Genomic DNA, 57,671 nt, shown 5'->3' on the forward strand with positions numbered 1-57,671 from the left:
ACCGTTTCATACTAATTTGATTTGAGGGTTAGGCCTTTTCAACTCTTACAGCACACTTCTTATAATCTGGTTGCTTAGAAATAGGATCGTAAGCATCAAGAGTTAGTTTATTTACTAACATATTTTCGTCAAAGAAAGGAGTAAAAACTTGTCCAACAGGTGGTAAACCTCTACCATTAATTAGTGCAGGCATTTTAAGTTTTCCTCTTTTTGAAGTTAATAAAACCATATCACCGTCTGAGATACCTAATCTCTTAGCATCCACTGGATTTAATTCAACATAAGCATGTGGTACAGCTCTATTTAGAACAGGAATTCTTCTTGTCATAGATCCTGTATGCCAATGTTCAAGAACACGACCAGTATTTAACCAAAAAGGAAATTCTTCTGTAGGAACTTCTGGTGGAGCTTCATAAGGACGTTGCCATATAATAGCTTTTCCATCAGGTTTACCATAAAAATCAAAACCTTCTTTTGTACAAGCAGGATCATACTTAGCATTAAAACGCCATTGTGTTGGTTTTCCATCTACATAAGGCCATTGCATTCCAGCTTCTTCTTTAAGAACCTCTAAAGGCGCCATGTTATGTTTTTTATTATTATGGAATTGTCTATATTCATTATAGATTTCTTCAATATGTGTTTCTTCCTTATATGGGAATTGTTCTTGGAAACCTAATCTTCTAGCAACTTCAATTAACTGCCAAGTATCACTCATACATTCACCAGGAGGGTTTACCATTTGTTCGAAATATTGTGTTCTTCTTTCCGAATTTCCGAATAAACCTTCTCTTTCTACCCACATTGCAGAAGGTAGAATAACATCTGCTATATCTGTAGTAGGTGTTGGATAAATATCCGAAACAACTATAAAACGTCCTTCTTTTTTAGCGGCATCTGTATATCTATTTACATTTGGTAATGTAACCATTGGGTTTGTGACCTGAATCCACATAAATTTAATATCACCTCTATCTAAAGCTCTAAACATTTCTACTGTATGATAGGTAGGTTTTGGTGGAATATTTGATACTGGAACATTCCAAATTTTAGCTGCTTTTTCTCTATGTTTAGGATTCATTACTACACCATAAGGAAGTCTATTTGTAAGTGTTCCAACCTCACGAACAGTACCACAAGCACTTGGTTGTCCAGTTAGAGAAAATGGACTATTTCCAGGAGTTGATATTTTCCCAGTTAATAAGTGAATGTTATAAACTAAATTATTAATCCAAGTTGCACGAGTATGTTGGTTCATTCCCATACACCAGAAAGAGGTAACTTTTTTATTAGGATCCCCATAAAGAGATGCCATATATTTAATATCTTTAGCAGATACACCTGATATTTTTTCAACTTTTTCAGGAGTATAATCTTCTAAGAATTTTTTAAATTCATCAAGATTTATTGCACTAGCCTCTTCTTTAAATTTAAATTTATCTTCAAGACCATAACCAATGTTAGTTTTACCTTTACTAAGATTACAGTACTTAGATACAAATTCTTTATTTTCCCAACCATTTCTTAAAATTTCATGACAAATAGCATTAGCTACAGCAAGATCTGTTTGAGGTTTAAAAAGAATAGATTTATTAGCAGCAACACTTGTCCTAGTCGTTCTAGTCGCAAAATCTATTATAACTGCTTTTCTTTTATATTTTTGGTCTAAAAGTCTAGAAAAAAGAACAGGGTGCATTTCTGCCATATTATTTCCCCATAAAACGAAAACATCTGCATGATCAATATCTTCATAACAACCCATTGGTTCGTCAATTCCAAAAGTTGTTAAGAACCCACCAACTGCACCAGCCATACAAAGTCTTGCATTTGCTTCCACATTGTTGGTACTTAAACAACCTTTAAAAAATTTAGAGGCAACATATCCATCAGGAATTGTCCATTGTCCAGAACCATATATTGAAACACTATCATTTCCATGTTGTTCACGAGTTTCTTTCAGTTTGGAAGCAACCAAATCAAGAGCTTCTTTCATACTCGTTTCTACATATTTTCCGTTTTTCTTGACTAAAGGTTTGGTAAGTCTGTCTTTTCCATACATTGAAATTACTGCGTGATACCCTTTCACACAACAAAGTCCTTTATTTACTGTAGAATTTGGATCTCCCTTAACAGCAACTGCTTTTCCATTTTCAATTCCAACTTTCACACCACATCCTACACCACAAAATCTACATGGAGCTTTTTTCCATTCTAAATCTCCAACAGGTAAGTTTTTTGTTTGTTCTTCAGCAAATAAAATTCCAGGGAACATTGCTGTAGCCGTAGTAACAGCGGAAAGAATTGCCATTTTCTTAAGAAATGATCTACGATCTTCTGTTTGTTTATACATAGTTTTTCGTTTTATTAATTTGTGTCAAAACCTGCTACCATTGATAGCATCATTAAACTATTTACTTCTTTTAATTTCGCTTCCATTACTTTTTCTTCTTCCTTGGAGTCTGTTTCTGTTACCACAATAATTATTTTGTGATTTTCAGATGGAATTACCTCACACTCTTCAAATTCTTTTAGTGCTTCAATCAGTTCTTGTCTTTTTCCCTCAGAAGGATATGCGATATAACTTTTGATAGGCATGATATTGATATTTTATTTAGTTTAAAAAATCATCAAAATCAGTGTTGAAATGGACTTGTATTTTGGACTGAAAAAATCCATTTTTTGTCGTGATAATTTCAATAATTGTGTAGTTAAATTACTCAAATTAATCCGTTTATTGTCTTGTAGAAAATCTAAAAAAGCATATTTAAATTAAGTCTAAATAAAAATAAATTAACATTTGATAAAATTTAAGTTTAAAATATTTTATTTTAACAAAATTTAACCTTTAATAATAATGATATGTTAAAAATAAGATTGTTTGTGAGATGGTGAGCTGAATTAAAGAATAGAGGACTATTTTCTCTTTTTATGAGATATGTCATATTTTGAAAATCAAAAAACAGAAAAAAACTATGGATTTTGTAGGGATTTCAAATGTGAAAACTAGTCTAAAAAGTGTAGAAAAAAGGCATAAAAAAACACCCTAAAAAATGAATGATTTTTAGAGTGTTTTTTATTAGTATTTTGAAGAAAATTTTAGCTGTGGATTGGTCTATTATCCGTAGCAGCTAAACAAGCTTCTTTAATTGCTTCTGTAAATGTTGGGTGCGCATGTGACATTCTAGAAACATCTTCAGCAGATGCCCTAAATTCCATTGCTACAACAGCTTCAGCAATCATATCTGCAGCTCTTGCTCCAATCATGTGAACTCCTAAAATTTCATCTGTTTCTTTATCAGCTAAAACTTTTACTTGTCCTTCAATATCCATACTAGCTCTTGCTCTACCTAAAGCTCTCATTGGGAAACTTCCAGATTTGTAAGCAATACCTTCTTCTTTTAATTGCTCTTCTGTTTTACCAACAGCAGCAACTTCTGGCCAAGTATAAACAACTCCAGGTATTAGGTTATAGTTGATATGAGGTTTTTGTCCAGCGATGAATTCAGCAACCATAGTTCCTTCTTCTTCCGCTTTGTGTGCTAACATTGCTCCTTTTACAACATCTCCAATAGCATAGATATTAGAAACATTTGTTTGTAAGTGATCGTTAGTTTCGATTTGTCCTCTTTGGTTAACGTTGATTCCAACATTATCTAATCCTAAACCATCTGTAAAAGGTCTTCTTCCAACAGAAACTAAAACATAATCTCCTTTAAATTCTACTGGATTTCCTTTTTTATCATCAGCAGTAACTACAACTTCATCACCATTGTTTGTAACAGAAGTTACTTTATGAGAAGTATAGAATTTTACACCTTGTTTCTTTAATGATTTTTGTAATTCTTTTGCTAACATTTTATCCATAGTAGGGATAATTGTTGGCATGAATTCTACAACAGAAACTTCAGCTCCTAATCTTTTATATACAGATCCAAGCTCTAACCCGATAACTCCACCACCGATAACAATCATGTGTTTTGGAATTTCTTTTAATTTTAAAGCTTCCGTTGAAGTAATTACTCTTTCTTTATCTAAAGTAATAAATGGAAGTGAAGAAGGTTTAGAACCTGTTGCAATAATAGTTTTTGCAGACTCAATAGTTTCAATACTTCCGTCTTCTTTTGTGATATTGATATTTGTAGCATCTTTAAAGCTTCCAATTCCTTGGTAAACATCAATATTGTTTTTCTTCATCAAGAAATCAATTCCTCCAGTAGTTTGTTCAACAACTTCGTCTTTACGAGAAATCATTTGAGCTAAATCTACTTTTAATCCATCAACACCAATTCCGTGTTTTTCGAAATGATGCACTGCATCATGATAATGGTGAGAAGAATCTAACAAAGCTTTTGAAGGAATACATCCAACATTTAAACATGTTCCACCTAAAGTTGAATATTTTTCAATAATTGCTGTTTTCAATCCTAATTGAGCACATCTAATTGCTGCAACATAGCCACCAGGACCAGAACCAATTACAGCCACATCATATTTGTTCATAATATTTTTTCAAAAATTTAATAGATACAAAAATAAATAATTCGGGAAATTAAAGAGAGATAAGTTCCTTTTTTTTCAAAAAGGAGAGAAATCTAATTATGTAAAGCTTTTTATAAATTAATTATTTATGCTAAAAAACAGGATAACTGAAATAGATTAAAGAATCACTGAAAATCGTTATTTTTTGAAAATCAATGATTTAAATATCAGATAATCAAACTGTTATGTTATATTTGCTTCGTGAGTGTGATAAAAATTCTTTCTACCCCACAGAAGGTAATTTTTACTCTGATTCAATGTTGTTAGAAAATAATAGAAGTTAAAAAATTGGGATTTAGAAATCCTTTGGAGATTAAATAATTTATTAATGAATAAAATAGAAATGCAAAAGTGGGGAAGCATCTTAGTGATGCTTAAATTTCTTTGGAAAAAGACTTTTCTGAAGGAGCTTTTTATTTTATTCATTCTTTTCTCATTTGAGATTAATGCTCAAAACTTTCCATATAATCTTACTTTCGAAACAGGTACAGCAGTTGTGAATCTTGGAGTAGAACCACAAACTTATGATAATGGTTTGAAACCTTACGGAATGGTCTATGATTTGGTTTCAAATGGAATTCCTGTTTATTGGGCTTTTAGCCAAGAAAAAAATTACGGAGAAGAAGATTTTAGTATAGAAAACACAAGTTATAAAGGAAGTGTTTTTATTATTTCAAAAGAGTTTATTGACAATTCTACAATTACATCCACTTTATTGAATAATTGGGAGTCTGAAGGCGTTGTGATTACTTATGTTACAGGAAATTTTGAAGTTTCTGTTTATGATAAAATTACAAGTTTTCCGAAAATTGTTTTAGATGAAGAAAATGATCAAGTGATCAAACAAGTTTTTATTGATAAAGCAAATTTACCAGAAGAATCCTACTTTTATAATGCATCACCAGAAGATTTGAATGCATCTTGTGATGATGTTTATGTTTTACCGCATGCAGATCCACATAAATGGACTTTGGAACGAATAGGAGTTTTAAAGAATTTTGTGCAGCAAGGAGGTTATTTATGGGCAGGTTGTCATTCGGTGAGTGCTTTGGAAACATATACAAATTCTTTAGAAGAAAATGCTTGTGAATCAGATTTGAACTTTTTGTCTAATGGCGGTTTAGTTCCTTGGAAAAAAGAAAATGGCTGTGATATTCAAAAACATAATAATCAAAATTCAGGAGATTATAGTTATAACAGTGATTTAGGAGGGAGCCCATTTACACAATTAATCGGTACGATGGATGGAGCCTTTTCTAATGGTTCTGAAAGAATTTATATGCCAAAACAAGCAGGTTGGCGAAGTTCTACGAAATTATTTGTTACTGATGATTTACATCCTCAAGTAGTTGGAGGAACAAATTTTCCAGTACTATCTCCAGGTCCAGCAAGTTTAGTTGTTTTTGGTAGAGCTTATGGAGATGAAAATGCGGGAATGGTTATGTATGAAGCTTCTCATAAAATTAATCAAGGAACTGAAGAAGAAGATGTAGCAGCAGCAAGACTTTTAGGTAATTTTATTTTAAAATCTGGTTTAGAAAATCAAATAGAAATTACGATGAATTCCATTGTTCCAGAAGTAGTTGAAGAAGGAGCAATATTGAATTTAGATGCAAATATTAATGAGATAGAAGAAAATAATTATTCGTTTGAATGGACTAGTAGTTGTGGGGGCGATTTTTCTAGTCCGTTCTCTGCGAATACAACTTTCGAAGTGCCTTTTGGTGTAGAAAGTTGTTTGATAACTTTAAAAGTGGAAGATTCCTGTGGAAGATTTAATTATTGGACGGAAGTTATTCAGATAACCCCTACATTATCTGTTGATTTTAGTTATGAAAAAAAATGTGAAGATCAAGAAAATGAGATTTTAGATCTTTCAAGTCAAATTTCTGGAGGTATAGAACCATATTCTTTTAATTGGGAGTTTTTACCAGATGGTGTACCAATTTTAAGTACAGATGAGAATCCAGAACCTATAGTTTTTACAAGTTCAGGAATAAAAATTGTAAAACTAGAAGTTATAGATGCAACTGGATTGGTGAAAAATGTTCAAAAAGAAATTACAATTGAAGAATGTTGTCATTTTGATTTAGCATGTACTAGCTCTACAATTGATTTGTCTTGTGAAGAAGATATTCCAAATCCGGCTACAAATATTGAAGAATTAATTTTATTAGGTTTTGAAACCAACTCTAATTTTTGTCAAAATATTCAGATTTCTTCTGAAGATATATGGACGACAGTTACAGATTGTCAAAAGCAATTGATTAGAAAATATACAATTATAAAAGATGATAATCTAGATGGAATTTTTGATGTTAATTCAGAATCGGTTATTGTTTGTGATCAAGTTTATTTGATAAATGATACAATTGCACCAGAATTCAGTTCAGATTTACCAGAAGATATTACCGTTTCTTGTGAAAATATCCCAGAAGTTCCAATTGTAGAAGCTTTAGATTCTTGTTCGGAAGTTGTCATTGATTTTAATGAAACAAGTAATGAAGTTTCCGAATGTGTTTATACATTAACCAGAGTTTGGACAGCAACAGATGTTTGTGGAAACAGTTCGGAACATATTCAAACTGTTACAGTAGAAGATACTTTAGCACCAGAGTTTAGTTCTGATTTGCCAGAAGATATAACAGTTTCTTGTGAAAATATCCCCGAAGTTCCAACTTTAGAAGTTTCGGATTCTTGTTCAGAAGTTGTCATAGATTTTAGTGAAACAACCAATGAAGTTTCATCTTGTATTTTTACAGTAGCAAGAGTTTGGACAGTAACAGATGTTTGCGGAAATAGTTTGGAACACACACAAATTATAACAGTAGAAGATACTTTATCTCCAGAGTTTAGTTCTGAATTACCAGAAGATATTACCGTTTCTTGTGAAGATATTCCAGAAGTTCCAACTTTAGAAGCTTTAGATTCTTGTTCGGAAGTTGTCATTGATTTTAGTGAAACAACCAATGAAGTTTCTGACTGTGTTTATACAATAACAAGAGTTTGGACAGCTACAAATATTTGTGGAAATAGTTCGGAATATATACAAACTGTTACAGTAGAAGATACTTTAGCACCAGAGTTTAGTTCTGAATTACCAGAAGATATAATAGTTTCTTGTGAAGATATCCCACAAGTACCAATCTTAGAAGCTTCAGATTCTTGCTCAGAAGTTGTCATAGATTTTAATGAAACAACCAATGAAGTTTCAGACTGTGTTTATACATTAACCAGAGTTTGGACAGCAACGGATATTTGTGGAAATAGTTCGGAATATTCACAAATTATAACAGTAGAAGATATTTTAGCACCAGATTTTAGTTCTGATTTACCAGAAGATATTACCATTTCTTGTGAAAATATCCCCGAAATTCCAACTTTAGAAGCTTCGGATACTTGTACAGAAGTTGTCATTGATTTTAATGAAACAACCAATGAAGTTTCAGACTGTGTTTATACATTAACCAGAGTTTGGACAGCAACAGATACTTGTGGGAATAGTTCGGAATATTCACAAATTATAACAGTAGAAGATACTTTAGCACCAGAATTTACATCGGATTTACCAGAAGATATTACTGTTTCTTGTGAAGATATCCTAGAAGTTCCAACTGTAGAAGCTTCAGATTCTTGTTCGGAAATTGTCATTGATTTTAGTGAAACAAGCAATGAAATTTCTGACTGTGTTTATACAATAACAAGAGTTTGGACAGCAACAGATGTTTGTGGAAATAGTTCAGAATACACACAAAATATTACAGTAGAAGATACTTTAGCACCAGAATTTACATCGGATTTACCAGAAGATATAACAGTTTCTTGTGAAGATATTCCCGAAGTTCCAATTATAGAAGCTTCAGATTCTTGCTCAGAAGTTGTCATTAGTTTTGAAGAAAATACAATACCTATAGAAGATTGTAATTATACAATTACTAGAACATGGATTATAACGGATTCATGTGGAAATGCAGCAGAACATAATCAGACAATAACAGTTGAGGATCAAGAAGCTCCTTTATTCCTTAATATTCCTGAAGATATAACGATTTCATGCAATGAAACAATCCCAGCAGTAGACGAAGATTTTTCTGCGATGGATAATTGTATGGGAGATATTACAGCGAATATGGAATTTGTAGAAGATGCAATGGTACCAAATACTTCTGAATGTGATGTAGAAGGAACAATTTTGCAACATTGGTTAATTGAAGATAGTTGCGGGAATCAAACAACACATACAAGAACAATTACAATTATAGACGAAATACCACCTTCTTTAGCATTATGTAATATTGAAAATACAGTAGTTGATTGTTTTGAGGGAAGTAAAGAAGCTTTGATCAATGAATGGCATGAAACAAATATTGAAATGTTAGAATTATGTGCCGAAGATGCTTGTGGCTTAGTAAGTATTGAAAGTGATTTTAGTTTATCGAATTTTATCACAGATTGCGGTGAAATGGGAAGTATAACAGTGAATTATACAGTGGAAGATACTTGTCAGAATATTGAAGATGTAGAAATAACATTTGTAATAGAAGATACAGAAGCTCCAACTGTTCTTTCTGATTTTGAGGAAGAGTATACTATCTATTGTGAAGATCTTTCGGAATTAGAAGAAATGGAGTTTACAGATAATTGTGGAAGTGAAGAATTGACAGTTAATTACTCAGAACTAGAAAATGAATTATCAAACAATTCTTTAGAAATAATAAAAAATTGGGAAGTAATTGATTTATGTGGAAATACTTCAAGTTTTACGCAAACAATTACTGTGATAGGAGAAGAAGAAAATCTGGATGATGTAAGAATTTGTTTAAATCAAGAAAGTCAAAGCTTAAACTTGAATCATCTTTTACCAAATGAGAAAGAAGATGGAGAGTGGATTTCTATGAATTCAGAATCAATTATTTCAAATGGAATTATCAGTTTTGAGAATATTGAAATAAATGACTACCAATTTTTATATAAGTATTCAGAAGGAGTTTGTAGAAATACTTATGTAATAACAGTCGAATTTTATGAGGATTGTGAGCAAGAAGATTGCGAAAACTTAGAAGTAGATATTACAAAAGCAGTGACGCCAAATGGGGATGGTGTAAATGAATATTTCCAAGTTTTAGGATTGGAAAGTTGTGATGAGGTTGTTGTAGAATTAGAGATTTATAATCGATGGGGAAATAATGTGTTTTCTTCCAAGGATTATAAAAATAACTGGAATGGAATTTCAAACGGAAAATGGACAATAGGAAATAAAAGACAGCTTTCAAGCGGAACTTATTACTATGTCGTGAGATTAAAAAATCATATGGAAAAAGAATATCAAGGATATATCTATTTAGGTGTAAAATAAAAAGATGAGGTTACTAAAAAACATATTAATAATTTTGATTTGGGGTTTCTTTTTAAACTCACAAGCACAACAGTTGCCTCAATTTACGGAATATATGTACAATACAATTTCTGTAAATCCTGCTTATGCTGGAAGTAGAGGTTCTTTGAATATTGTGGCGCTTGGAAGATTTCAGTGGGTAGGACTTCAAGATGGACCAAATACACAAACGGTTTCTATGAATTCACCTTTGAAGAATCAGAAAATCGGAATTGGAGGTTCTGTAATTGTTGATAATTTAGGATTTGAACGCTTTATTTACGCTTATGGAGATTTGTCTTATACTTTTAAATTTGAAAATGATTTAAAATGTTCTTTAGGGCTAAAAGCTGGAGCTACTTATTATGGATTGGATGCAGAGTTTCTAGCAGATGCAGATGTTGCGAATGATATTTATTTTCAAAAAAAAGTGAATAAATGGAATCCGAATATGGGAGCAGGAATTTTGTTTCATACTAATGATTGGTATGTAGGACTTTCTTCTCCAAGATTGATAGACCATGATTATAAATCAGAAAATGAATTATTAGCAAAAGAAAGATTACATTATTATCTGTTAGGAGGTTATGTTTTTTCTTTAGGAGAAAAATTAAAATTCAAACCTTCAGCAATGGTAAAATATTCTAAGAATACACCAATAAGTTTAGATGTGTCTGGGAATTTTTTAATTCATGAAAAATTATGGTTAGGAATGGCTTATCGTTTTAGAGATGCTGTTGGTGCAATGATGGATTTGCAGTTGGCTAAAAATTTACGAATAGGTTATGCTTATGAATATCCTGTTACAGATATAGAAAGATATACATCAGGAACACATGAAGTTTTGATGATTTTTGAATTCAAATTTTTGAAAAATAAATTTAGATCCCCAAGGTATTTTTAAGATGAGATTAAAGATTAGACATATTAGTATTTTATTTTTCTTAGTATCGATTACTATTTGTGCTCAAAAAAGGCAATTGAGAATAGCTGATAATAATTTTCAAGATTTGAAGTTTATTAAAGCACAAAAAGTCTATTTGAAAATTTTAGAAAAAGATTCTTTAAATGTTGAAACTAATAAACGTTTGGGGGATATTTATATGTTGCTTCGAAAAGCGGATCAAGCCGAGAAATATTATCAAAAAATAATAAATCAAGAAGGAATCAGTCCTATCTATTATTACAATTATGCACAAGCTCTAAAAAGTGTTGAAAAGTACGAAGAGTCTAAAAAGTGGTTTGAGAAATATGCTGAAAAGTTTCCAGACGAATTACGTGTAAAAGAATTTTATGCCACTGAAAATAATGGAGAAATAATTATTGACGATTCAAAGATTTACAAAGTCGAATTAGAAGATTTTAATACAAAATTCAGCGATTTTGGAATTTTTAAACATGAAAATACTATTTATTTCACTTCAGCAAGAGATACTGGTGTTGCTATAAAAAGGAAATTCGCTTGGAACGAAGAACCTTTTTTAGATATTTATGAAATGACTTCAGATTCTTTAGGTAGAAAAATAAATGGAATTCGAGGAGAAGTGAATACAAAATATCATGAAGGAAATGTTGCGATTACAAAAGATGGGAAACGAATGTATTTTACTCGAAATAATTACCATAAAAAATTAAAAAAAGATAAAAATGGTGTTTCGAATTTAAAACTCTTTTCTGCAGAACTAATTGCTGGTAAGTGGACAAATATTAAAGAAATTAGTTTTAATAGCGATGAATATTCTGTTGGACATCCTGCATTGAGTAATGATGGGCAAACAATTTATTTTTCCTCAAATATGCCTGGAGGTTTTGGAGAAGTTGATATTTATAAGGCAGAAGTTAAGTTTGACGGAAGTTTGGGAGAACCAGAAAACCTAGGAGATATTATCAATACAGAAGGAAATGAAATGTTTCCGTTTATCAGTGAAAATGAAAAGTTGTATTTCTCTTCAGACGGACATTTAGGTTTTGGGCAATTGGATATTTTTTCAACTATAAAAAATGAAGAAAATGAAATTGTAAATATTCTAAATCTTGGATCTCCAATAAATAGCCCTGCAGATGATTTTGCTTATTTCAAAGTTTCGGATAGCTCAGGGTATTTTTCTTCTAATAGAGAAGGTGGTGTTGGTTCAGATGATATTTACAAATACGAAAGAGAAATTGTAGTGAAACCTCTCTATATAAAAGGAAAAGTGTTGGATGCAATTAATGAAGAATTGATTGTAAATGCCGAAGTGAAAATTAGACTAGATGATGAAAATGAGTTATTAGTTAAAACAGATAGTTTAGGAAATTATAATGTTGAAGTTGAAAGAGGTCAAGTGTATAATTTGAATATTTCAAAGAAGAAATTTGCAACAAGTAAAGTAGAGATTTCAACAAAAATAGATAAAAGAATAAATGAAATAGAACGAAATGTTTATTTGAAACCAATTGAAGATATTAGATTATTGGTGGATTTAAATACAATTTATTTCGATTTGAATAAATCGTATATAAGAAAAGATGCTGCTGAAGAATTGGATAAAATTATAGCTCTAATGTTGGGTAAATATCCTAAGATGAAAATCAAATTAGAATCACACACAGATAGTCGAGGAAATGATAATTATAACATGAAGTTGTCAAAACGTCGAGCAAAATCTACTTATGATTATTTGGTTAAAAATGGTGTTTCAAAAGATAGAATTGAATCGTTTGATGGTTTTGGAGAAACACTTTTATTGAATCAATGTGATAATGAAGTAAAATGTGATGATAAACAACATGATATAAATAGAAGAACCGAATTTATCATTACTAAAATGAAATAAAAATATACAGTCATTCTAGAATAAAAGAACATTACGTTGTGGGGGCGACTAATCGATTATGAGGGATGACTGTTTTTAAAAGAAAATAGGAACAGCTTAGTTATAAAAAAACGTTGTGGGGGCGACAAAACGACTAGGCTGTTACGATATATGCAGTCATTCTGGAATAAAAGAGCATTACGTTGTGGGGGCGACTAATCGATTATGAGGAATGACTGTTTTTAAAAGAAAACAGGAACAGCTTAGTTATTAATAAACGTTGTGGGGGCGACAAAACGACTAGGCTGTTACGATATACGCAGTCATTCTGGAATAAAAGAGCATTACGTTGTGGGGGCGACTAATCGATTATGAGGGATGACTGTTTTTAAAAGAAAATAGAAACAGCTTAGTTATAAAAAACGTTGTGGGGGCGACAAAACTAGGCTGTTACAATATATGCAATCATTCTAAAATAAAAGAAAATTACGTTGTGGGGGCGACTAATCGATTATGAGGAATGATTGCTTTTTAAAATCTAGTCATTCTGAAACTGATTTGGTTCATTATTGTAAGGGCGATAAACCAAACTTTTTTATGAATGGCTTTTTATTTTGCTTATGAAAATTACAAATATTTAAAATTTACTGTCGTTAAAAACATGTTAATTGGACTATTGTTAAAATTTTATTTTTATAATAAGAGGTAATTTTAGATAAGAATAAGACCAAACCCCAAATTCATGGAAAAATCAAGAAGTAAGAAAATTGAGGATTTAAGCTCTTTTGAACAAAAAGCAGCAGATTCTCTTTTTAGGCAGTTGGATAAAAATAATGAAGGATTTATAAGTCCGGATGTTCTTTGGAGAAAGTTAAAGAAAATGGGAATTCTAGAAGATGATATTCGATTGAAAGAATTCAGAATAGCCCTGAAAAAATCAGTTACAGAAAAAGGGATAGATAAAGAATTATTTTTAAAATTAGGGAAACAAGATAATTTAGTACGAAGAGCTTTGTATAGAGATTTGATTATTCCAGATTTTAAAGATTTTTGTAAAGAAATAGAGAAAATTTACTACGAAGTAGAAAAGAATAAAAAAGGAGAAATAGCAGATTATATTCCGCAGCTAGCCCGTGTAAATCCAGAACATTTTGCATTATCTATTTGTACAGTGGATGGACAACGATTTTCGATTGGAGATTCAAAAGATAATTTTTGTGTACAATCCACTTGTAAGCCGATAAATTATTGTATTGCAATGGAAGAACTTGGAGAAGAAACAGTTCATAAGCATATTGGGAGAGAGCCAAGTGGACGATCTTTCAATGAGCTTTCTTTAAATCATAAAGGTTTACCACATAATCCGATGATTAATGCCGGAGCAATTATGGCTTGTTCTTTAATCAAAAGAAATAGTCCTATAGCAGATCGTTTTGAGCATATTTCTTCTGTTTGGAAACATTTATGCGGAGATAGGTCAGTGCAGTTTAATAATTCCGTTTATTTATCAGAAAGACAAACTGCAGATAGGAATTTTGCTCTGGCTTATTTCATGAGAGAAAACAAAGCTTTTATGCCAAAAACAGATTTGACAGAAACTTTAGAGTTTTATTTTCAATGTTGTTCTATCGAGTCATGTACGGAGAATCTTTCTATAGCTGCTGCTACCTTTGCAAATTCAGGACTCAATCCGTTAACAGGAGAAGCAATTTTTAATGAAAATACAGTTCGTCATTGTATGTCTTTAATGTCTTCTTGTGGAATGTATGATTTTTCAGGAGAGTTTGCTTTTAGAGTTGGAGTTCCTGCAAAATCAGGAGTTTCAGGTTCATTATTGGTAGTTATTCCGAATGTGATGGGAATTAGTATTTGGTCACCTCGTTTGGATAAAATGGGAAATAGTGTTCGTGGTGTAGAATTTTGTAAAAAATTGATTGATAAATTTAATTTCCATATGTATGATTCATTGATGGAACAGACTTCAAAAATCGATCCTCGTAAGAGAAAACACGAAACTAAGGTGAATAAATTAATTAACCTCATGTATGCCGCAGGATTTGGAGATTTGAATGAAATTCAAAGATTAGAAGCAGAAGGAATGTCTTTAAATAGTTCCGATTATGATGGAAGAACAGCTTTGCATTTAGCAGCTTCCGAGAATCAGTTGGAAATTGTGAAATATTTATTAGACAAAAAAGTACAGATAGATTGTGAGGATCGTTGGGGAAATACGCCTTTAAATGATGCAATTAGAGGTGAAAATAAAGAAATTATCAAAATTTTAGAAGAAGCGATGGTACTTAAGGATAAAAAGAAAATGAAGTAAAATCATTACATATTTTTCTGGGTGATTTTATTGTAAAAAATGAAATCAAAAAGCTAAAAAATAATATAAACAGAATAAATTTAGTAAATATTATATTTTGAATTACAGACAAGAAGTAATTCATTGATAAAAAATAACATTCAAAAATAGTTTCTTGCACAAATTTTTCGATTTTTAATGCTAAAAAACCATTAAAATTTCTTAAACTTGGCATTATTTTTTTAAAAATTATAAAATGAAGAAACTATTTTTGTTTTTACTAGCTATAACTACCGTAGCTACAGCACAAAAAAGAGATATAACACTTGAAGAAATTTGGGGTGGAGAATTTAGACAAGATTATCTAAACTCTTTAAACTCAATGAACGGAGACTTTTATACTTTGTTGAACTTTGATAGAGCAAGTAGAAGTACTTCTGTTGATAAATATTCATACAAAACGCTAGAAAAAGTAGAAACTATCGTAAATTCTAATGATTTACAACAATTAAATTACTTCGATAGTTACGAATTCAACAACGATGAAACAAAATTAATTCTTGGAACAGAGTCTGAGCCGATTTACAGACATTCATCTTTGGCTTATTTTTATGTTTATGATATTAATTCTCAAAAATTAGAATTAGTAGACGAAGCAAAAATCCAAGAACCAACTTTTTCTCCTGATAGCAAGAAAGTTGCTTATGTAAAAAACAATAATATCTTCATTAAAGATTTTACAACAGGAAAAACAACACAAGTTACTACAGACGGAAAGAAAAATAGAATTATCAACGGAATTACAGACTGGGTTTACGAAGAAGAATTTGCTTTCGTAAGAGCTTTTGACTGGAGTGCTGATAGTAAAAATATTGCATTTATCCGTTTTGATGAAACAGATGTTCCTGAGTTTTCAATGGACATTTACGGAGATAAATTATATCCAACACAACAAGTTTTTAAATATCCAAAAGCTGGAGAAAATAACTCTGTTGTTTCACTTCATATTTATAATTTAGGAAATAAAGAAGCTACAAAAATTTCATTAGGAGATTACGAATATATTCCAAGAATGAAGTGGTCAAACGATGCGAATAAATTAACAGCGATTACTTTAAATCGTCATCAAAATGACTTAAACTTATTCTTTATCGATGCTACAACTTTCGATGCAAAGCCAGTTTTACATGAAACGGATAAAGCTTATATCGAAGTGACAGATTTAAACTTTGAGTTTTTAAAAGACGGAAGTTTTGTTTGGACAAGTGATAGAAGTGGACACAACCACATTTACCACTATGCAAAAGATGGAAAGTTAAAGAAACAAGTAACTTCAGGAGACTGGGATGTTACAAATTACTACGGATACAACGAGAAATTAAAAAGAATTTTTTACCAATCTGTAGAAGAAGGTTCGATTAATAGAACTGTTTATAACATTAAGTTAAACGGAAAATCGAAGAAGAAATTAAGTGAGAAAATCGGAACAAATAGTGCTTCTTTTAGTAAGAACTTAAACTATTTTATCAATGATTTTTCAGATGCTACAACACCTTTAGAGTTTGATTTATATGATGCTAAAGGGAAGAAATTAAAGCATGTAAAAGACAATAAAAACTTAGCTAACAAATTAGCAAATTTCAACATTGGAACAAAAGAATTCTTTACTGTTAAAACAGATGACACAGAATTAAACGCTTGGATGATTAAGCCAAAAGATTTTGATCCAAATAAAAAATATCCACTTTTAATGTTCCAATATTCTGGACCAGGTTCTCAACAAGTTGCAAACAGATGGAACAGTTCTAACGATTATTGGTATTATATGCTAGCTTCAGAAGGATATATTGTTGCTTGTGTAGATCCAAGAGGAACAGGGTACAAAGGAAGAGATTTCAAAAAAGTTACTTACAAAGAATTAGGAAAATACGAGGTTATCGATCAAATTGCTTCAGCGAAGATTTTTGCAAAAGAAAACTTTATCGATGAAAATAGAATCGGAATCTGGGGATGGAGTTTCGGAGGATTTATGTCTTCAAACTGTTTGTTAAAAGGAAATGATATTTTCAAAATGGCAATCGCTGTTGCTCCAGTAACTTCTTGGCGTTTTTACGATAGTATTTACACGGAAAGATACATGAGAACTCCACAAGAAAACCCAAGTGGATATGATGATAACTCGCCAATTAACTTTGTAGATCAGATGAAAGGAAAGTATTTATTAATTCACGGAAGTGGAGATGATAATGTACATGTGCAAAACACAATGCGTATGATTAATGCGATGATTTATGCGGATGTTCCTTATGATTCAGAGATTTATCCAGACAGAACACACGGAATTTATAGAGGGAAAAATACACGTTTACACCTTTATAAAAAAATGACTAATTTTGTTCGCCAAAATTTATAAAAGCATGAAAAAGTAAAGTGATTTGAGCTGAAAAGGCTGAAATCACTTTCTTTTGTTTTAAAATGAAATATTAATTAAAAATACATTATAGAAATATGTCGAATACCGCTATTAAAGTCCATGAAAGAGAACTCTTTGGACATCCAATAGGATTATATATTTTATTCTTCACAGAAATGTGGGAGCGTTTTTCATATTATGGAATGCGTGCTTTATTAACTTTATATATGGTTGCTGAAACCATGGGAGAAAACCCAGGTTTAGGATGGAGTAAAGGAGAAGCTTTAGCATTATATGGTTGGTATACGATGTTAGTTTATCTAGTTTCAATTCCTGGAGGACTAATTGCAGACAAGTGGCTTGGACAAAAAAAATCAGTACTTGTAGGAGCTTGGATTTTAGTAGCAGGACATGGAGTTTTAGCAATTGAGCAAGATTGGGCATTTTATACAGGTCTTGGATTAGTAATTCTAGGAGTAGGTTTATTGAAACCAAATATTTCTACAATGGTTGGAGGTCTTTATAAAAAAGGAGACATTCGAAGAGATAAAGGATTTAGTATTTTCTATATTGGGATTAACTTAGGATCTTTATTAGCAACAACAACTGTTGGAGTTACAGCTGCTGTTTACGGATGGCATGCAGGATTTGGTTTAGCAGGAATTGGAATGTTATTAGGATTATTAGTTTACATTTTTGGTCAAAAATATTTAGTTCATGTTGGAAATAAACCATCGGAAATTAAAGCTTCAGATAAAGGAGAGGATTCTTCTCTTGGTCAAATTTTTGCGGATTTATTAAGATCACCATTACAGTTAGGGATTGTTGCATTAATCTGTGCTTATGGAGTTTATGCTGGATTTACTTATGAAGGGAATGACAGCTGGGCATTCACAGCATTATTTATTTTTATTGGATTAATCGCAGGAATGTTAATGATGATTTATAAAGAATTAACAACAAAAGTAATGAAAGATAGATTCTTAGTTTTATTACTTTCATTCTTAATTGTTATCGTTTTCTGGGGAGCTTTTGAGCAAGCTGGAGGATTGATGAGTATTTATACTGAAGAAAAAACAGACCGTAATTTCTTTGGTCTTTTTGAAATTCCAACAGCAGTTTTCCAAGGATTAAATGCTGGGTTTATCATCATTTTTGCAACACTTATAGCAAATTATTGGGCGAAGAGAAAATTAAAAGGTAAAGAAGCTTCTTCTTTATTTAAAATGGGAATAGGAACAATTATCATGGGGCTTGGATTTGTTTTCATGATTTTTGCTGTAAGAGATTATGAAGCTCTAGGGTCTTCAGATATGTATTGGTTAGTATTTGCTTATTTATTACATACCATTGGAGAACTTTGTGCTTCACCAGTAGCATTATCTTTTATTACAAAATTAGCACCTGTAAAATATGTTTCTTTAATGATGGGAGTTTATTTTGCATCTACAGGATTAGGAAACAAAGTAGCAGGACTTTTAGGTGAAAGTGCATCTGAGTTAGGGGAATATGCAATTTTTGCTGGAATTACAGGATTTACAGTTATCTTCGGTTTATTAGTAGTTTTATTAATTAAGCCATTGAAAAGATTGACACACGGAGCAGAAGATCACGAGAAAGAAATAGCACATTAAATAGAAATAGAAGAATAAAATATAGAAATATACGATATGAGTACGGAGAGTAGTAAACCTAATTTTTTTGATTCAAACGTTTTAGGCCACCCAGCTGGTTTATTCGTTCTGTTCTTCACAGAGATGTGGGAACGATTCTCTTTCTACGGAATGAGAGTATTATTAATTAACTTCTTAACAATGGCATTGGTTGGGTATAACCCAGGATGGGAGTGGACAGCTGAAAATGCAGGAGCATTGTTTGGAACTTATGCGATGCTTCTTTATCTAACACCAATTGTTGGAGGAGTTGTTGCAGATAAATTTACAGGATATAGATGGGCAGTTGTTATTGGAGCAATTGTTATGACTCTAGGACACGCCGCCATGGCGATTGAAACAGAATTTTGGTTGTATGTTGGTTTAGGATTATTAGTTATTGGTACAGGATTCTTTAAACCGAACATGACTTCTATTATCTCTGAAATGTATAAAGAATTACCAGAGAAAAAAGATGGAGCTTTTACTATTTTCTATATGGGAGTAAATGCTGGAGCATTCTTCGGAATGTTGCTTTGTGGTTACTTAGCTGAGAAAGTAGGATGGAGCTGGGGATTCGGACTTGCTGGAGTATTTATGTTATTAGGTACTTTACAATTCTGGTTAGCAAAACCTTTATTTGGTAAAATTGGAGATGTTCCTTCAAAAGTTAAAAAAGAAGAGACAGTTGAAACTAAATCTAAAGCTGCTCCTCAAGTTGATGAAAATGGAGATAAATTAAATCCATTCACTTTAATTGATAAAGTTTTAATTGTAATCACTTCTGTAATTGGTTTAGGATATGCAATTAATGATCCATTGTCTAAGATTGGAAATATTGATTTATTCCCATTTGAAATTGGAGGAATCAGTGGGCAATATGTAATGGCTTTATTTGGTTTAGTTTTATTCTTATACTTAGTTATTACACGTATTTCTCGTTATACAAGAGTTGTTCGTGATAGAATGATTGCTGTAATTATTTTTGCATTCTTTACAGTTTTCTTCTGGATGTCATTTGAGCAAGGAGCAACTTCATTAGTACTATTCGCTAGAGATTCTGTAAACAGAAGCTTAACAGGGAATTCAGCTTTAATTTATAATATCATTAATGCATTATTGACATTAATTCCTTTAGGTATTATAACTTGGGTATTAATTTTACTAGCAAAAAGAACTTGGAAAAAAATTCCTGGGTCAAACATTGTTTTAGCAATTTGTTTTGCTGGAGTATGGGTAATTGTTGGATGGATGTTAAATAGAGATTTTTCTACTAGTTCATATGACGTTTCTTATAAAGTTGTTGAAATGCCAGTAATGAAAGATGGTATTCATCAAAAAGATGATGAAGGAAAGTTAATGTATTCACAAGTTCCAATGTCACATGACATGGAAGTGAAACCAGAATATAAAATTATTGAAAAAACTGCGTCTATTGCAGAGCCAGTTGAGTTAACAATGCACCAAGATGTAAAAATTATCACAAAAGATAAAGATAATTCTAGTTTTGGTTATTTAGATGCTGAGAGATTACAGTTAGCTTATGATAGAGCTGCGGAGCTTGGAGTTGATCATGCTGTTGTAAATGCAAAAGTTACACAAATTAAAGATAATGAAGTTGAAATTACAGTATCTTGGTTTAGTATCTTAAACTCATTCTTCATTATTGCATTTGCATCGATGTTCTCAAAATGGTGGGATAGTAAATATAACCCTTCAGCTGCTACTAAATATGCTTTAGGATTGATTATTATGGCAGTAGGATTTGGATTATTAGCATTCGGATCTTACGGATTACAAGATGGAGTTAAAGTAAGTATGATTTGGTTAATTTTAGCTTATCTATTCCATACGTTAGGAGAACTTTGTTTATCTCCTGTAGGACTTTCCTATGTGTCTAAATTAGTACCTGCAAGAATGATTGCATTTATGTTTGGTATGTGGTATTTAGCAATTGCAATTGGAAATAAATTAGCAGCTGTATTAGGTAGTCAGATTGAAAAAATTACAGAAGAATATTCATTATCTGTTTTCTTCTTAATTTTTACAATTGTACCAATCGTTGCAGGTTTAGTAATTTTACTATTAAACCCAGTAATTAAGAAATTAATGCACGGTGTTAAATAACATCAGTTAAATATAACATTAAAAGAAAACGTCTTAAATTTAGTTTTAAGGCGTTTTCATTTTTTTATACTATATTGGCCATGTAAAAATTGTGAAAGAAAAACGACTACTTTAATATTAAATTTTTAATCAATGAAAAAAACAATTTTATTTCTGTTTATATCTTTATTGTCTCTTGGTTCATTTGCACAACATGCTGAAATCAATTGGATGACAGTAGACGAAGCTTTAGAAGCTCAGAAAAAAGAACCAAAGAAAATCATGATGGATGCATATACAGTATGGTGTGGGCCTTGTAAAATGCTAGATAAAAATACTTTTCAAAATCCTGATGTTGTAGCTTATGTAAATAAGAATTTTTATGCAGTTAAATTCAACGCACAAGGAAAAGAAGAAGTAAATTATAAGGGAACTAAATTTACCAATCCTGGATATCAAGAATCAAGAAAGAATTCTAGAAATAGCTCTCATGAGTTTTCTAGAGCCTTGAAAATTTCGGCTTATCCAACAATTATTTTCTTTAATGAAGAAGGAAGTGTTTTAATGAATGAAAGAGGTTATAAATCTCCGCAACAATTAGAATTTATCCTTAAGTTTTTAGCTACAGACAAGTATAAAGAAATTAAATCAAAAGAAGAATTTATGAAGTACAGAGAATCATTTGTACCTGCTTTTAAATAAAAAAAAACTAAAAAAATAAAAAAAGCTCCTATTATAAGGAGCTTTTTTATTGAGATTATTTTTCAATGATTTCTTTTAAGTTAGGCTTAAAATAATTAGGACCCTTTAAAACTTTTCCATCCTCACGATAAATTGGCTTTCCGTCTTCTCCTAATTTACTCATGTTACTTCGCTGTATTTCGTCAAAAACTTCTTCAATTTTACTTTGCATACCATGTGTAAGCATTGTTCCACAAAGAATATAAAGCATATCTCCAAGAGCATCTGCAACTTCTACTAAGTCGTTGTTTTTTGCAGCTTCATAATATTCTTCATTTTCTTCCTTCATTAATTTATAACGAAGTTCTATAAGTTCTTTAGAAATTGTAGAAGTTGGCTCCACATTCACATCTTGTCCAAAAGCATTGTGAAAGTCTTTTACTGCGTTTAGTTGTTTTTTCATTTATAAGTAATTCAAGTTCGTATTTTCTTTATTTTTGCGAAATCAAATTTAAAGAAAGATGTTTACACAAGGTCAAATGATGTTTGCAATTTTTTTCATCGTAGCATTTGCAGCAGCATTAATTTATAGTTATAGAAAAGATTTAAAACTACATAAACTACATTATAAAAATACAGCAATGATAGTTGGGATAGTAATTGTTTTAGCAATTATTATCTTTGCAACTATAGTATTTTCAATGCATTAAAATATATAAAATGAAAAATTACTGTTTGATAGTAGTAGCTTTTTTAGCTTTAAATTTATTTTATTCTTGTGGAGAAAAGACAAAAACTCCTGTAAAAGTTGAAGAAAAAGTAAAAAAAGAAGCGCCTAAAAAAGTAGTACCTAAAATTAAAAAAGAGAAAAAAACTCCTAAAAAGTTACCAAAGATCACTTATGAATTTTTGGAGCAATATGGCAAAGATAATCCTGAGACGAAAATCAAGTTGATTACACGTTTTGGTGATATCTATGTTACTTTATTCAAAGATACACCTTTGCATAGAGCAAGTTTTCTTTTTTTAGCCAAAGAAGGATATTTTGACACTACTTCATTTCACCGAATTGTTGAAGATTTCATTATTCAAGGAGGAAATTCAGATAATGAACAAACAGTAAGATATAGAACTGAATTAAAAAACTATCGAATACTACCTGAGTTTAGAAAAAATAGAAAACATAAAAGAGGAGCTCTTGCTATTGCTAGAAGTTGGGATAATAATCCAAAAAAGCTATCTACACCTTTTGAGTTTTACTTTATTTTAAGTCCAAAAGGAGAACATCACTTAGATGGAGAGCACACTGTTTTTGGTCAAGTCACGAAAGGTTTTGATGTGATGGATAAAATTTCAAAAGTAAAAGTTGACAGAGATGAGTGGCCATATGAAGATGTTGATATAAAAATTGAAATTTTAGAGTAATTTTTTTAAAAAATTATTTTACTGAAAATTAAGGTTTTACTATTTTTTTGTAAATTTTTTATCAAAAAAACTGAAAAAAAGTTTTTCAGTTTATAAAGTTTACATATATTTGCCACCGCTAAGAACAAGCAATGGTACCTTAGCTCAGTTGGTAGAGCAATGGACTGAAAATCCATGTGTCCCTGGTTCGATTCCTGGAGGTACCACTTAAATCTCAAATCTTTTAAGGTTTGAGATTTTTTTTTGCTCTAAACTTTCCAAACTTTCAATTTAAAATTATTTAATGAAAAAATGTTAATTAATTAACTAAAAGTTAGTTTAAGTCTTATTTTTAAAAACTTAATTTTAACTTAACATTGAAATCTTTGAGATAACATTATTGTTACTGTACATTTGGGTTCAAAAATGAAATTACAAAGATTATTTTTATGAAAAAAAATTACGCATTTTTAACGGCTTCGATTTTATCGGTAGCTTCTTACGCTCAGTCAGCTTTAATTACTGGGTTCGTAGATTCTCCATGTCCTGGTGGAAGTGGGAAAGTTTTAGAGTTATATGTTGATGGAACAATCGATTTTACAAATTGGAAAATCCAAAAGCAGACTAACGATAATACTGGAGATTTTGGTTCTGATATTGATCTTTCAGGATTAAATTCTAAAACAGACGAGTATGTATATTTAACAAATGATGCAGCAATTTTAGAACAAGAATTTGCTATTTCTACAAATGTTATTGAAAATGGAGGAATCAACATGAATGGTGATGATCGTTTTCAAATTGTAGATGGTGATGGAAATGTTATCGATCGTTTTGGAGTTGACGGTGTTGATGGAACTGGTGAAAACTGGGAATATTTAGATACTTACTTAAAAAGAAACTCTGGAACAACTGCAAATGGAGGAACTTTTGATGTTAATAATTGGACAATTGGAGAATTAAATATTTTAGATGGTACAGGTTCATGTCAAACTGATCCACCATCAGGAGAAACTTTAAGTGAATTATTCCAATTTCAAACATATATTGATGATGTTGTAACTACAGATCCTTCTTTAGCTATTTCATCTCCAGCAAACAATGCTGAATTGGCTGCTGGAACTACAGATGTTAATGTTGAGTTTACATTAGGAAACTTCAACTTATCTACAAGTGATACTGCAAATGACGGAGACGGATACATTGTATACTCAATGGATGATTTCTCTACTACAACGAATAAATTTGATGATACTGCAATTGCTTTAACAGGATTGACTGCTGGAGATCATACAGTAAAAATTAAATTAGTAGACAATGACGGAAATGATTTAGCTGAAGCTGTAGCAACAGAAGTTTCTTTTTCTATTGCAGCAGTAATCACAACTCCAACTTTAGCAATTACTTCACCAGCAAATGATGAAATTTTAGCAGCTGGAACAACTGATGTTAATGTTGCTTTTGATTTAGGAAACTTTAACTTGTCTACAAGCGATACTGCAAATGACGGAGACGGATACATTGTATACTCAATGGATGATTTCTCTACTACAACAAATAAATTTGATGATACTGCAATTGCTTTAACAGGATTAGAAGCGGGAGCACATACAGTAAAAATAAAATTAGTTGATAACGACGGAAATGATTTAGCTGAAGCTGTAGCAACAGAAGTTTCTTTTTCTATTGCAGTTGAACAAACAGCAACAGAAATGGCTACTATTACTGCATTAAGAGCTGATTTCGTTGCAAATGGAGCAGGAACTACTTATGAATTAACTGGAGAGTTTGTTTTAACTCAAAAAGTTGGATATAAAGGAAGAAAATGGATTCAAGATAAAGAAGGAACTATTTCTGGAATTATGATTGAAGATGAAGACGGAATCATTACAACTGAGATGAATGTTGGAGATTATGTTACTGGATTCAAAGGAGAAATTATTGAGCAAAATAATTCATTAAAATTTATTCCTTCTGAAGATTCTGCATCTGTTGTTTCTTCTGATAATACTATTGCTCCACAAGTTGTAACTATTGAAGAGTTCAATACAAATGGAGAAGATTATGAGTCTGAGTTAGTTCAAATCAACACAGTTTCTTTCGAAGATGCTGATGATGCTGCAACTTTTGCAAATGGACAAAACTATAACATTACTGATGGTACAAATACTGCAGTAATGAGAACAAACTTCTACGATGTTGACTATATTGGAACTGTAATTCCTTCAGGAGAAGGAAATGTAGTTGGAGTAAATGTTCAGTATAATGATGTTTACCAAGTTTCTCCAAGAACTGTTGTTGATATTTTTGATATGGAAGTTAACACAGATCCTACTTTAGCTATTACTTCACCAGAGAATAATAGTGTATTCGGATCAGATGTTACAGAATTAAATATTGCTTTTGATTTAGGTAACTTCAACTTATCTACTAGTGAGTCTGCAAATGATGGAGATGGATACATTGTTTATTCAATGGATGATTTCACAAATTCAACAAATAAATTTGATGATACTAACATTGCTTTAACTGGATTAACTTTAGGATCACATACAGTTAAAATTAAATTAGTAGATAATGATGGAAATGATTTAGCTGAAGCTGTAATGGCAGAAGTTACATTTACAATTTCTGAAGCTGTAGTTGTTTCTTCTATTACAGATTTAAGAGCACACGTTTTAGCTAACGGTTTAAATAATACTTATGAAATTACTGGAGATATTGTTTTAACTCATAAAGATGGATTCAAAAACAGAAAATGGATTCAAGATGCTAACGGATCTACGATTTCTGGAATCATGATTTTTGATGAAGAAGGAATCATCACAACTGAAATGAATGTTGGAGATTATATTTCTGGAGTAAAAGGAAAAGTAATTGAGTTTAATGGGTTATTAGAGATAATTCCTACTCAAGACGCTTCTGTAGCTTCTTCTGATAATGATTTAGTAGCTCAAGAGATTACTATCGAAGAGTTAAATAATAACGGAGAAGATTACGAATCAGAATTAGTAAAAATCTTCAATGTAACTTTCACAGAAGGTGACGGAACTGCAGTATTTGTAAACGGACAAAACTATTCAATCGAAAACGGAGAAAATACAGGAGTATTAAGAACTGCTTTCTACGATGTAGATTATATCGGAAACGTAATTCCTACAGATGAAAAAACTGTAGTTGGTGTAGCTTCTCAATTCAATGAGACTTACCAAATTTTCCCAAGAAATGCAGCTGATATCAATGATGATTTAGATGTTGTTGAATATGGAAATGAGAATACAATTTCTATCTATCCAAACCCAACTACACAATCTATCGTAAGATTATCAAAAGAAACTTCTTTCGAAGTAGTTGATCTTTTAGGTAGATCTGTATTAAAAGGAGAAAAAGCTAACACAATTGATGTTTCTACTTTAACAAAAGGAACTTACATTGTAAGATTAGAAAATGCTGGAAATGTGAAATTAATCGTAAGATAATTTTCTTTAAAAGTATATAAAAGAGACTTTTAGTTTCTTGAAAAGGGAGTAATATTTAATATTACTCCCTTTTTTTATGGATTTTACTTAAGTAATTGTTATATAGTTGTTTATGTATTGTTTGTGAAAATCACTGTTTTCAGTGGTTGAGTATCGCTTTTTTAAGTTAAAATATTGTAAATCAATTAAATAAGTGTGTTTTTTTAACTTGTGTTTGAAAAAAAATAATAAATTTATGCTCTGAATAAAATACCGAATAAAATGATTAAAAAATACTTATTTCTAGGATTATTATTTGTTTCATGTTCATTGTTTTCACAGGAGATTTTAACAGAACAAGAAATATTATCGCTATACGAACAAGAAGAAGTTCAGAATATACCTGAAGGAACTAAGATTCAATTAGATCAGATTGGAGAAAATAATACTGTAGATGTTTTAATGAATGCCAATAATAGTACACAGATGGTAATGCAGTATGGGCAAGATAACGTGTATAATTTCACATCTACATCAAGTATGGAGTATCATGTGAAAGTTGAGCAAATTGGTGATAATAATGAGGTAGGAATTGTAGGTGAGAATCAATTGACTAATAATATGAAGATTAGTCAAAGAGGAAATGATGAAAGCTTATTTATAGAAAATGAATAAAAAGATAGTATTCATTATTTTTTTAATCTCACATCTATTTTATTCACAAGAAGAAAAAAAACTCAAATCAGAAATAGATTATAATATTAAAGGGAAGTCTGTAGAGATATTTACCATATTAGAAAATCAATCAAACTTTTATATTGAAGATGTTTCTGTTCAGATGTTAATATTAAAAAAAGTTGCTTCAAAAAAATATGAAAAGCAAAACGTTTCAGAGCGTATTTCTATACCAGCTCATAACAAGATGAAAGTTTTACAAACATATTTAAATTTTGAAGCTAAAGATGAGATCAAAGTTTTCTTTTTTGGTAGAGTAGAATCTAAATTGATTGCAAAAGATTCGTTAACGATAAGATTAAACCCTAATCAAAACAATTTAGAACCAATTAAAGAAACTGAAATTGAAATAAAGGGAATTGTTGTAGAGGAAGTAAGAACGAAGCTAGGAAAAGATTTTTATGATGTGTTTTATGGACAAATGATGTCCAAAAACTTGAAATATCCTTTTATGATTTATGTTTATGAAAAACCTTCTTTTGGTAGAGGAAGTGTTGTGGAAGTGAAAATTGAAGATAGGATAATCTATAGATTTCAAACCAAACCAGATGTTGAATTTATTAATCAACAAGCAAAGAATGCTATCAGAAGATTGGAAAGAGAAAGTAAGAATAGAAAAAACTGGAAAAAAATAAGAGGTATTTAGTATGAAAAGAAAATTATTAATCATTCTGTTTTTTATTCCATTTATGGGAATAGCACAAAACTTCGTATACAAACCCGTTAATCCTTTTTTTGGAGGAAATAACCCATTTAGTTATCAACAGTTATTAGCTTCCGCAAATGCACAGAATTCTTTTAAGGAATCTTCAAGTTCTTCAAGAACTCAGAAATCAGATACGGAAAGGTTTACAGAAAATTTAAATAGACAGCTTTTGAATAAAATTTCGAAAGATTTGTTTGAAGATGAGTTTGGTGAAGGTGAATTAGAAGAAGGTACTTATGTTTTTGGAAGTTTGGTTTTAGATATTTCTCCTTCTACAGATGGACTTTTTATCAGTATTCTTGATACTGCAACTGGTGATAAAACCGAAATTGTAATACCCAACGATTAAAAAAATGTCATGAAAATTAAATCAATAATTGGACTAGTTTTCATTGGTCTTTTGTCAGGTTGTGGAGCTTATTGGAACCAGCCTTTACAAACCCAAAAAGCTAGAATAGGAGAAAACACGCCAAAAAGTGAACTTTTAAAAGATATAAAACCACAAAAACCAATTGTAGTTGCTGTTTATAAATTTAGAGATCAAACAGGGCAATATAAGCAGTTAGAAACAGGATCAACGTGGAGTACGTCTGTTACGCAAGGAGGAACTTCGATCTTGATAAAATCTTTAGCAGACTCCAAATGGTTTTCTCCGATTGAAAGAGAGAATATTGGTAATCTATTTAATGAAAGACAAATTATTAGGTCAACAAGAGTCGATTATGCAAACGTTGATGCAAAGAATAGCTTACATCCGTTACTTTATGCAGGAGTGATTTTAGAAGGGGGAGTTGTGTCTTATGATTCCAATATTATGACAGGAGGAGTAGGAGCAAGATATTTTGGTGCAGGTGGGGCTGCAAATTATAGACAAGATAGAATAACTGTTTATCTTAGAGCTGTTTCTACGATGAATGGACAAATTTTAAAAAATGTCTATGTTTCCAAAACTATTTTATCACAACAAGTAACGGCTAGCTTATTTCGTTATGTAAATCTTCAAAGGTTACTCGAAGTAGAAACTGGATATACTCAAAATGAACCTTCACAATTAGCTGTGAAAGAAGCGATAGATAAAGCTGTAGAATTAATGATTGTTGAAGGAATTTTAGATGGCTTGTGGAGTGCTAAAGGAGGTGATGAATCTGTTGCTTTATTGAAAGAAAGATTTGAAAAAGAAAAAGAAGAAGCAGAAAATACAAAGATTTATAATAGAAATTTTCAAGATCGTAGAGCAAAAAATGGAATTAGCTTCGAAGTTGGAACTTCTAGAATTGAAAATGATTACGCAAATCCGGCTAATACTTTTTCTTTCGCATTAGGATATAATTATTATTTAAAAAATCCATCTTTTAGTTTAGCAGCAGGAATGCGGAAAATCGATTTCAAGAATAAGAATTTAGATAACAAACAAAATTTACTTTCCGTAGATGCCAATTTACAATTTAACGTATTGCCATATGAGAAGTTTACTCCATACGTTTATGTTGGACCTGGATATCTTTTCAATATTGATAAAAAGGATAATGCTAATGAATATCTGAAAGTTCAATATGGATTAGGTTTTGAATATTTAGCTTCTAATACTTTTGGAATAAAAATATTTGGAGAACAAAATTTGCCTTTTGATGATACTATTGACGGTGTTACACACGGAAAAAAAGACGATTATTATTGGAGGTTTTCCCTTGGTGTAAACGCATATTTTGGTAAAGAAAAGAAAACTGAAACTAAAAAAATATTTTAAACAAAAAGTGATGAAAAGGAATTTGATTCTAAAAATATGTATGTTGCTATTTTTGATTTCTTGTAATGAAGATGTTTTGGAAATGGTATCTACAGGAACGATATCAGGAAAAGTTGTAGATGCAGTAACTTTTGAGCCAATGGTAAATGTAAAAGTTAGTATTTCTTCTACAAATAATACCGCATTTACAGATGAAAATGGAGAATTTACTTTTACGGATATTGAAGAAGGCGACTATTCTGTGCAAGCTGAAAAAGATGAGTTTTTAACAAGTTTTGAATCTGCAACTGTGGAAACGGATAACACAGTAAATGTGATTTTTGAGATGCAGATTGAAACTACAGGGAATAAAGCTCCGTCAATTCCTGCGCTTATTTTACCAGAGGATAATCAAGAATTAACAAGCTTGTTTGCTACTTTAGAATGGTTGAGTGTAGATCCAGAAGAAGATACTATTTATTACGATGTTTTGGTTAAAAATGATAAGGATGATAGTGAAATAATTATTGAAAATATTACAGAAACTTCTGTGCTTATTGAAAATCTAGATTACGGAACTAAATATTTTTGGCAGGTAAAAGCTTATGATGATTATAGTGAGAAAATATATAGTGCTGTATATTCTTTTAAAGTTATAAATGACCCAGGAAATAGATTGTTTTATGTGAAAAATCAGAATGGAAATAATATTATTTACTCTAAAAATGAATTAGAAGTAGAAAGTATTTTGACAGATATTTCGAAAAATAGCTGGCGTCCAAGAAAGAATAATCAAGCTTCTTTGATTGCTTTTTTCCAAACTGTAAATGCAGAAACACATCTTTTTACCATGAAAGCAGATGGTTCTGAATTGTTTCAAGTTTCTACAATTCCTGTAAACGGATTTAAAATGTCTGAAGTTGATTTCTCATGGTCTGCAAACGGAGAATATTTATTATATCCAAGTTTTGATAAGTTATACAAAGTAAATAAAGACGGATCAGGGACAGAATTGATTTATCAAACTCCAGATGGAAAATATATTACAGAATGTGATTTAGGATATTTTGGAGATAAAATTGCAATTAAAACAAATAATCCACAAGGTTATGATGCTTCGATTTATGTGATAGATTTTAATGGAAATATTTTGAATACAATTTTAGATAATGTAAATGGAGCTGTTAGTGGTTTGAATTTTTCTATAGATGAACAAAAACTTCTTTATACACATGATACGAGCGGTTTTGAAAATGATGAATACAGAATTTTAGATTCAGATATTTTTATTTACAATTTTGAAAATGATACTTCCATTAATTTTTCTACAAGTAAATTTGGAGGAACGAACGATTTAGATCCAAGATTTTCACCAAATGAAGCTGAAGTTATTTTTATGAATACATCTAATGATGGAATTTCAACTAAAAACATTTATAAGGTTTCATTAGACTATATAGATGATTCTTACCACAGAGAAGTGTTGTTGGAAAATGCTGAAATGCCAGATTGGGAATAATTTTCAGATTTGCATAGAGTTAGTTTTAAAGAAACAATTAACTTTGCGAAAAACAACAACACAACAAAAATAAGAATGAGTTCAGAAGTAAGTAAAAGATATAGCCAAAGAGGTGTTTCCGCTTCAAAGGAAGATGTGCATAATGCAATCAAGAATGTAGATAAAGGATTGTTTCCAAAGGCTTTTTGTAAAATCGTTCCAGATTATTTAACAGGAAGCGAAGATCATTGTATCGTGATGCACGCAGATGGTGCAGGAACAAAATCTTCTTTAGCCTACATGTATTGGAAAGAAACAGGAGATTTATCTGTTTGGAAAGGAATTGCACAAGATGCTTTAATCATGAATATTGATGATTTACTTTGCGTTGGAGCAACAGAAAACATCATGCTTTCTTCAACGATTGGAAGAAATAAAAACTTAATTCCAGGAGAGGTAATTTCTTCAATTATCAATGGAACAGAAGAACTTTTAGAAGATTTAGCAAATCACGGAATTAAAATTCACTCTACAGGTGGAGAAACTGCAGATGTTGGAGATTTAGTTCGTACAATTATCGTGGATTCTACGGTTACTGCTAGAATGAAAAAAGAAGATGTAATTGATAATGCAAACATTCAAGCTGGAGATGTTATTGTAGGTTTAGCTTCTTTTGGTCAAGCTGCTTATGAAACAGAATATAATGGAGGAATGGGAAGTAATGGATTGACTTCTGCGCGTCATGATGTTTTTGCAAAATATTTAGCTGAAAAATATCCTGAGAGTTTTGATGCGGCAGTTCCTGAAGATTTAGTGTATTCTGGAAATGTAAAACTTACAGATGAAGTAGAAGGAGTTTCTATTGATGCTGGAAAATTAGTTTTATCTCCAACTAGAACTTATGCACCAATTATCAAGAAGATTTTAAATTCTGTAGCTAAAGAAAATATTCACGGAATGGTTCACTGTTCTGGTGGAGCACAAACAAAAGTGTTACATTTTGTAGGTAATGTTCATGTGATTAAAGATAATTTATTTGCTACGCCACCTTTATTTAAATTAATCCAAGAGCAATCTAAGACAGATTGGAAAGAGATGTACCAAGTTTTCAATATGGGACATCGTATGGAGTTATATGTGAAGGAAGAAGTAGCAAATGAAATCATGGAAATTTCAAAAGAATTTGGTGTAGAAGCACAAATTATTGGTAGAGTAGAAGCTTCGGATTCTAAAAAACTTACAATTAATTCAGAGCACGGAACTTTTGAATATTAATAGAAAAGAAATTTGATATTTTACATAGAAACCCGGAACTTAGTTCTGGGTTTTTTTATGAATATAATTTAAAAAATATATCTAAATTAAATTACTTGATATTAAAACTATAAGTATGTTTTTGAGGATTGAAAATGTTTTCTGAAATTTAATTGACCTATTTTTAAAATTGTAAAAATCAAGAATTTTGGAAAAAATAGACGAAAAACTGTTTGAGTGATAGCGAGTTTTTTTCGTCTTTTTCAAATTTCGTAGATTTTTGATTTTAAAAATAAAGTCTTGATTTTTTTGGTTCGTTTTTTTATCAAGAAAAAAATGAATAAAATAACTATTTAAAAAGAAGAAGTAAATGCAAAAAGTTACGATTCATTGGTTTCGAAGAGATTTAAGATTGGAAGATAATACAGCGTTGATTCAAGCTTTAAAGAAAGAAGAAAATGTATTGCCAATTTTTATTTTTGATAAAGATATTTTAGAAAAATTAGAAACAAAAAAAGATGCTAGAGTTCAATTTATTCATGAAAAATTAGAATTAATAAAAGAAGAATTAAAAGTTCAATTTCAGTCGGATATTTTGATTTTTCATGATGAAGTTTTAAATGCTTTCAAAAAGTTGACAGAAGAATATACAGTACAAGCTGTGTATACAAATGAAGATTATGAAACTTATGGAATTGAAAGAGATAAAAGAGTAAAAGCCTTTTTAGAGTCCAAGAATATTGTTTTTAATGTTTATAAAGATCATGTGATTTTTGCAAAGAAAGAAATTTTAAAAGCAGATGGAGAGATTTATAAGGTTTATACGCCATATATGCGAAAATGGAAAGAAAAACTTTCAGAGAAAAATTTAATGATTCAAGATGTTTTTGAAGTTGAAAATAATTTTTTGCAAAATGTAGATTTCTCTTTTCCGAGTTTGACGGAAATTGGTTTTGAAAAAACCGAAATAGAAGTGATTCCTTATCATTTGGACAAACCAAAATTGAATTCTTATGTTGAAAAAAGAGATTTTCCGAGTGTAGATGGAACTTCTTCAATTTCGCCACATTTAAGGTTTGGAACTGTGAGCATTCGTAAATTGGTACATTATGCGTTGAATACAACAGATTCAAAACAAGTTTATCTAAATGAATTAATTTGGAGAGAATTTTTTATGCAATTGTTCTATAACAATCAACGAACAGCTAAGGAATCTTTTCGTCCAGAATATGATAGGATTTTATGGAGAACTGATGAAGAAGACTTTAAAAAATGGTGTGAAGGAAAAACAGGTTATCCGATGGTAGATGCGGGAATGCGAGAATTAAATGCGACAGGATATATGCACAATCGAGTTCGAATGGTTGTTGGGAGTTTTTTATGTAAACACTTGATGATTGATTGGCGCTGGGGGGAAAGATATTTTGCAGAGAAATTGTTAGATTTTGAACTTTCGTCGAATGTTGGAAATTGGCAATGGGTTGCTGGTTGTGGTGCAGATGCTGCTCCGTATTTCAGAATTTTTAATCCTGAAACACAATTGACAAAATTTGATAAAGATTTGAAATATGTGAAAAAATGGATTCCAGAATATGGAACTTCAAAATATCCAAAGCCGATGGTAGATCATAAATTTGCTAGAGAAAGAGCCTTAGAAATGTATAAGGAAGGTTTAGGAAAATAAAAAAGAGCAGCAAATTCGCTGCTCTTTAATTTTAAATAAGATTATTTTATTTCATGAATTTTTAAAGTAGGAGAAGTGAAATTTGTTAAGTTTTCGTTCTCATCTACATAAATCAAAAAAGCTTTTATTTCTGGATTATTTTTTAAAAATTCTTTAGTATTTTCTAGCCCCATCGCCATAAAAGCAGTTGCATAAGCATCTACATCCGCACAATCTATTTCAGAAATTACTGTTGCACTGATCAAATCACTTTCATAAGCAAATCCTGTTTTTGGGTTCACAGTATGAACGAATTTTTCTCCGTTTTTGTTTTTCTTAAACTTTCTATAATTTCCAGAAGTTGCCATAGATTCGTTGTTTAATTTTACAAATTTTGTGAAACTTCTAGTTCCATCCGTATTTGGATCTTCAATGGCTATAGACCAAAGTGCACCTTTGTCTAAGTTTTTTCCTCTTGCTCTTACTTCTCCTCCAAGTTCTACCAAATAATCATTGATTCCTTTTGTTTCCAAATACCTTCCGATTAAATCAATTGTATATCCTTTGGCAATTGAATTAAAATCTAAATAAATTTCTTCTGATTCTTTGATTACCTTTCCGTTTTTTATTTGAATTTTTTCAAAACCAACATATTTTAATAAATCAGCAACTTTTGTTGAGTCTAAATCATCGATTTTCATTTCAGGACCAAATCCCCAAGCATTAACTAAAATACCAATAGTTGGGTCGAAAAAACCATTAGTTTTCATGTGAATTTTTCTTGATTTTTCGATGTTTTCTAAAAATAATTCATCTACAACGATAGTAGAATCACCACGGTTTATCTTCGAAATATCAGAATCCTTATGATAAGTTGAAAGAGATCTGTTTACTGCATTAATAATGCTATCCACTTTTTTCAAATAGTTAACATTATCTGTGTCAAAATACTTTATATTGAATGTTGTTCCTAAAGCATTTCCATTTAATGTGATTGCTTCTTGCTTTTTTTCTTGTGAACAAGCGAAAACAGTGAAAATTAGTATGTAAAATATATATTTTTTCATCTTTTGATTTGTTTAAATTTTAGTTCTTTAACATTTTGCAAAGATACATGATAATTAATCATAAATTAATCTTAAAAGTGGTTAGTTTCATTAATTTAGGTATTAATATTTTATAAATTTGGACAATATTAAATTTTTGAAATATGAGAAAACTACTTATCCTAACTGCAGTTTCGTCATTAGCTCTTACTTCTTGCGTTTCAAGTAAAAAGTACTCGGCGTTACAAGAGGAAAACAACCAAAATAAGGAGCAATTAACGACTGCAAAGGCTAACCTTGAAAAATGTTTGATTGATAAAGACAAGGTGGGTAAAGAAAATCAAGAATTAGCAGAAAGAGTAGAATATCTTAAAGAGAATAATACTCAAATGCTAAGCAGTTTGACTGAACTTTCTGTGCTTTCTAAAAGAGAAGCAGAGAATGTGAAAAGATCTTTAGAGAAGATCGAGAATCAAGATGGTTACATCAGAAATTTACAAGATGCGATTGCTCGTAAAGATTCATTGAATTTACAATTAGTTCTTAATTTAAAAGGAGCTCTTGGAGATGTTAATGATGAAGATATTCAAATTGAAGTTGAAGGAGGAGCAGTTTTTATTTCATTATCTGATAAGTTATTATTCCGTACGGCAGGATATACTTTAAACAAAAAAGGTATCGAAGTATTAGGAAAAGTAGCAAAAGTAGTTAATGATAAGCCAGATATCGAAATTATGGTGGAAGGATTCGCGGATTCTAGATCATATGCTGGTAAACAAGGAGTATTAGTGGATAACTGGGATTTATCTGTAAAACGTGCAACTTCTGTAGTGCGTATTTTAGAAGATAAATACAAAGTAGATCCAGAAAGAATGATTGCTGCTGGTAGAGGTAAATACCACCCAGTTGCTTCTAATGATACTGCTGATGGAAGAGCTAAGAATAGAAGAACAAAAATCGTTATTCTACCTAAATTCGACCAATTCTTTGAATTATTAGAGAAAAAATAATTTTTTATAAAACTACCCTAAAGAGTACAATTTATCTTTTCTAAAAAAAACATCTTTTTAGGGTTGTTTTTTCTTATTTTAAAATTGCAAGTTACTACATGTGAATTTCATAAATTCACTTTTTTTATTTTTAAAGTTTAGCTAAAATCTTTTTTTGAAAAATGAGAATTTTCGTTTGAAAGCGAATGAATTTTTCCTTTGATTTTTTTTGTTTTAAGAAATTGGAATTATCAATTTATAAGAAAAATAAAAAACCTTCGTTATGAAAATAAAATTCAAATGAAAAAAGTATTTCAGATAGTCTTTATTATTTTTTGTTGGTTAGTATTTTGGTTCTTTACTTTTGGTTCAAATATCCTTTTAAATAGCATCCCTATTTTACTTTTACTGATTCATGTTTATATAATTTATAGAACTAAAAAAAAGAAAAACTATTACCTCTTATTTTTAAATCCTGTCCTATTTCTTTTTTGTGTTTTTCCATTAATAGCTTTTAAGAATTATATCAATAAAAGTCCAACAATAATGGTGTGTAGCTATATTGAAAAAGAAACTTTACTTAATGATGAAAAAACTGTTTTTATAGAATATATCAATGATGATTGTGATTTTGAAGGTCTCTATTTATATACCTATGAAATAAATAATTGGACAACTAATCATTTAATTGCATTATTTGGAAACCCTATAAATGATCAAACAAATTCTATTCAATAATAAAAATCAATTTTCACCCAAATTTCCCTTCCTTCAATTTCTTAAAATAAATATCCGCAGCTTTTCGGACTTTTGGAGCTAGAAGCACTGTAGAAATTACGGTTGGAATTGCCATCATTGCAAAGAAACTATCTACGATATTTACAATAACATCTAAGGTTACAATAGAAGCTACGATGATAATTGCTACATAGAAATATCTATAATAATGACCATATTTTGGTTTGGTAAGAAAACCTAAACAAGTATCGCCGTAATAAGAGAAAGTAAACATTGTTGAAAGAGAGAAAATAAGCACAGCAATCAGGAGAAGAATTTCAGAAATTGCATTTGGAAAAACAGATTTGAAAGCACTTAAGGTTAGAGAAACTCCGTTTGCATCTGTAATGTCGGCAACACCTGTAGAAAGTATCATAAAAGCAGTAAGTGAACAAACAACGATCGTATCAATAAAAGGTCCGAGCATAGCAACCAAACCTTCACGAATTGGTTCTTTGGTTTTTGCGTGTCCGTGCATCATTGGCGCAGTTCCGATTCCTGCTTCATTAGAAAAAGCAGCTCTTTTTACTCCAGTTTTGATGATATATCCCAGTCCACCACCAATAGCAGCATTTGCTGTGAAAGCATTTGAAAAAATACTGTTGAAAATTGCTGGAATTTTGTCATAATTTACCCCAAGAATGATGAAAACAGAAATCATATAGAAAATCACCATAAAAGGAACTAGTTTGGAAGTTACTTTTCCGATTCTTTTTAATCCTCCAAAAATTACAATTCCAACCAAAACAGCGATTAAACAACCGATGATTAATTTTGTGATGAATTGATTTTCTGGTTTTGTTCCTAAAACTTCAATGAATGTTGCAGTAAGTTGATTTGCTTGAAAAGCTGGCGTTACTCCAATTAATCCAACCAAAGAAAAGAAGATTGCAAGTGGTTTCCATTTTTTGCCCAAACCTTCTGTGATTACATACATTGGGCCAGCAAGTGTGTTTTCTTCATCTAAATCTTTCCTATACATTACGGAAAGTGTACAAGTGAAAAATTTGGTTGCCATTCCGACAATGGCGCTCATCCACATCCAGAATATTGCTCCAGGTCCTCCAGTTACAATTGCAATTGCTACTCCACTAATATTTCCAAGACCTACTGTTGCTGCAATTGCAGAAGAAAGTGCTTCGAAGTGGCTTAATTCTCCGTGATCTTCCTTTTTGTCGTATTTCCCTTGAATGACATGAATAGCGTGTTTTAGATATTTGAAAGGAATGAATTTGGAATAAAATAAAAGAAAAAGTCCACCACCTACTAGTAAAACTAAAAGTGGCCAATCCCAAATCCACGAACTGAAAGCCTTTGCGAAATCTTGAAAAGAATCTAACATAAAAACTGTTTTTTATTGTTTTTAAGAGTTACTTCTTTTAAAGTTAGGGAAAAATATGATAGCTGTGGGTTTGTTGTTTGAAAATTGAAAATGAAATTGTTGTAATTGTTTTTTGCGAAAGGGATTGTAGTGAAAAGCTTTTCTTTTTCAAAAATTAGTGGAACTTGGCAAACGGAGGCGACCTAAGAAGCCCACGGCTTGCCTAGTGAACTTTTTTTGAAAAAGAAAACTTGAAACGGAAAGCCCGACCTGTAAGGTTTCGCCCAAATAATTTTTGTTTTTATAGTGTGGTCACGAGTTTCAAACTCGCACCAGCGATGACACTGGACACACTTTACATAAGTGCGTCAGGTTTTTTATTATAGATTTTGAAGAATATGATGAGATATAAACTCTTGCTAGCAACCGTATTTAGATTAATAACACACCTCTCAAGTGGGGAACTAGTAAATAAAAAAAAGGCTACAAATCTGTAGCCTTTTCTAATATTTTGAGTTGTTGTTTATTTTTTGAAAACATCGCCAGCATCTCGCCAAGCCCATTTTCCAACAATAGTTCCTTTGTGTAATTCTACGATTCCTGGGTTCGAACGAATCATTGTTTTTAGCATTGTTTCGTCTGCGAATAGGAAATTAAAAGGTAGTTCGTAATCTTCTTTGATCATGTTTGTGTCTTCTGTTGTACTTGCAGAAAGTCCGTAAACATGATATCCTTTTTTGATTGCTTCGTCTGCGATAGGTTTGATAGCGTCGAAACCTTCGAAATCACTTTTGTAGATGTCATAAGAAACAATTAGAAGTACTTTGTCTTGAGCTAAAATTGTTTCCGTTAAATCCTCATCTTCTGTTTCTAGTGAGAAATCGTGAATTGGGGGCTCTTCATCCGAACCTGGTTTATATTCCATGTCTTCAGGAATATTTGTTCCGATAGAATATGCTCTAAAATCTACGATTGGTAAATGATTTAATACGTGAGATGTTACGAAAAGAGAACCAACAAGCGCTAGAAGCGTAACGATTCCTGCAAAACCTTTACTGAAAACTGGTTTGATATGTTTGACACCAATAACCAAAATAAGGTTGAAGACTATTAAAATTACATTTTTATAGAAAGTTTCTCCCGTAGTAAGTTTGATCGCATCTCCAAAACATCCACAATCGGTAACCTTGTCGTAAGTATAGGAATACCAAGTTAGGAAAAGGAAAACGACCATCATCAGGAATAAACTCCAAACAGTAAATTTTCGAAGAAAACCGACTAGTAACATAATACCAAGAACGAACTCTGCTACAACCATAAAAATGGCAAAAGGTAGTGCGTAAGGAATTAAGAATTCTAAATTTAAAACGTCTTCGCTAAAATATTCTTGGAATTTATATGCAGAACCAAGTGGGTCTACCAATTTTACAAATCCAGAATAGATAAAAATAACTCCTACTAAGAGTCTTGATAAATGTACTAGTATTTTCATGTTTTATAGATTATTTATTTTCTTCGTGTAATATTAAAGCAAAAACAGAATAGTTTATCATGTCTTGATAATTGGCATCAATTCCTTCAGAAACGATTGTTTTTCCTTTGTTGTCTTCTATTTGTTTTACTCTTAAAAGCTTTTGTAGAATCAAATCCGTAAGTGAACTAATACGCATATCACGCCAAGCTTCTCCGTAGTCGTGATTTTTGTTTTCCATTAATTCTTTTGTGATTTTGATGTGCTTGTCATACAATTCTGTTGCTTCTTCTGTATTTAAGTCAGGAGCATTTGCAAATCCTTTTTCATACTGAATTAAAGCCATCACAGAATAATTAATAATTCCGATAAACTCGCTTACTTCCCCTTCATCTACTTTTCGAACATCACTTTCTTGTAATTGTCGAATTCTTTGCGCCTTGATAAAAATTTGATCCGTCAGAGAAGGAAGTCTCAAAATTCTCCAAGCACTTCCATAATCAGACATTTTATTAATAAATAATGATCTACATTTTTCGATTACTTTATCGTATTGTTCTGATGTATTTTGCATATAGCTTTAATTATTTCCGTAAATTTCGGACAAATTTAAGGATTATAAAAATATAAGTTTTTCATAAATGAAGAAGATAGCAGTATTTTGTGGAGCTAGCCAAGGTTTTAACAGTGTTTATACGGATGTTGCAAAGGAAGTAGGAAATTATTTTGCAAAAAATGATATTGGTTTAGTATATGGTGGAGGAAAAATCGGTTTGATGGGGACTGTTGCAGATGCAGTTCATGAAAATAATGGGCATACGATTGGAGTAATTCCAGAAATGTTGCGTCATGAAGAGATTATTCATGATAAAGTTTCGGAAATTATTGTCACTAAAACGATGAGTCAACGTAAAATCGAAATGAGTAAATTGGTAGATGGATATATTGCACTTGCTGGAGGTTTTGGAACTTTAGATGAAATTTTTGAAGCTTTGACTCTAGGACAATTAGGAATTGAAGAAAAACCTGTTGGATTTTTAAATACAAACGGATTTTATGATTCAATGTTAGAACAATTAGATTTAATGGTGAAAGAAGGATTTCTTCGTCAGCAAAACAGAGATATGGTTTTAGTAAGCGATTCTTTGGAGGATTTAATTGAAAAAATGTATGCTTATAAAGCTGAAAAAGTTAGTAAAGTAATTGATACTGCTGTAAGAAAAGAAAAATGAGAAGCATAAATTGTAAAGGAAAATTAATCGATTTGAATTCTCCAGTTGTGATGGGAATTCTGAATTTAACTCCAGATTCTTTTTATGATGGAGGAAAATATAAAGATGAAGAAGGAGTTCTTTCGCAAGTGAAAAAAATGTTGGATGAAGGAGCAACAATTATTGATATTGGAGCTTATTCCTCTCGTCCGAACGCAAAACATATTTCTGAAGAAGAAGAATTGAATCGAATAGTTCCAATAGTAGAACTTTTAGTAAAAGAATTTCCTGAAATTATTATTTCGATAGATACTTTCCGTAGTAGAGTTGCAGAAGCTTGTTTGGAAGCTGGAGCAGCGATTATCAACGATATTTCTGGAGGAGCAATGGATGATGAGATGTTGGATGTTGTTGCAAAATATGATGCGCCATATATTTTAATGCACATGAAAGGAACGCCACAAACAATGCAAAAAGATCCGACTTATGAAAATATGATTAAAGAAATTACTTTTTATTTTTCTGAAAAAGTAAATAGAGCTCATGGAAAAGGAGTGAATGATATCATTTTGGATGTAGGTTTTGGTTTCGGGAAAACAATAGCGCATAATTATGAATTATTGAAAAAAATGCGATTGTTCGATTCTTTCGAATTACCATTATTGGTTGGAGTTTCTAGAAAATCGATGTTGTATAAACCACTAGGTGAAACTGCACAAACTGCATTGAATGCTACAACAGTTGCAAATACCTTGGCTTTAGAAAATGGAGCCTCAATTTTGAGAGTTCATGATGTGAAAGAAGCTGTAGAGACTATTAAAATTTGGGAATTATATAATCAACATAATTAATAAGAATTAATCTGACGCACTTTTGTAAAGTGTGTCTATTTTATAAAAATAAGACCTATGAGATTTTTAAATAAAATCAAAAACACACCCCTAACCCCTCTCAAGAGGGGAACTTTTAAGTTTTTAATTCTTGCTGTACTTTTTGCAAGTTGTTCTAAAAAAGAAATCAAACTTCCTTTAATTGCAGAGAAAGGACAAGAAGAAATTTTAAACCACTCACAAATCTGGTTTTTCTTTGAGCAAAAAGAACAAGATACTGTGGTGAAATTGAATAAAAATAATTTAATAAAATCTACAAACTGGGTTTTCAACATTGACAAACGTTTTACTTTAAAACAAATTTTTTCAGATTTAGAAAAATATAAAATAAAGCATTTCGAAGAAGGAATGCATGAAGTAAAAGATAGCGTTGGAAATTATTTCAGTTATGCGAATTCTGTAGATAATAAATTAAGTTTTTTAAATTTCACCAATACAAAATATACAAACACTAAAAATTCTTTTGAAGATTTAGTAAATACAAGGTTGGATTCTAGTTTCTATGCAATACCAGTTTTAATTCAAAAAAAGGGAATTACTTTAGATCGTAAATCGATTGCTAAAGAAGATTTTAAAAATAGTATTGAAACTGAAATTGAAAAAAATAATACAAACAAGAAGATACAAATATCTCTATTTTTTGATGAAAATGTTTCTTACGGTGATTATTTAGACATCAAAGCACAAACCGATAAACTGAAAAAAGTAGGAGTAGAAATTAATGATACAGAATATATTTTAGAATAATGAAAAGCACCGTAAAGGTGCTTTTTTTATATGATATGTTGTTTGTTTTTAGAAAAATAGGAAAGAGATAAATACTAAAAATACAGATCCTATAGTCGCTAAAAACATGTAAATACTGTTTAGTAACAAGAATTTTGCGAATGTTTTGAAAAATCCTTGTTGGTAATATTTTTTCATTGCAATAAAAAGATATACCAAGAAGATTAAAAATGCATAAACTCCAGCGCTCCACATAGTGATAAGTTCTATAATCCCGAAAAAGATTAAAGTCAGAAATAACATCGTTTGTGTATGGAAAGCAAAAACTAAGTGTTCCATGTAATATCTTCCGTTTCGATAATAGAATATTTTTAAGAACAATGCGAAAAATGGTAGCATAAAAAATAGGAAAATCGAAGCAAAGGAAATGAACTTTTTAATCAGAGAATCTATATTTCTTCCTTGTGTGATATTGTAAAAATCCTTTGACTTATTATATAAAAAGCTATTAAATCTAGTGTGCTTAATATTTAAGCTATCTAAAGCTTGATCTACTGTCAAATCTGGGTGTGATCTACCATAATCATAAAACATTTTCATATGCCACTGATCATTTTGGTATTCAGCATCTTCTTTGTTGAAATGAAATTCTTTTTTCTTTCCTAAAGAATCTTGTTTTTCATTATTGACTATATCTTTATTTAGTTTTAATTGATCTAAAGTTTCGTATTGTACAAAGCTGATAATAATAAAATAAACAATACTGATACTGAAATAAAACTTATAAGGATTTACAAATCGAGCTCTTTTTCCAGAAACATAATCTCTAGTGATTTGTCCTGGTTTTGTAATTAATAAATAAAGAGATTTCCAAAGTTTAGAATCATAAGCAATGATACTTCCTAAAAATTCAAAAATTAAACGTTTGAATTTAAGTTTACTCTCAATATTTTTTTGCCCACAATTAGCACAATAATGATCATCAGGTCGAAGTGGATGACCACAATTTAGACAATGAGTTTCGATTACCTTTTTTTTCTTCTTCTTTTTAGGGAATTTAAAATTAGGTTTTGAAATTTTATCTTTAAGATTTGGGAATTTTAGTTTCGTTCGACGGAAATTAATCTTTCGTTTCATTAAAATTAGTTAATAGCTCCTTTGACTATCAATTGAAAAGTTGGGATGTTGACATTAAATTTTTGTGTAGTTGTAAAATTAATCATCTCATAATGTCCCTTCATCGCTCCAATTTTTGAAGTCAAAATACAGTGAGATTTATAAGTGAACTTTTCTTTAGGTTTCAAAATTGGTTTTTCCCCGATCACACCTTCTCCAGATACTTCTTCAACTTCATTTAATGAATCAAAAATGGTCCAATTTCTTCTTAGCAACTGAACTGTGTCATTGCTTTGATTTTCAATACTTAAACGGTACGAAAAAACATAGTGCAATTTATAATTTCTATAAACTGTACTTTCAAACTCTGTCTTGACAGATATTTTTATACCATTTGTAACTTGAAAAACCATAGCTTGTTAGAACACAAATTCAGTTCAAAGATAAGGATTTTAGGTTTAACTAATTTTGAAAAGTTTCAGAATTTGTAAGTCCCATACCAATCACTTTCGTATATCTACTTCCAAGTTGTTGATAATATACTAAAACACGATATAAATTATTTGTTTGATAGAAAGAACCATCAATTTCACAATTATTGATAAGTCCGTTATCATCAATTACACTATATCTATAGTTATAAAACCCTTGTTTCATCTCCATTTTTAGTTCATATAAACCAGATTCAGCATTAAATTCCATCTGATTTACATAATTATGCTTCCAATCATTGAAAGCTCCACTTACATAAATTCTTTTATTTGGATCTAATTCTCCATCAGTGTCTAAATAAAAATGAACGATAGAATAATCTGCTTCAATTCTTGGGTCTTCACCATCAAGAGTTCGAATTACAAAATTTCCATGAATTCCCGGATAATAAGTATAAGGTTGAAATTTTCTTTCTTTATCCACATATAAATAGGTGTTAAAAATATCATGCTCACCTCGTAAAGAACGATGGATATTTGAAGTTCCAATTCTAATTTGCTTTGAGTCAAACCAAAGAAATTCATTATTTGCCCAAAAGGTAGATTCTTTACCGTATTTATATATCAATTGACTTCCTCTATAATATTGTGGTTTTAAATTTTTAATGGCAGTGTTCCAATCATCATTTTGAAGAATCATTGTTTTGATTTCAATGTTTGGATTGTTTACATTAAACCCAGGATGATTAATTGTGAATTGTATATTTTGTTTTGAATCGATATACTTCACATCTCTAGATTTATAAACTGAAACTCCGACATTTACTCTTGGTTCATAAACAATAAAACGTTTTTCGAAAAGTGGATTTTCATCTTCATCCATAACCGTAATCACATAATTTCCGCTGATCAATAAAATCATATTATTGTTTGGAATTGTCAGTTGATAATGTGTGTAATCTTGGTAAGTGTTGAATGAAATTTCGAAGTTTCTGATTCTATCTTCCGTGTAACCATCAAGATATTCTGTTGTAGAAATATTTGAAGGTTCCCAATTAAAATCACAGTGTGTAATTTTATAATAATAATCCTTGCTATCTGCTTCAAGATCATCAAACGAAAGTCTGATTTTTTCTCCTAATTTGATAATTGGAGTATATTGATTCGTAGACATCGAACGTAAAATTACCGTTCTGATATTTTCTGGTAAAGGAGTATCTAATAGTTCTTGTGACTGTAAAGTGTTGAAAAATAAAAAGATAATTCCAAAACATAAAATTTTTATAGAACGCATATAATTTTAATTTTTTAGTTAGAAATGAAGTAGTACTATTATATATCAAACGTAAAATTACTAAAATCTTATGCAAAAAGTTATTAATTACTATTTAGAATTATTATAAATAATGATTTTGCTATGGATAAAAGAGGTTAAAAATTGATATAAAAAATTGAAAATGTATAAATTTGCGTGGTTTTTAAAGACAATTAATTCAAATATAAATATGTCACAAGACATTCGAATCAGAAAAGGCTTAGATATTAAGCTGAAAGGAAAGGCTGAAAAAGTAATTTCAGACGCACCACGTTCGAAGGACTTCGCAATTAAACCAACAGACATTCAGGGAGTTGTTCCAAAACTTACTGTCAAAGTTGGTGATAAAGTAAAAGCAGGTAGTCCGTTATTTTTCTCAAAAAGTAACGACAAAATTAAATTCTTATCACCTGTAAGTGGAGTAATTTCGGAAGTAGAAAGAGGTGCTAAGCGTAAGATTTTAGCGGTGAAAATCACTTCAGATGCTAAAAACGAGTACCACGATTTTGGTACAAAAAATCCATCTAATCTTTCAACTGCTGAAGTAAAAGAGTACTTGCTAGAGGGAGGATGCTGGCCATTTATCAAGCAACGTCCGTATGACATTGTTGCGAATCCAGCTGACGAGCCAAAAGCAATTTTTATTTCAGGAATTAATACTGCACCATTAGCTGCAGATAACTCTTTTGTTTTAGAAGAGGAGAAAGAAGCATTTCAAGCTGGAATTAATGCGCTTACAAAATTAACTACTGGTAATGTTCATTTATCAGTTGACGGTAATTCAACATCATTTTTAAATAATGTGCAAGGAGTTACATTACATAATGTAACAGGAAAGCATCCAGCTGGAAACGTTGGGGTACAGATTCACAAAATCAACCCAATTAACCAAGGAGAGCGTGTATGGACAATTGCACCACAAGATGTTGTTGTAATTGGAAGACTGTTCTTAACAGGTAAGTACGATGCTACAAGAACTATGGCTTTAGCAGGTTCTGAAGTAGATGTACCAAGATACCACAAAATCACTCAAGGTGAGAATGTTGCTGAATTATTAAAAGGAAAACTTTCTTCTGATAATGTTCGTGTAATTAGTGGTGATGTATTAACTGGAACTTCTATCGGAAAAGATGGATATTTCGGATTCTATGACAATCTAATTTCTGTAATTCCTGAAGGAAACTATTATAACTTCATGGGATGGGTACCGTTTACAAATAATACTAAATTTAGTATGTCTAAATTATTCTTCTCTTGGTTATCTCCAAATAAAGAATATGTTTTAGATACTAACCTTAATGGTGAAGAGCGTGCTTTAGTAGTGACTGGAGAAATGGAAAAAGTAATGCCAATCGATATCTACCCAATGCAATTATTAAAAGCTGCAATGATTGGAGATATTGAAAAAATGGAAAATTTAGGTATTTACGAAGTTGCCCCAGAAGATTTTGCCTTAATCGATTTTACGAATACTTCTAAAATTGAGGCACAAAAAATCATCCGTGAAGCTTTAGATATAATGATTAAAGAAGTTGGATAATGAATTTTTTTAGAAAAACACTAGATAAATATAAACCTCTTTTTGATAAAGGAGGAAAATATGAAAAGTTTGGTCCAGCATTTAATGGATTTGATACTCTTCTTTTCGTTCCAAATCACACTACTAAAACAGGAGCTCACGTTCGTGATGGTGTAGATTTGAAGCGTGTAATGATTACAGTTGTTGCTGCGTTAATTCCAGCATTGATCTTTGGTATGTGGAATGTTGGTTACCAATACTACAATCAATTAGATCCAAACAACATGCCTGGAATGATGGAATTATTAGGATATGGAGCTTTAAAGTTCTTACCAATGGTAATTGTATCTTATATTGTAGGTTTAACTATTGAGTTTGCTTTCGCTATTTATCGTGGACACGAAGTAAATGAAGGTTACTTAGTATCAGGAATGTTAATTCCTCTTATTATGCCAATTGATTTACCATTATGGATGTTAGCAGTTTCTGTTGCTTTCGCTGTAATTATTGGTAAAGAAGCATTTGGAGGAACAGGAATGAATATCTTAAATCCAGCATTAGTTGCTCGTGCATTCGCATTCTTCTCTTATGCTCCATTTATGTCAGGAGATAAGGTTTGGGTAACAGATGCAGGAGTTGATGGTGTAACTGGAGAGACAATCTTAGGTTCTTTAGCTGCTGGAAATAGTGCAGGATATTCTGTTTTAGATATGTTTATGGGATATATTCCAGGTTCTGTTGGTGAGACTTCAGTATTAATGATTCTTATCGGAGCTGCTTTATTATTATTCACTGGTGTTGCTAGTTGGAGAGTAATGGTAGGAGCTACAATTGGTGGAGCTGTAATGGGATTAATCTTCAATGCTATTGGAGTTAATGCTTTAATGGATTTCCCTTGGTGGCAACACTTATTAGTTGGAGGATTTGCTTTTGGAGTTGTATTTATGGCTACAGATCCAGTTTCTGCTGCACAAACAGCAAAAGGAAAATGGATTTATGGATTCTTCATCGGTTTATTAGCAATCATGATCCGTGTATTCAATGGAGCTTATCCAGAAGGAATGATGATGGCTATTTTATTAATGAACGTTTTTGCACCAACAATTGACCACTACGTAATTGCTGGAAACATCAAACGTAGAAAGAAAAGATTAGAAGAAAATTTAAAAGCAGCATAAATCATGGATAGAAATAGTAATTCATATACGTTTTTGTTTGCAATTATCATGGTTGTTGTGATTGCTTCTATTTTGGCTTTTTTAGCTACAGCTTTAAAGCCAATGCAAGATGCAAACGTAAGAAATGAGAAAATGCAAAATATTTTATCAACAATCGGAGTGAAGGTTGATAGAGATCATGCAGAAGCTGATTATAAGAAATATATTAAAGAATATTCTTTAAAGAAGGATGGAAGCATAGATAAAGAAGTTAAAGCTTTTAATATTGATTTAAAGAAAGAAATCAAAAAGGATCCAGAGGTTCAAAGATATCCTATTTATATTGCTGAGAAGGATGGAAAGAAATATTACATCGTTCCTTTATTTGGAAAAGGTCTTTGGGATGACATTTGGGGATACATTGCCTTACAAGGAGATAGAAATACAATTGTAGGAGCAGTATTTGATCATAAAGGAGAAACACCTGGATTAGGAGCTGAAATAGCAACGGATGTTTTTCAAAATCAATTTATAGGAAAACAAATCTTAAAAGAACCTAACGGAGATTATACAACAAACAACTTCGTTTCTGTAAAAACTGTTAAAGGTGGTGCTCCAATGGGAGATAAACACGGAGTAGACGGAATTTCTGGAGGAACAATTACTTCTGATAAACTTTCAGAAATGGTTGCAGAAAGGTTAGAACATTATTTACCATATTTTAAACAATACTAATCATGGCAGAAGAAAAAGAACCATTGTTTTCAAAGAAAAACAGAGCATTGTTATCTGATCCATTAAATGATAACAACCCGATTACCGTTCAGGTATTAGGAATTTGTTCGGCGTTGGCAATTACAGTTCAGTTAAAACCTGCTGTAGTAATGGCAATCGCAGTATTGTTCGTAGTTTGTGCAAGTAATGTTACAGTATCTTTATTACGTAACTTAATTCCAAGCCGTATTCGTATTATCGTACAATTATTAATTGTTGCGTCTTTAGTAATTATCGTAGATCAGGTGTTAAAAGCTTATGCTTATGATGTAAGTAAAGAGTTATCTGTATTCGTAGGATTAATTATTACAAACTGTATCGTAATGGGACGTCTTGAGGCATTCGCCTTAGGAAATGGACCATGGAGAGCTTTCTTAGATGGAATCGGAAATGCTGCTGGATATGGATTCATCTTAATCTTAGTTGCTTTCTTTAGAGAGTTATTAGGGTCAGGAAAATTATTTGGAGAAGAAGTTCTAGGACATAAAGGTAAACATATGCCTATTGATGCTGTTGGTCTTGATGAAGCAGCTGCACAATTATTAGATATGTCTACTGGTTTATATGCATTAGGATACCAAAATAATGGATTCATGTTATTATCGCCAATGGCTTTAATTACAGTAGGTATTATTATCTGGGCTCAACGTTACAAGAACAGAAAATTAATCGAGAAATAAGCCGTCAACAATTAATTATTAAAAGGACAACACTATGGAATTAGTAAATATTTTTATAAGAAGTATCTTCATAGACAATATGATCTTTGCATACTTCTTAGGAATGTGTTCATACTTGGCGGTATCTAAAACCGTTAAGACTTCTGCAGGTATGGGAGCTGCCGTAATTTTCGTATTATCGATTACAGTACCTATCAACTACTTGTTGAACGAATACGTATTAAAACCAGGAGCTTTATCTTGGTTGAATCCAGCATATGGAGTAGGAAGTAAAGATGAAATTGACTTAAGTTTCTTAAGTTTTATCATGTTTATTGCTGTAATTGCATCAATGGTACAATTAGTAGAAATGGTTGTTGAGAAGTTCGCTCCAGCACTTTACAATGCTTTAGGTATTTTCTTACCACTTATCGCAGTAAACTGTGCGATCTTAGGAGGATCATTATTCATGCAACAAAAAGATTTCTCAAACATTGCAGAATCATTCAGCTTTGGTTTAGGATCAGGAATTGGATGGTTTTTAGCAATTGTTGCAATTGCTGCTATTCGTGAGAAAATTACCTATTCAAATGTTCCAGAACCATTAAAAGGATTAGGAATTACTTTTATAATCACTGGTCTTATGGCTATTGGATTTATGAGTTTTTCTGGTATCACTTTATAATTAAATAAAAAATAAAAATGAGTACAATAGTAATAAGTATCGTAGCATTTTTAGGAGTGATTTTAGTTTTGGTAATGGTATTATTATATGCTAAATCAAAACTTGTTCCTTCTGGACCTGTGAAGATTAAGATAAATGGAGAAAGAGAGATCGAAGTATCATCTGGATCTACTCTATTAAATACATTAGGAAATGAGAAGATTTTCTTACCATCTGCTTGTGGTGGTGGAGGTTCTTGTGTACAATGTGAATGTCACGTTTTAGAAGGTGGTGGTGAAGCACTTCCTACAGAAACACCTCACTTTACTAGAAAAGAATTAGCTGGAGGAGTTCGTTTAGCTTGTCAGGTTAAAGTGAAAAATGACATGGAAATTACAATTCCAGAAGAAGTATTTGGAATTAAGAAATGGGAAGCAAAAGTTGTTTCTAACTACAACGTAGCATCTTTTATTAAAGAGTTTATCGTTGAGTTACCAGAAGATATGGATTATAAAGCTGGAGGATATATCCAGATTGAAATTCCTAAATGTGAAATCGATTATAAAGATATCGATATTACAGCACATCCAGAAGAGCACCCAGGAGAGCCGGAGAAATTTAAGGTTGAGTGGGATAAATTTGGATTATGGCCATTAAAAATGAAAAATGGTGAAAACGTAGAACGTGCATACTCAATGGCTTCTTACCCTGCAGAAGGAAGAAGAATTATGTTAAATGTTCGTATTGCTACGCCGCCATGGGATCGTAACAAAAATGGATGGATGGACGTTAACCCAGGGGTTGCATCATCTTATATTTTCTCTAGAAAACCAGGTGATACTGTAACAGTTTCTGGACCTTATGGAGAATTCTTTATCAACGAATCTGATGCTGAAATGTTATATGTAGGTGGAGGAGCTGGAATGGCACCAATGCGTTCTCACTTATACCACTTATTCAAAACATTAAAGACAGGAAGAAAAGTTACTTACTGGTACGGAGGACGTTCTAAGCGTGAATTATTCTACTTAGATCACTTCTATCAATTAGAGAAGCAATTCCCTAACTTTAAATTCTATTTAGTACTTTCTGAACCATTACCTGAAGATAATTGGGTAAATAAAACAGATGTAAATGATACTAAAGGAGATGGATTCACAGGATTCGTTCACCAAGCAGTAATCGATCAATACTTAACGAAGCATGATGCTCCGGAAGATATTGAATTCTATTTCTGTGGACCTCCTATGATGAACAACGCAGTTGTTAAGATGTGTGACGATTTCGGTGTACCACCAGAAAACGTACGTTTTGATGACTTCGGAGGATAAGAAAATTAAATTCTTTTATAGTAAAAAATCTCGATCAATTTTGGTCGAGATTTTTTTTTGGATTATTTCTAGATTTATATGAAGTAAATTATAGAAAATTAACACTTTATAAAGCTTTGTAATATTTAAATTATTAATTTTTAATACAAAAACTGTTTTTATAAATTGAGTCGATTTTAAAAAAATAAATATGGGAGCAGCGTACAAAATTCAAGTACAATCAAAGAAAAACGATTCAATTACTTTAAGAGTTTTAAAAATTCATCCAGATTATGAACTTATAGGAAAGCAATCTAATGACAAAGAACAATTTTGCCTTCAATTTGTATTAGAATCTTATGATGATTTGAAAAAATATGGACCAAATTCGGACAATTTTACACATCCAATGCAAGAGCAAATGGAAAAGTGGTTATTGTTGTCTGATGGTGAAAAAGTTGAATTGACCGCAGAGGAAACCAAAAAATGGGAAAACGAAGAGTTCTATACAAATCATCGTAGAATTGATGCAAGAATAGGAAATATGGATACTGGAGTTACGCTATGTATTGAGCCTGAATACAGACAGTTTTGTTTTGAAGCTCAAGATCATATTTTGAAACATAGTATTGAAGTTGTTGATGAAGATTTAGAAATGATCACTTTTCAAGTAAGTAACCCAGATATGATTTCACACATGGAGGTTGGTTTCACATGGGATTCTGCGGCCTATGACTATTGGAGTTATTGGGCATATGATGTGTATCCTAGATTAAAAGCAGCAGGAGTTTTTTAAGAGATCTTTTTCCAAAAGATTATATTTTAGTTTTAAATAGCAATTAAGACCAGTATTTTAAAAAATACTGGTTTTTTTATGTTTAAATGTTAGATTTGTAAAGAGTTGTTATAAAGATGAAATAAAAAAGATTAAACATGAAAATAATATTAGAAAAACAAAAAATTAGCATTGAAGAATTACAAGAATTTGAAGCTTCCATTAAAGAAAAATTAAATCTTCCATACGATATTGTATTACCAATAGCATATAAAAGACTTATTTTAAATTATAACGGAGGAGTGCCAGAAGAAGAGAACGAAGCTTTTCTTGGAGAATATATGATTGATTGTTTTTATTCTATAAAATATGGAAATAATGAAATTGTAAAATATCTAAAATATTTAGGGAATACTCCTTTTCCTAAAAATGCAATTCCAATTGGAGCTTCGCCAAGTAGTACTATTTATATGGAACTGAATGGAACCCTTATGGGAGGTGTGATAGGTCTTATGTATGATAATGGTGATTTAGAAGAATTAGCGGATTCTTTTGAAGAGTTTGTTGAAGATTTGGAAGAATATTCAGGTTGATTTTTACTCTATAAAAATAATTGATATGAAATTTAGAAAAGGAGTAGATAAGATGTTTAGAAAAGCAGGATGGTATCCTGGAAGAAATGTTCAAAAGAAATTTGACAAACTAAAGAATTTTGAAAAATTACCTGACTTTTTAAAAGAATTCTTGTACGAATATGGAGACTTAAGAGTAAAGACAATGCCTGTATTTGGTGATGATTTTGTTGCAACATGGCATCTGACATTTTACCTGTTTAAATCAATTAATTTTAAGACTTATTCAAATAAATATGCTTCTTATGGAAATGATTTGATAACGTATCCATTAGGGTATTATGATATGGATAGGTCAGTTGTGGAGTGTGATAAAGATGGAAGAATTTATATGGTTGGAGAAACGATCGTTTTACTTTCAGATAATTTTTATGAAGGGTTGAGCAAAATAATATGTGAAGACTACTCTGATATATTATATTGGGATTTTGAAAAAAAAAGTTGGGTGTCATATAGAGTTTGAAATTTTATAGAAAAGATTAAAATATTGCCTTGAACCTGAAGTTTTGATGTTCAAAATAAATTAAAAACAGCAATTAATAAATAATTGCTGTTTAAAAATCATTTCAAAACTAAACTAAATAAACTTTAAACTGAATTTTTACTTTGTCTTTAATAGTGCTATCCATTAATTCTGTAAGACTAAATAACTTTTCAGATTTTGGTCCAATTTTCCACTGTGTTCTATCAATGTAAAAAGCATTTGATGTAAGAATTAAATGTTCGTTTTCTTTTTTGATTTGGACAAGGAAAGAAATTTCATTTTCAATACCACGCATTTTTAAATTACCAGTAAGCATTCCGTCAGAAAAGTTGGTGATTTGAAAAGTTGCTTTCGGAAATTTTTCTGCTTCAAAAAAATCTGGATCGATAAGATGATTATAGATTTCTACATAATCTTCATCTTCTTTTTCCATGTCTGTTACTTCTAAATCTTTGATGTTAAATTCAAAAGTTCCTTTCGTGATTTTCTGATTCTGTAATTCCAAAAGCCCTTTAGAAATAGGAAAAATTCCAGTATGTCCTCCAGAAATTTGCTTTGCTTCCCAGTCCAAAACAGATTTTTTAGAAACAACTTTATAGATTCCATTATCGATTGTTGCTTCTTTTTTTACTTCTTTTTCTGTGGTTTTTATTTCGGATTGCTTTGGAGCTTCATCGCACGCTGCAAGAAATAATAGACCAAAAAAACCGATTAAGATTGTTTTTTTCATGATTATTTATAATTAAAAGTATAATATGCTTTGTTTTTATTTTGAGTTCTAACTTTTAGTTTTTTATAGGTTGGAATATCCATTTTTAAAGCTTTTTTATGTTCAATGATAATTTGTAAAGCTTCCTTGTTTTCAATTTTGTTTTGCAAATCTTCCATAGAAATCTGCTGAATTTTTCCTTGACTATAAAACTGACTTGAATAAGTTTTGTCTTCTAGGTAATAAAGCGGAATTTCTTCTACCGTATTTTTTAAAAGATATTTGTCCGACTTGATATAATATTCAAAATCTCCTGTCCATTTTGTAGAAATAAAAACCAGAATAGCTAAAAAAGGAATCAGAAAACCGATGCAGAATTGTGTTTTCTTATGTCTTATAGTTTTCCACCAATGCAAGATGAGCAAAGCAAAAGGCACCATAACAGGCAAAATATATGGATGGATTAAACTTTTAGAAACAGTGAAAAATATAGGCGTCCATAGAAACCATAAAAAAAGAAAACTAACCCAAGGTTTTTTTAGCAATTGCTTTTTGTGTGTCCAAAGATTTTTTCCGAAAGAAAAACACCAAGGAAGCGTGAAGAGAAGTAAGAAAATCCAAACAATTCCCAAAGGTTGAATTTTTGGAAACCCATACTTGTCTCCGCTCCAACTTGCATCAAAAAAACGTTTGAAATGTTCTCCAACGATGAAATAATTAATAAAACCTTCTGATTCTTTTTCAGCTAAATAATACCAAGGAATCGAAATGAATCCTACAATAAGAATTCCGAGAATCCACGGAAATTTTTTCCAAATAATAAAATGTTTTTTATGAATAATTGTCCAAAGAAAAAGTGGAGGAAATGTCAGAATAAATACGATAGGGCCTTTTGCTAGCAAACCAAAACCAAGTCCTACGAAAAATAAATATTTCCAATAATTCTTCGAATTTTTTTGCATCGTTTCCCAAAATGAAAGCATTGTTAGAACAACACAAAAAGAAAGACTAACATCTGTAGAAACTACACCTGTGTGCAAAATAAATTCTGGAATCGTTAATAAAATTAGACCAGGTAAGAAGAAAGGTAAGTTTTCTTTTTTAGCATATTTTCCAACTAAAAAAAGAATACCTATAGATAAAAGTAAAGCTGGAAGTCGGACGAAAAATTCGTTGTTTCCAAAAGCAGAAATACTAAGTGCCGAAAACCAAGTAGAAAGCGGAGGTTTTGCCCAAAACGGAATTCCATAATCTATTTGCGGCATGATCCATTGTTGCGTTTCTGCCATGATTCTAGCAATTTCTGCATAGCGAGCTTCCGTTTTATCCATGAAAGGAATCACAGCGTTTAGAAAAGCTCGTAGGAATAGAATGAAAATAACTAGCAGATTCACCATTTTGTTCGTTTTAAGATAAGGCATTTTCTAAAGCTTTTTTGTGGTTCTTTTCTGAAGTTTTGTATTTATTTTTGATTCGCAGTAAATCGAACCAGAGTTTGAAGAAATAAGAAAATTTGACTTTAGAATCGTCCGTATCAATCCAACTTTTTAATGGGATTTCTAAACAATTATTTTTGATTTCTTCTTGTCCTAAAGAATGAATGAGTCGATGGAAAATTTCGACATCAAAAAGCCATTTGGAAATAAATTTTTCTTGAAATATTCCGCTTACGATTTCTTTCGAAAAAACTTTGCAACCACACTGAGTGTCATAAACTTTGACTTTTAGTTGTAGAGAAATTAAAGTAGCAATAATTCTTCCTATGAAAAAACGGTAGAATTTTCGATCAATTTTGGTATCTAATTTTGCAATTCTTGAACCAAATGCAAAAGAATAATTTTCGTTTAATTTTTGATGAATTTCATAACATTCTTCCAAAGAAGTAGAAAGATCTGCATCTAGATAAGCGATGTTTCGAAACTCAAAACATTTTAGACAAAGTAAAATTCCTGCTCTTACTGCAAAAGCTTTTCCTCTATTTTCTTGAAGATTTAAAACTTCTACTTGGTCTGGAAATTTTTGCTCAATTGCTTCTAAAACTTCTTTTGTATTGTCGGAAGAACCATCGTTTACAAAACAAATAAATCGACTTAAATCGAGAGATAAATATTTTTCAAATAAATCAACCTGTAGTCGATTTGCTTCGTTGAAACAAGGGATAACGATTATTAATTCATGATTAAATTGCATTCTTTGAGGTTTAAAATTGTCAAAAACTTTGCAGCAAAATTAAAACCCAAATTCAGTCAAAACGAGTTCAATAAGTCCTGAAAACAGATGTCGAACTTATTTGAAACGAATAGAAATGAAATGTTTATGAATTATCGTCTTTTTTCTCCAAACTCTTCTTAAAAGCATTTGGAGTCATCCCTTTTTCTTTTTTAAAACATGTGTAAAAAGAGGTTTTGGAGCTAAAACCAACCTCGAAAGCAATACCTAATAAAGTGTAGTTTTTATATTTTTCGTCTTGAAGATAGTTGATAAATTCTTCCACACGATATTTATTCAAAATGTCTTGAAAATTTCCACCAAGATGTAGATTCAAAATTTCAGATAATTGTTGCCTAGAAATTCCCAATTGTTTTGCAACATCGTTTACTTTGATTTCTTTGTTTTTAAAGATTTTTTCCTTTTCAAAAAGATCTAGAATTCGTTGCTTTTCTGTTTCAATAGTATCTTTTTTTAGGTTGGAACTTTTATATTTCTCCAATTTAGGTTTTGGCAAAACAGATTTCGGATTGATGATAAAATTGAAAATAATAATATAGAAAAGTAAAACCGACAAACCGATGATTCCATAACTTTCGATAAAAGGAATGCTATCGTGTTTTTGATAAAGAATATCTGCCAATTTTTCAACCAAAAAAATAATAGTATAAGGAATCAGAAAATATAAAACCCATTTTTTCTCTGCTTTTTTGTAGGTAATATATATAGTGTTCACCAAATAATAAGAAATTACCAACATGATTGGAATTCGCATGATCACTGACGTAAATGCATTTTCAATAAAAAAGACATTTTCAAAAATTTCAAAAACGGTGAATATTAAATAAGGGATAAAATAGACAAAATCTCTTTGATCGAATTTCTTTTTATCGGAATATTGGTATTTGATAAATAGAAAGAAAAAAGTAATAAACAATAAATCGTAGAAAAAAAACCAATGCGCATCTTTCACAAAAAGATTGTAATCATCATCGCCTATTGCATAACCAACAATGGAAATTATAAGTCCAATTAAAAGCCAAAAATTTACTGGTTTGAATTCTTTTTTTTGTCTTATCAAAATTAATAATAAGAATAAACCTTGAAGAATGGCAATAATTTGGATTGTTTGTAACATAGATTTTGTCGAAATTTAAACTAAGATACTTAAGAATTTT

Annotated in this window: 48 protein-coding genes and 1 tRNA gene (1 of these 49 only partly in view); 33 read left to right on the plus strand and 16 right to left on the minus strand. The window is 30.9% G+C overall.

Annotated features, from left to right (window positions below; genetic code table 11):
* The 4 genes from I0K12_RS05645 to lpdA form a co-directional block, all read right to left on the minus strand.
* Positions 1–10: the beginning of a cytochrome C gene (locus tag I0K12_RS05645; protein ID WP_196886043.1), read on the minus strand. Its footprint begins 680 nt before the window's first position; only the first 10 of its 690 coding nucleotides appear in the window; it begins with the start codon at positions 8–10; the stop codon falls past the left edge of the window.
* Positions 11–28: 18 nt separating this feature from the next.
* Positions 29–2,350: a molybdopterin-dependent oxidoreductase gene (locus I0K12_RS05650; protein ID WP_196886045.1), complete on the minus strand. Its 2,322-nt coding sequence runs from the start codon at positions 2,348–2,350 to the stop codon at positions 29–31.
* Between the two features lie 14 nt (positions 2,351–2,364).
* The gene (locus I0K12_RS05655; protein ID WP_196886047.1) at positions 2,365–2,595 is read right to left on the minus strand and encodes a chaperone NapD; all 231 of its coding nucleotides are present in this window, start codon (positions 2,593–2,595) and stop codon (positions 2,365–2,367) included.
* A 501-nt stretch (positions 2,596–3,096) separates the two neighbouring features.
* Positions 3,097–4,500, minus strand: a complete 1,404-nt coding sequence (gene lpdA, locus I0K12_RS05660) for a dihydrolipoyl dehydrogenase (protein WP_196886049.1) — start codon at positions 4,498–4,500, stop codon at positions 3,097–3,099.
* A 367-nt stretch (positions 4,501–4,867) separates the two neighbouring features.
* On the opposite strand from lpdA, the gene I0K12_RS05665 reads away from it, so the two are divergent.
* The 8 genes from I0K12_RS05665 (at position 4,868) to I0K12_RS05700 (ending at position 21,886) form a co-directional block, all read left to right on the plus strand.
* A complete protein-coding gene (locus tag I0K12_RS05665; protein ID WP_196886051.1) occupies positions 4,868–9,895 on the plus strand; it encodes a gliding motility-associated C-terminal domain-containing protein in 5,028 nt (1,675 codons plus the stop codon).
* A gap of 4 nt (positions 9,896–9,899) precedes the next feature.
* Positions 9,900–10,817: a type IX secretion system membrane protein PorP/SprF gene (locus I0K12_RS05670; protein ID WP_196886053.1), complete on the plus strand. Its 918-nt coding sequence runs from the start codon at positions 9,900–9,902 to the stop codon at positions 10,815–10,817.
* Between the two features lies 1 nt (position 10,818).
* Positions 10,819–12,729 (plus strand): OmpA family protein, encoded by a 1,911-nt coding sequence (locus I0K12_RS05675; protein WP_196886054.1) that lies wholly within the window; start codon positions 10,819–10,821, stop codon positions 12,727–12,729.
* 721 nt (positions 12,730–13,450) lie between these two features.
* Positions 13,451–15,034 carry a glutaminase A gene (gene glsA / locus I0K12_RS05680; RefSeq protein WP_196886056.1) on the plus strand — a complete coding sequence of 528 codons (1,584 nt, stop codon included), beginning with the start codon at positions 13,451–13,453 and terminating at the stop codon, positions 15,032–15,034.
* Positions 15,035–15,269: 235 nt separating this feature from the next.
* Positions 15,270–17,426, plus strand: coding sequence for a S9 family peptidase (locus tag I0K12_RS05685; RefSeq protein WP_196886058.1), 2,157 nt, complete (start codon positions 15,270–15,272; stop codon positions 17,424–17,426).
* 95 nt (positions 17,427–17,521) lie between these two features.
* Entirely contained in the window at positions 17,522–19,060 is a 1,539-nt protein-coding gene (locus tag I0K12_RS05690) for a peptide MFS transporter (RefSeq protein ID WP_196886060.1), read from the plus strand.
* A gap of 36 nt (positions 19,061–19,096) precedes the next feature.
* Positions 19,097–21,205 (plus strand): peptide MFS transporter, encoded by a 2,109-nt coding sequence (locus I0K12_RS05695; protein WP_196886062.1) that lies wholly within the window; start codon positions 19,097–19,099, stop codon positions 21,203–21,205.
* A 132-nt stretch (positions 21,206–21,337) separates the two neighbouring features.
* Positions 21,338–21,886 (plus strand): thioredoxin family protein, encoded by a 549-nt coding sequence (locus I0K12_RS05700; protein WP_196886064.1) that lies wholly within the window; start codon positions 21,338–21,340, stop codon positions 21,884–21,886.
* A gap of 55 nt (positions 21,887–21,941) precedes the next feature.
* On the opposite strand, the gene I0K12_RS05705 is transcribed toward I0K12_RS05700, so the two are convergent.
* Complete coding sequence (locus I0K12_RS05705; RefSeq protein ID WP_196886066.1) at positions 21,942–22,328, minus strand: nucleoside triphosphate pyrophosphohydrolase family protein; 387 nt, start codon at positions 22,326–22,328, stop codon at positions 21,942–21,944.
* Between the two features lie 58 nt (positions 22,329–22,386).
* On the opposite strand from I0K12_RS05705, the gene I0K12_RS05710 reads away from it, so the two are divergent.
* The 11 genes from I0K12_RS05710 (at position 22,387) to I0K12_RS05760 (ending at position 34,330) form a co-directional block, all read left to right on the plus strand.
* Positions 22,387–22,575 carry a hypothetical protein gene (locus I0K12_RS05710; RefSeq protein ID WP_196886068.1) on the plus strand — a complete coding sequence of 63 codons (189 nt, stop codon included), beginning with the start codon at positions 22,387–22,389 and terminating at the stop codon, positions 22,573–22,575.
* Between the two features lie 10 nt (positions 22,576–22,585).
* Positions 22,586–23,290, plus strand: a complete 705-nt coding sequence (locus I0K12_RS05715; RefSeq protein WP_196886069.1) for a peptidylprolyl isomerase — start codon at positions 22,586–22,588, stop codon at positions 23,288–23,290.
* Positions 23,291–23,423: 133 nt separating this feature from the next.
* Positions 23,424–23,496, plus strand: a tRNA-Phe gene (locus tag I0K12_RS05720).
* A 222-nt stretch (positions 23,497–23,718) separates the two neighbouring features.
* A complete protein-coding gene (locus tag I0K12_RS05725) occupies positions 23,719–26,748 on the plus strand; it encodes a DUF5689 domain-containing protein (protein ID WP_196886071.1) in 3,030 nt (1,009 codons plus the stop codon).
* Between the two features lie 261 nt (positions 26,749–27,009).
* Positions 27,010–27,402, plus strand: a complete 393-nt coding sequence (locus I0K12_RS05730) for a hypothetical protein (RefSeq protein WP_196886073.1) — start codon at positions 27,010–27,012, stop codon at positions 27,400–27,402.
* A complete protein-coding gene (locus tag I0K12_RS05735) occupies positions 27,395–28,108 on the plus strand; it encodes a CsgE family curli-type amyloid fiber assembly protein (protein WP_196886075.1) in 714 nt (237 codons plus the stop codon). The genes I0K12_RS05730 and I0K12_RS05735 overlap by 8 nt, the downstream gene beginning before the upstream one ends.
* Before the next feature lies 1 nt (position 28,109).
* Positions 28,110–28,517, plus strand: coding sequence for a curli assembly protein CsgF (locus I0K12_RS05740; protein WP_196886077.1), 408 nt, complete (start codon positions 28,110–28,112; stop codon positions 28,515–28,517).
* Between the two features lie 9 nt (positions 28,518–28,526).
* Positions 28,527–29,915 carry a CsgG/HfaB family protein gene (locus I0K12_RS05745; protein WP_196886079.1) on the plus strand — a complete coding sequence of 463 codons (1,389 nt, stop codon included), beginning with the start codon at positions 28,527–28,529 and terminating at the stop codon, positions 29,913–29,915.
* A 10-nt stretch (positions 29,916–29,925) separates the two neighbouring features.
* On the plus strand, positions 29,926–31,413 hold the full coding sequence (locus tag I0K12_RS05750; protein WP_196886081.1) for a carboxypeptidase regulatory-like domain-containing protein: 1,488 nt from the start codon (positions 29,926–29,928) through the stop codon (positions 31,411–31,413).
* A 75-nt stretch (positions 31,414–31,488) separates the two neighbouring features.
* The gene (locus tag I0K12_RS05755; protein WP_196886082.1) at positions 31,489–32,667 is read left to right on the plus strand and encodes an AIR synthase related protein; all 1,179 of its coding nucleotides are present in this window, start codon (positions 31,489–31,491) and stop codon (positions 32,665–32,667) included.
* A 349-nt stretch (positions 32,668–33,016) separates the two neighbouring features.
* Positions 33,017–34,330, plus strand: coding sequence for a cryptochrome/photolyase family protein (locus I0K12_RS05760; protein WP_196886085.1), 1,314 nt, complete (start codon positions 33,017–33,019; stop codon positions 34,328–34,330).
* A 41-nt stretch (positions 34,331–34,371) separates the two neighbouring features.
* Here the strand turns inward: I0K12_RS05760 and I0K12_RS05765 are convergent, their stop codons facing one another.
* Positions 34,372–35,376: an FAD:protein FMN transferase gene (locus tag I0K12_RS05765; RefSeq protein WP_196886087.1), complete on the minus strand. Its 1,005-nt coding sequence runs from the start codon at positions 35,374–35,376 to the stop codon at positions 34,372–34,374.
* A gap of 143 nt (positions 35,377–35,519) precedes the next feature.
* Here I0K12_RS05765 and I0K12_RS05770 point away from each other — a divergent pair, with 143 nt between their 5' ends.
* On the plus strand, positions 35,520–36,365 hold the full coding sequence (locus I0K12_RS05770) for a flagellar motor protein MotB (protein ID WP_196886089.1): 846 nt from the start codon (positions 35,520–35,522) through the stop codon (positions 36,363–36,365).
* Between the two features lie 279 nt (positions 36,366–36,644).
* Positions 36,645–37,082 (plus strand): hypothetical protein, encoded by a 438-nt coding sequence (locus I0K12_RS05775; RefSeq protein WP_196886091.1) that lies wholly within the window; start codon positions 36,645–36,647, stop codon positions 37,080–37,082.
* A gap of 13 nt (positions 37,083–37,095) precedes the next feature.
* Here the strand turns inward: I0K12_RS05775 and I0K12_RS05780 are convergent, their stop codons facing one another.
* From I0K12_RS05780 to I0K12_RS05790, 3 genes are all read right to left on the minus strand, one after another.
* Positions 37,096–38,463 carry an alanine/glycine:cation symporter family protein gene (locus I0K12_RS05780; protein ID WP_196886093.1) on the minus strand — a complete coding sequence of 456 codons (1,368 nt, stop codon included), beginning with the start codon at positions 38,461–38,463 and terminating at the stop codon, positions 37,096–37,098.
* A gap of 502 nt (positions 38,464–38,965) precedes the next feature.
* Positions 38,966–39,934, minus strand: coding sequence for a BT_3928 family protein (locus I0K12_RS05785; RefSeq protein ID WP_196886095.1), 969 nt, complete (start codon positions 39,932–39,934; stop codon positions 38,966–38,968).
* Between the two features lie 10 nt (positions 39,935–39,944).
* A complete protein-coding gene (locus tag I0K12_RS05790) occupies positions 39,945–40,487 on the minus strand; it encodes a DUF1599 domain-containing protein (protein WP_196886097.1) in 543 nt (180 codons plus the stop codon).
* Between the two features lie 67 nt (positions 40,488–40,554).
* On the opposite strand from I0K12_RS05790, the gene I0K12_RS05795 reads away from it, so the two are divergent.
* From I0K12_RS05795 to I0K12_RS05805, 3 genes are read left to right on the plus strand one after another with little or no spacing between them, the layout of a single operon-like run.
* On the plus strand, positions 40,555–41,145 hold the full coding sequence (locus tag I0K12_RS05795; protein WP_196886099.1) for a TIGR00730 family Rossman fold protein: 591 nt from the start codon (positions 40,555–40,557) through the stop codon (positions 41,143–41,145).
* Positions 41,142–41,975 carry a dihydropteroate synthase gene (gene folP, locus I0K12_RS05800; protein ID WP_196886100.1) on the plus strand — a complete coding sequence of 278 codons (834 nt, stop codon included), beginning with the start codon at positions 41,142–41,144 and terminating at the stop codon, positions 41,973–41,975. The genes I0K12_RS05795 and folP overlap by 4 nt, the downstream gene beginning before the upstream one ends.
* A 57-nt stretch (positions 41,976–42,032) precedes the next feature.
* Positions 42,033–42,761, plus strand: a complete 729-nt coding sequence (locus tag I0K12_RS05805) for a hypothetical protein (RefSeq protein ID WP_196886102.1) — start codon at positions 42,033–42,035, stop codon at positions 42,759–42,761.
* 48 nt (positions 42,762–42,809) lie between these two features.
* Here I0K12_RS05805 and I0K12_RS05810 read toward each other — a convergent pair whose 3' ends face one another.
* From I0K12_RS05810 to I0K12_RS05820, 3 genes are read right to left on the minus strand one after another with little or no spacing between them, the layout of a single operon-like run.
* On the minus strand, positions 42,810–43,877 hold the full coding sequence (locus tag I0K12_RS05810; protein ID WP_196886104.1) for a DUF3667 domain-containing protein: 1,068 nt from the start codon (positions 43,875–43,877) through the stop codon (positions 42,810–42,812).
* Positions 43,878–43,882: 5 nt separating this feature from the next.
* Positions 43,883–44,269 (minus strand): Co2+/Mg2+ efflux protein ApaG, encoded by a 387-nt coding sequence (gene apaG / locus I0K12_RS05815; protein ID WP_196886106.1) that lies wholly within the window; start codon positions 44,267–44,269, stop codon positions 43,883–43,885.
* A 49-nt stretch (positions 44,270–44,318) separates the two neighbouring features.
* Positions 44,319–45,581: a type IX secretion system plug protein domain-containing protein gene (locus I0K12_RS05820; protein WP_196886108.1), complete on the minus strand. Its 1,263-nt coding sequence runs from the start codon at positions 45,579–45,581 to the stop codon at positions 44,319–44,321.
* A 211-nt stretch (positions 45,582–45,792) separates the two neighbouring features.
* Here I0K12_RS05820 and I0K12_RS05825 point away from each other — a divergent pair, with 211 nt between their 5' ends.
* From I0K12_RS05825 to I0K12_RS05865, 9 genes are all read left to right on the plus strand, one after another.
* The gene (locus I0K12_RS05825) at positions 45,793–47,142 is read left to right on the plus strand and encodes a Na(+)-translocating NADH-quinone reductase subunit A (RefSeq protein WP_196886145.1); all 1,350 of its coding nucleotides are present in this window, start codon (positions 45,793–45,795) and stop codon (positions 47,140–47,142) included.
* On the plus strand, positions 47,142–48,299 hold the full coding sequence (locus I0K12_RS05830; protein ID WP_196886110.1) for an NADH:ubiquinone reductase (Na(+)-transporting) subunit B: 1,158 nt from the start codon (positions 47,142–47,144) through the stop codon (positions 48,297–48,299). Before I0K12_RS05825 ends, I0K12_RS05830 begins: the two co-directional genes overlap by 1 nt.
* A gap of 3 nt (positions 48,300–48,302) precedes the next feature.
* Positions 48,303–49,013 carry an NADH:ubiquinone reductase (Na(+)-transporting) subunit C gene (gene nqrC / locus I0K12_RS05835; RefSeq protein ID WP_196886111.1) on the plus strand — a complete coding sequence of 237 codons (711 nt, stop codon included), beginning with the start codon at positions 48,303–48,305 and terminating at the stop codon, positions 49,011–49,013.
* 2 nt (positions 49,014–49,015) lie between these two features.
* Positions 49,016–49,732, plus strand: a complete 717-nt coding sequence (locus I0K12_RS05840) for an NADH:ubiquinone reductase (Na(+)-transporting) subunit D (RefSeq protein ID WP_196886112.1) — start codon at positions 49,016–49,018, stop codon at positions 49,730–49,732.
* A 34-nt stretch (positions 49,733–49,766) separates the two neighbouring features.
* Complete coding sequence (nqrE, locus tag I0K12_RS05845; RefSeq protein ID WP_196886113.1) at positions 49,767–50,396, plus strand: NADH:ubiquinone reductase (Na(+)-transporting) subunit E; 630 nt, start codon at positions 49,767–49,769, stop codon at positions 50,394–50,396.
* Positions 50,397–50,413: 17 nt separating this feature from the next.
* Positions 50,414–51,706 (plus strand): NADH:ubiquinone reductase (Na(+)-transporting) subunit F, encoded by a 1,293-nt coding sequence (gene nqrF / locus I0K12_RS05850; RefSeq protein WP_196886114.1) that lies wholly within the window; start codon positions 50,414–50,416, stop codon positions 51,704–51,706.
* 190 nt (positions 51,707–51,896) lie between these two features.
* Positions 51,897–52,481, plus strand: coding sequence for a hypothetical protein (locus I0K12_RS05855; RefSeq protein ID WP_196886115.1), 585 nt, complete (start codon positions 51,897–51,899; stop codon positions 52,479–52,481).
* 137 nt (positions 52,482–52,618) lie between these two features.
* A complete protein-coding gene (locus I0K12_RS05860; RefSeq protein WP_196886116.1) occupies positions 52,619–53,053 on the plus strand; it encodes an SMI1/KNR4 family protein in 435 nt (144 codons plus the stop codon).
* 25 nt (positions 53,054–53,078) lie between these two features.
* Positions 53,079–53,555 (plus strand): SUKH-3 domain-containing protein, encoded by a 477-nt coding sequence (locus tag I0K12_RS05865; RefSeq protein WP_196886117.1) that lies wholly within the window; start codon positions 53,079–53,081, stop codon positions 53,553–53,555.
* A 109-nt stretch (positions 53,556–53,664) separates the two neighbouring features.
* Here I0K12_RS05865 and I0K12_RS05870 read toward each other — a convergent pair whose 3' ends face one another.
* From I0K12_RS05870 to I0K12_RS05885, 4 genes are all read right to left on the minus strand, one after another.
* Entirely contained in the window at positions 53,665–54,306 is a 642-nt protein-coding gene (locus I0K12_RS05870; protein ID WP_196886118.1) for a YceI family protein, read from the minus strand.
* 2 nt (positions 54,307–54,308) lie between these two features.
* Positions 54,309–55,706, minus strand: coding sequence for an ArnT family glycosyltransferase (locus I0K12_RS05875; protein ID WP_196886120.1), 1,398 nt, complete (start codon positions 55,704–55,706; stop codon positions 54,309–54,311).
* Positions 55,693–56,475, minus strand: coding sequence for a glycosyltransferase (locus tag I0K12_RS05880; protein WP_196886122.1), 783 nt, complete (start codon positions 56,473–56,475; stop codon positions 55,693–55,695). The genes I0K12_RS05875 and I0K12_RS05880 overlap by 14 nt, the downstream gene beginning before the upstream one ends.
* 124 nt (positions 56,476–56,599) lie before the next feature.
* Complete coding sequence (locus tag I0K12_RS05885) at positions 56,600–57,631, minus strand: helix-turn-helix domain-containing protein (protein WP_196886124.1); 1,032 nt, start codon at positions 57,629–57,631, stop codon at positions 56,600–56,602.
* Positions 57,632–57,671: the final 40 nt, after the last annotated feature.

Origin of the sequence: Aureivirga sp. CE67, assembly GCF_015767245.1 — a bacterium.
Classification (GTDB): Bacteria; Bacteroidota; Bacteroidia; order Flavobacteriales; family Flavobacteriaceae; genus Aureivirga.

What these genes read in the sequence shown, in the direction of transcription:
- I0K12_RS05650 (WP_196886045.1), bottom strand. Translation starts at nt 2,350, where the DNA reads ATGTATAAACAAACAGAAGATCGTAGATCATTTCTTAAGAAAATGGCA.
- I0K12_RS05655 (WP_196886047.1), bottom strand. Translation starts at nt 2,595, where the DNA reads ATGCCTATCAAAAGTTATATCGCATATCCTTCTGAGGGAAAAAGACAA.
- lpdA (WP_196886049.1), bottom strand. Translation starts at nt 4,500, where the DNA reads ATGAACAAATATGATGTGGCTGTAATTGGTTCTGGTCCTGGTGGCTAT.
- I0K12_RS05665 (WP_196886051.1), top strand. Translation starts at nt 4,868, where the DNA reads ATGAATAAAATAGAAATGCAAAAGTGGGGAAGCATCTTAGTGATGCTT.
- I0K12_RS05670 (WP_196886053.1), top strand. Translation starts at nt 9,900, where the DNA reads ATGAGGTTACTAAAAAACATATTAATAATTTTGATTTGGGGTTTCTTT.
- I0K12_RS05675 (WP_196886054.1), top strand. Translation starts at nt 10,819, where the DNA reads ATGAGATTAAAGATTAGACATATTAGTATTTTATTTTTCTTAGTATCG.
- glsA (WP_196886056.1), top strand. Translation starts at nt 13,451, where the DNA reads ATGGAAAAATCAAGAAGTAAGAAAATTGAGGATTTAAGCTCTTTTGAA.
- I0K12_RS05685 (WP_196886058.1), top strand. Translation starts at nt 15,270, where the DNA reads ATGAAGAAACTATTTTTGTTTTTACTAGCTATAACTACCGTAGCTACA.
- I0K12_RS05690 (WP_196886060.1), top strand. Translation starts at nt 17,522, where the DNA reads ATGTCGAATACCGCTATTAAAGTCCATGAAAGAGAACTCTTTGGACAT.
- I0K12_RS05695 (WP_196886062.1), top strand. Translation starts at nt 19,097, where the DNA reads ATGAGTACGGAGAGTAGTAAACCTAATTTTTTTGATTCAAACGTTTTA.
- I0K12_RS05700 (WP_196886064.1), top strand. Translation starts at nt 21,338, where the DNA reads ATGAAAAAAACAATTTTATTTCTGTTTATATCTTTATTGTCTCTTGGT.
- I0K12_RS05705 (WP_196886066.1), bottom strand. Translation starts at nt 22,328, where the DNA reads ATGAAAAAACAACTAAACGCAGTAAAAGACTTTCACAATGCTTTTGGA.
- I0K12_RS05710 (WP_196886068.1), top strand. Translation starts at nt 22,387, where the DNA reads ATGTTTACACAAGGTCAAATGATGTTTGCAATTTTTTTCATCGTAGCA.
- I0K12_RS05715 (WP_196886069.1), top strand. Translation starts at nt 22,586, where the DNA reads ATGAAAAATTACTGTTTGATAGTAGTAGCTTTTTTAGCTTTAAATTTA.
- I0K12_RS05725 (WP_196886071.1), top strand. Translation starts at nt 23,719, where the DNA reads ATGAAAAAAAATTACGCATTTTTAACGGCTTCGATTTTATCGGTAGCT.
- I0K12_RS05730 (WP_196886073.1), top strand. Translation starts at nt 27,010, where the DNA reads ATGATTAAAAAATACTTATTTCTAGGATTATTATTTGTTTCATGTTCA.
- I0K12_RS05735 (WP_196886075.1), top strand. Translation starts at nt 27,395, where the DNA reads ATGAATAAAAAGATAGTATTCATTATTTTTTTAATCTCACATCTATTT.
- I0K12_RS05740 (WP_196886077.1), top strand. Translation starts at nt 28,110, where the DNA reads ATGAAAAGAAAATTATTAATCATTCTGTTTTTTATTCCATTTATGGGA.
- I0K12_RS05745 (WP_196886079.1), top strand. Translation starts at nt 28,527, where the DNA reads ATGAAAATTAAATCAATAATTGGACTAGTTTTCATTGGTCTTTTGTCA.
- I0K12_RS05750 (WP_196886081.1), top strand. Translation starts at nt 29,926, where the DNA reads ATGAAAAGGAATTTGATTCTAAAAATATGTATGTTGCTATTTTTGATT.
- I0K12_RS05755 (WP_196886082.1), top strand. Translation starts at nt 31,489, where the DNA reads ATGAGTTCAGAAGTAAGTAAAAGATATAGCCAAAGAGGTGTTTCCGCT.
- I0K12_RS05760 (WP_196886085.1), top strand. Translation starts at nt 33,017, where the DNA reads ATGCAAAAAGTTACGATTCATTGGTTTCGAAGAGATTTAAGATTGGAA.
- I0K12_RS05765 (WP_196886087.1), bottom strand. Translation starts at nt 35,376, where the DNA reads ATGAAAAAATATATATTTTACATACTAATTTTCACTGTTTTCGCTTGT.
- I0K12_RS05770 (WP_196886089.1), top strand. Translation starts at nt 35,520, where the DNA reads ATGAGAAAACTACTTATCCTAACTGCAGTTTCGTCATTAGCTCTTACT.
- I0K12_RS05775 (WP_196886091.1), top strand. Translation starts at nt 36,645, where the DNA reads ATGAAAAAAGTATTTCAGATAGTCTTTATTATTTTTTGTTGGTTAGTA.
- I0K12_RS05780 (WP_196886093.1), bottom strand. Translation starts at nt 38,463, where the DNA reads ATGTTAGATTCTTTTCAAGATTTCGCAAAGGCTTTCAGTTCGTGGATT.
- I0K12_RS05785 (WP_196886095.1), bottom strand. Translation starts at nt 39,934, where the DNA reads ATGAAAATACTAGTACATTTATCAAGACTCTTAGTAGGAGTTATTTTT.
- I0K12_RS05790 (WP_196886097.1), bottom strand. Translation starts at nt 40,487, where the DNA reads ATGCAAAATACATCAGAACAATACGATAAAGTAATCGAAAAATGTAGA.
- I0K12_RS05795 (WP_196886099.1), top strand. Translation starts at nt 40,555, where the DNA reads ATGAAGAAGATAGCAGTATTTTGTGGAGCTAGCCAAGGTTTTAACAGT.
- folP (WP_196886100.1), top strand. Translation starts at nt 41,142, where the DNA reads ATGAGAAGCATAAATTGTAAAGGAAAATTAATCGATTTGAATTCTCCA.
- I0K12_RS05805 (WP_196886102.1), top strand. Translation starts at nt 42,033, where the DNA reads ATGAGATTTTTAAATAAAATCAAAAACACACCCCTAACCCCTCTCAAG.
- I0K12_RS05810 (WP_196886104.1), bottom strand. Translation starts at nt 43,877, where the DNA reads ATGAAACGAAAGATTAATTTCCGTCGAACGAAACTAAAATTCCCAAAT.
- apaG (WP_196886106.1), bottom strand. Translation starts at nt 44,269, where the DNA reads ATGGTTTTTCAAGTTACAAATGGTATAAAAATATCTGTCAAGACAGAG.
- I0K12_RS05820 (WP_196886108.1), bottom strand. Translation starts at nt 45,581, where the DNA reads ATGCGTTCTATAAAAATTTTATGTTTTGGAATTATCTTTTTATTTTTC.
- I0K12_RS05825 (WP_196886145.1), top strand. Translation starts at nt 45,793, where the DNA reads ATGTCACAAGACATTCGAATCAGAAAAGGCTTAGATATTAAGCTGAAA.
- I0K12_RS05830 (WP_196886110.1), top strand. Translation starts at nt 47,142, where the DNA reads ATGAATTTTTTTAGAAAAACACTAGATAAATATAAACCTCTTTTTGAT.
- nqrC (WP_196886111.1), top strand. Translation starts at nt 48,303, where the DNA reads ATGGATAGAAATAGTAATTCATATACGTTTTTGTTTGCAATTATCATG.
- I0K12_RS05840 (WP_196886112.1), top strand. Translation starts at nt 49,016, where the DNA reads ATGGCAGAAGAAAAAGAACCATTGTTTTCAAAGAAAAACAGAGCATTG.
- nqrE (WP_196886113.1), top strand. Translation starts at nt 49,767, where the DNA reads ATGGAATTAGTAAATATTTTTATAAGAAGTATCTTCATAGACAATATG.
- nqrF (WP_196886114.1), top strand. Translation starts at nt 50,414, where the DNA reads ATGAGTACAATAGTAATAAGTATCGTAGCATTTTTAGGAGTGATTTTA.
- I0K12_RS05855 (WP_196886115.1), top strand. Translation starts at nt 51,897, where the DNA reads ATGGGAGCAGCGTACAAAATTCAAGTACAATCAAAGAAAAACGATTCA.
- I0K12_RS05860 (WP_196886116.1), top strand. Translation starts at nt 52,619, where the DNA reads ATGAAAATAATATTAGAAAAACAAAAAATTAGCATTGAAGAATTACAA.
- I0K12_RS05865 (WP_196886117.1), top strand. Translation starts at nt 53,079, where the DNA reads ATGAAATTTAGAAAAGGAGTAGATAAGATGTTTAGAAAAGCAGGATGG.
- I0K12_RS05870 (WP_196886118.1), bottom strand. Translation starts at nt 54,306, where the DNA reads ATGAAAAAAACAATCTTAATCGGTTTTTTTGGTCTATTATTTCTTGCA.
- I0K12_RS05875 (WP_196886120.1), bottom strand. Translation starts at nt 55,706, where the DNA reads ATGCCTTATCTTAAAACGAACAAAATGGTGAATCTGCTAGTTATTTTC.
- I0K12_RS05880 (WP_196886122.1), bottom strand. Translation starts at nt 56,475, where the DNA reads ATGCAATTTAATCATGAATTAATAATCGTTATCCCTTGTTTCAACGAA.
- I0K12_RS05885 (WP_196886124.1), bottom strand. Translation starts at nt 57,631, where the DNA reads ATGTTACAAACAATCCAAATTATTGCCATTCTTCAAGGTTTATTCTTA.